This window comes from Mucilaginibacter gilvus, from assembly GCF_004054195.1.
Taxonomy (GTDB): domain Bacteria; phylum Bacteroidota; class Bacteroidia; order Sphingobacteriales; family Sphingobacteriaceae; genus Mucilaginibacter; species Mucilaginibacter gilvus.
Genome location: NZ_SBIW01000007.1, coordinates 173,015 through 230,685 on the forward strand (window position 1 = coordinate 173,015; position 57,671 = coordinate 230,685).

The window sequence follows — 57,671 nt, forward strand, 5'->3', positions numbered from 1 at the left end:
TATCGCCGTCTTCTTATTCCTGACTAAAACCGAAGTAAAAGCTCAAGGTTGCGTAGCTATCCGTAGTACCGGTGGCCTTTGTAATATGGACGAACACCCAGACAGCACAACTTCGGGCGGCGTATGGTTGTTTAACAGCAATAGCCGTTACTACCGGTCATACAAGCACTTTGTAGGCTCCGAGGAGCAAAAACAACGTATAGCGCTGGGTACTAACGTAATAAATCACTCTTACGCGCAAGACCTTGCCCTTACCCGCATATTTAATAACCGCTGGTCGTTCTCGTTAGATATCCCTGTATTGGCAAATAGCCGCTCATCGTTGTATGAGCATGGTGGCAAAGAGCGCCGCCTTACCCATTCTTTCGGCGTTGGCGATATCACCCTAAAAGCTTACGCTTGGTTATTAAACCCGACTAAAGCCAAAAAAGGGAACATACAGATAGGTTTAGGTTTAAAACTGCCTACAGGCTCATATACCTACCAGGATTATTTTTACAACACTGGTACCGGCGGTGCTAAAACGCTTGGCCCGGTAGATCAGTCTATCCAGTTAGGAGATGGCGGTACCGGCATCACAACCGATATCAACACCTATTACAACTTTTCGCATAAATTTGGCTTGTACGGTAGTTTTTACTACCTCATCAGCCCGCGCGAGTTGAACGGTGTGTCGTCTGCACGTGGTGGTACACCAAGCGCCAAGGCAGTTGCCAATGGCAGCGATATCATGAGCGTACCCGATCAGTTGATGGTAAGAGCCGGTGCAAACTATGGCGCAGGTAAATTTAACTTCTCGACCGGTATCCGTTACGAGTGCCTTCCGGTTAAAGATCTTGTTGGCGGTAGCAATGGTTTCCGCAGGCCGGGTTACATTACCTCTATTGAGCCGGGTGTAACTTACCGTATCAGCAAATTCTCTATTTATACTTTTGTACCGGTAGCTATTGTACGTAACCGTACCCAAAGCGTACCTGATAAAATTTCTACGCAATTAACCGGCGTAGACAATCACGGCGACGCGGCGTTTGCAGACTACGCGGTAAACCTTGGCATATCGTTCAAATTATAATTTATAAAATGTGTTTAATTAATTAGTTAAAAGCCGGGCGTAGTGACCCCGGCTTTTTCAGTTTAAGAAACGCCAGATAATGAATTGCGAAATTCGTGTCCATTAAATGTCTTATTGCGTATTATTGATGAATATTGTGCCAACTCTTTAATAGTTTTACCACATGAAACTTGCCGAACAAAATTTTACAGCCCTTAGGCTTATTTTGCCTCCAGCCCCAAAACCGCTTGGAGTGTACAAACCTTGTTTAATTGATGGAAAGTACCTGTACGTATCTGGCCACGGAACGGTTAAAAGCGATGGTAGCCTTATCATCGGTCGCATAGGGCAGGATCTTACCGCCGAAGAAGGTAAGCTTGCTGCAAGGCAGGTTGGTTTAGCTATCCTGGCTACCATAAAAGCCCACGTAGGCAGCTTAAATAAAGTTAAGCGTGTAATAAAAGTGCTGGGTATGGTAAACTGTACTTCTGATTTTGAAAAGCACCCTTTTATTATAAACGGAGCGAGCGAGTTGTTTGCCGCTGTTTGGGGCGAGGATAATGGCATAGGTGTACGCAGTGCCGTAGGCATGGGTTCATTGCCTGATAATATCCCCGTGGAGATAGAGGCTTTATTTGAATTAGAGGACTAAATGAACGCGTGGACGACAGCTATGTGGTACACTATAAACGACGTTGATAAACTGGATACACCTGCATTAGTGGTTTATCCCGATAGGGTAAAATACAACATTAGCCTGGTGAAAACCATGGTTGATGACGTTACGCGCCTTCGCCCGCATGTAAAAACGCATAAAAGCCCGGATGTTACCAAACTGATGCTGCAGGCAGGCATTGGTAAATTTAAATGCGCCACCATTGCCGAGGCCGAAATGCTGGGCATTTGTAATGCGCCGGATGTGTTACTGGCATATCAGCCCAACGGGCCAAAGCTGGCAAGGTTTATCCGGCTAACCAAAACTTTCACCGATACTGTTTTTTCTTGCCTGGTTGATAATATTGGTACTGCAACGGCCATTGCCGAAGCTGCTTTAAACGAAGACTTAATAGTTCCCGTTTTTATCGATCTGAATATTGGCATGAATCGTACAGGTATCAGTCCCGCGGATGCTTTAGAATTGTACCAGGCCTGCGCGGAAATAGAAGGTATTACCATAAAAGGCCTCCACGCTTACGACGGGCACATCCACGATGTTGATTACGGAGTAAGGCAGCAACGATCGGACGAATCTATTGAACCTGTGCTGGAACTGGCTTCGGCCATATATGATGAGGGCTATCCCGCGCCAGTAGTGATAGCCGGTGGTTCGCCAACTTTCCCTATCATCGCGCAGCGGGAAGGATTAGAATGCAGCCCCGGTACCTTTGCCTATTGGGATAGGGGGTATGAGCTTGCTTTTGAAGAGCAGCCTTTTCAAACCGCAGCCTTAATTATTGCCAGGGTTGTTTCCTTGCCGGATGAAACGAAGGTTTGCATTGATGTAGGGCATAAATCCGTATCGGCGGAGAACGAGCTGAGTAAGCGGATCTACTTCCTCAACGCACCCGAACTTGTGTTTAAAAGCCAAAGCGAAGAACACCTGGTGGCCGATGCAGGCCCCAATCATCATTTTAAAGTAGGCGATATTTTGTATGGTTTACCTTATCATATTTGCCCAACAATAGCTTTATATGAACGCGCTATAACTGTTGAAAATCAAAGCATTATTGGTGAGTGGTTAAATGTAGCAAGGGATAGAAAAATCAGTATCTAAAAATCATTCTATCTGGGTAATCCTAAAAGTAATCTGTGAAATCCTAACAATATGTTTATTATAGACGCCCACCTCGACCTCAGCATGAACGCGCTGGAATGGAACCGCGACCTAACACAGCCCATTGCAGCTATCAACGCCCTCGAGGCCGGGTTAACCGATAAACCCGACCGCGGTATCGGTGTGGTTTCCCTGCCCGAGCTGCGTAAAGGGAACATAGGGCTGGTGGTTGCTACGCAGATAGGCCGCTACGTTGCGCCCGATAATAATTTGCCGGGTTGGCACTCGCCGCAACAGGCCTGGGCGCAAACCCAGGGACAGCTGGCTTGGTACAATGCCATGGAAGATGCCGGTGAAATGGTACAAATAAACAACCTCGCTTTGCTCGAAAGCCATTTACAGCTTTGGGCAGATGGAGAAGACAATCTAAAAAAACAGGTTGGCTATATCCTCAGTTTAGAGGGTGCTGACTCTTTTGTAGATGTAAGTTATTTAGAACGCGCTTATAACAATGGCCTCCGCGCTGTGGGCCCTGCGCATTACGGGCCGGGCAGATATGCTAACGGCACCGATGCCACAGGTAAAATGGGTGCAAATGGATTGGAGCTGCTGAAAGAAATGGAGCGCCTGAATGTAATACTGGATGCCACCCACCTTTGCGACGATGCTTTTTGGCAGGCACTGGATAACTTTAACGGGCATATTTGGGCAAGCCATAATAATTGCCGCGAGCTGGTGAATCATAACCGCCAGTACAGCGATGAAATGATAAAGACGCTGATAGACAGAGGCGCTGTAATAGGTGCCGCTTTGGATGCCTGGATGATGGTGCCCGGATGGGTGAGGGGGCAATCAACCCCTAAAGGGATGAGTTGCAACATGGAAGTGATGGCAGACCATATAGACCATATTTGCCAACTGGCAGGCAACACCCTGCACGTTGGCATGGGTACCGATCTGGATGGCGCTTTTGGTAAAGAGCAATGCCCTTACGATTTGGAAACCATAGCTGATCTGCAGAACGTACCCGCGCTGTTAAAAAAACGTGGCTATACCGATGACGATATTGATAATATGATGCATGGCAACTGGCTGAGGTTCTTAAGGAGCGCCTGGAAATAAATAATACGATGAACGAAGAGCAGGGCAGGTTAAAAGCAACAAGTTGGAAAAAGTGGGGCCCCTACGTAAGCGACCGCCAATGGGGAACCGTGCGCGAGGATTACAGCGCCAACGGCGATGCCTGGTCATCTACCACGCATGATATGGCCCGCAGCAAGGCCTACCGCTGGGGCGAAGAAGGTATAGCAGGCATCAGCGATAAGGAACAGTTGCTTTGCTTTGCCATTGCGCTTTGGAACAAGGAGGACCCTATCCTCAAAGAGCGCTATTTTGGCCTCAGCAATAGCGAGGGTAACCACGGTGAAGATGTAAAGGAGCTGTATTATTACCTTGATAATACGCCCACGCACTCTTACATGAAAATGCTGTACAAGTACCCGCAGCAGAAATTTCCTTACCAAATTTTATTAGAAGAAAACAAACGCCGAGGCCGTAACGACCCGGAATTTGAACTGATAGAAACCGGTATTTTTAATAACGACGAGTATTTCGACGTTTTTGTAGAATACGCCAAGCAGGATCAGGACGATATCGGTATCAGGGTCACTATTCATAATCGTGGCAATACCGAGGCAAGTTTAAATGTACTGCCCACGCTGTGGTTCCGTAACACTTGGTCGTTAGGGTATGGGCACGATGAATCATCTTTGTCGGTCGGTACGGCTAATCAGATCAGTGTCAGTCACCATGAGTTGGGCGAACTTTACTTAACAGCCGAAGGCTCACCGGAATTGCTGTTCTGTAATAACGAAACCAATACCAAACGGTTCAATAATTTTGATGATGGCAAGCGCTTTTATAAGGATGGCATTAACGACTACATCATCCACGGGGCAGAAACCGTAAATCCCGGTAAAACCGGCACAAAGGCCGCGGCTAACTACGATATTACCATCCCGGCTAAAGGGAGTTATACCGTCCGCCTAAGATTATCGCCCAATAAAGAGAGCGACTTTACCTCCTTTGATGAATTGTTCGCTACTCGCAAAGCAGAGGCGGATACCTTCTATAACGAGTTGCACCCTACAGGAACTGGCGATAAAGCCATGATCCAACGGCAGGCTTTCGCCGGGATGCTTTGGAATAAGCAATTTTACTATTACGATATTCACCAATGGCTGAACGGCGACCCGGCCCAGCCGCTACCACCCGAGCGGCGTTTAACCGGGCGCAACAGCAAATGGCCGCAATTTAATAACCGGGGCGATATCATTTCGATGCCCGATAAATGGGAGTTCCCTTGGTTTGCGGCTTGGGACCTGGCCTTTCATTGTATCCCGCTGGCCAGCGTGGATATGGCTTTTGCAAAAAATCAACTTACCCTGCTAATAAAGGATTGGTATATGCACCCCAATGGTCAACTACCAGCATACGAGTGGGATTTTAGCGATGCCAACCCGCCGGTGCATGCCATGGCCACCTGGAAGATCTACCTGCTGGATAAGGCCAATAACGGCGGCGTGGGCGACACCTACTTTTTAGAACGGATCTTCCATAAACTGATGCTGAACTTTACCTGGTGGGTAAACCGTAAGGATGCAGTAGGCAATAATATTTTCGAAGGTGGTTTCCTCGGCCTGGATAATATCGGCGTGTTCGACCGTAACATGCGTTTTGGCGACGGCACCCATCTGGAACAGGTAGACGGCACCAGTTGGATGGCCATGTATTCGCTCAACCTGCTGCGTATTGCAACGGAACTTGCCGCTACCAACAAGGCTTACGAGGATATAGCATCGAAATACTTTGAACACTTTATTTATATAGCGGGAGCTATGTCCACCCTGGGCACAGACAATACCGGGCTTTGGGACGAGGGCGACGGATTTTTCTACGACCAGCTTCGCCTGCCCAATGGCAATGCTGAAAAGATGCGCGTTCGCAGCATTGTCGGCCTGATCCCGCTATTTGCCGCCGAGGTACTGGACGAAGCCGCGATTGCCGATAACCCTATTTTTAAAGGCCGGATGGAATGGTTCACCGCCAACCGTCCCGACTTGGCCTCACTGGTGTCTCGCTGGAACGAGGTGAGGGCAGGGGGCACGCATCTCATCAGTCTGCTGCGCGGTTACCGCATGAAAAGCCTGCTGCGTTATATGCTGGATGAGAACGAGTTTTTGAGCGCTTATGGAATCCGTTCGCTTTCTAAATATCACCTCGAACACCCTTACAGCGTAAATATCTACGGCAATAATTTCAGCATTAAATACATTCCTGCCGAAAGCGACAGCGGCCTTTTTGGCGGCAACAGCAACTGGCGCGGCCCGGTTTGGATGCCCATGAACTATCTCATTATCGAAAGCCTGAACACCTATCACCAATACTATGGCGACGATTTCAAAGTAGAATGCCCCACCGGCAGCGGCAATATGATGACCCTGAAAGAAGTTGCAAACGAAATTTATATCCGTATCTCGCGGATCTTCCTTCGCGACGAAAACGGGAGGCGTGCTGTATACGGCAACAATGAAAAACTACAAACCGACCCCGAGTTTAACAGTCACATCCTCTATTACGAATACTTCGACGGCGATAATGGCAGCGGCAAAGGCGCATCGCACCAAACGGGGTGGACGGGGTTGATTGCGAATTGCCTGTATCATTAAGCGGCGCCTGTAACCAAACGGATAATATTGTAATTTTAAATTACGTTAGTCAATAATATGTCAATCACAACCGAAGAAGAGTTAGCAGGGATAAAGGAAATTAGTGAAATAGTTGCGCTCACCCTTAAAGAAATGAGAGAGTACGCCAAACCGGGAATCACCACAAAAGAACTGGACGATTTTGGAGGTGAGCTGTTGAAAAGATCAAACGCACGCTCGGCCCCAAAATTGACCTATAATTTCCCAGGCTATACCTGTATAAGTGTTAACAACGAAATAGCACACGGTGTACCTTCGGGTAGCAAAATAGTAAAAAAGGGCGACCTGGTAAATATTGATGTCTCTGCCGAATTAAATGGTTTTTGGGCAGACAACGGTGGCTCATTTATTCTTGAGCAAGATATTTTTGGACATCAACCTTTAGTAAATGCGTCGAACGAGATCTTGAAAAAGGCGATCAGTAATATCCGTGGTGGGGTTAAAATCTCTGAGATAGGTAAATTAATAGAAACTGAAGCCAGGTTGCGCGGGTTTAAGGTTATCAAAAACCTAACCGGCCATGGCGTGGGCAGAAGTTTACACGAAGCGCCGCACGAGATAGCGAATTATTGCGACAGGTCCAACATCACCCGTTTCAAAAAACATAGCGTAGTTGCTATTGAAACTTTTATCTCCACAAAATCAAATTACGCGGAAACCGGGGCTGATGGCTGGACGTTGACGGGGGAAAGAGGTGGATTCGTCGCTCAGCATGAGCATACTATTTTAGTTACAGGAGGAGCACCAGTGGTCCTCACTGCCAAAAACTTGATCTGAGCGCAGCTATCCGCTGGCGTTTCGCACCAAACCGACTGGACTGGTTGCGAATTGTTTGGGCGATTAAGGCGGCCAATTGTATTTTAAAGGCAAATTTATTTAACCGTTTAGAGCCTGTTTAAAAATGAGTTAAGAAAAATGAGTATTTGTTGAGAAGTGAATAAAAAGGCCATCGCTGGCCGGATAAATAAATATTAACTGTGAGTAGCAACAAACGCAATTAGCATGAAAATTTATCCAACCGATTTAAGCGATAAGCAGTGGCATTTATAAAAAAGACGCTACAATTTAGTGATCGTAAACGAAAATATGATTTTATGGTCTATTTGAAGGCGATTCAAAGCTTTTCTAAAAATTTAATAGTTTCGCACGTATGTTAACCGTTGAAAAAATAGGCGGCACTTCTATGAGTGCCCTAAAAGAAGTGATCGATAATATTATTTTTCATGAACGTACAGGCGATGCCCTTTATAACCGCGTTTTTGTGGTGTCGGCATTTTCGGGCGTTACCAACCTGCTACTGGAAAACAAAAAGACAAAGGCACCGGGCGTGTACGGTAGAGTAGCCGCCCGGGCAGATTTTCAGGCGCCATTGGCGGCAATTGTTGAAAAACTTAAGGAGATAAACGCGGAATATGCCGGTTTAGGGCTTGATGTTACAAAGGCTGATGACTTTATTATGGGCCATGTGGCGAAAGCCCGTACCTATTTAGAAAGCGCAGCCATTATGCTTGCTTCAGGCTACGTGAACGAGGGGGTGCTGCAGGCCGCAAGGGAAATCCTCGCCTCTATAGGCGAAACACATTCTGCCTATGTATTAACAAACATCCTGGCAGGGAAAGGCATAAATGCCCGCCTGGTAGATCTGAGCGGCTTTGATGATGAACGTGCCCTCAAGATTGATGAACGTATTAAAGATGCTTTCTCGGGTATCGATCTAAAAACCTGTTTATGCATTGTTACCGGCTATACAAAGGGTATAGAAGGCATTATGCGCGAGTTTGACAGGGGGTATTCTGAAGTAACGTTCAGCAAGATAGCTGAGATACTTAAGCCACAGGAGGCCATTATTCATAAAGAATACCATTTGTCTACCGCTGATCCTGCTTTGGTTGGCATTGAAAATGTTAAACCTGTTGGCAATACCAATTATGATATAGCCGACCAGTTAGCTGATGTTGGTATGGAAGCTATCCACCCTAAAGCATCAAAACCGCTGGAAATAAATGGGATACACCTGAGAATTAAAAACACTTTCGAGCCGTCTCATCCCGGCACACTTATCACCCGCGATTATGTATCCGAACTAAAGCGTGTGGAGGTGATCACCGGCACGGCCCAACAGTTACTTATCGATATTTACGACCCATTGATGGTGGGGAATGTAGGCAGTGATCTGCAGATCATGCAGGTGTTTTTTAAGCATAGTGTTAGTTACACCTTTAAAGTAACCAGCGCCAACAGTATCTCTATAGTGATCTGGGAGCAAGACCTCGTACCTGGGTTGATAAACGATCTGCAAAGTTTATTCGAAAAAATACGTGTAGAGGAAGTAGCCATGGTTTGTCTGCTTGGCACCAATATGGATCAGCCGGGCCTTTTGGCTAAGAGCACCGCTGCACTTGCCAAACATGATATCAATATCATTAGCACCGGTATGGCTTTGCGAAAAGTGAATATTCAGTTCCTGGTGGCGCGCGAGCAGTTTAAACTTGCCATTATCGCTTTAAATCAGGCTTTGGGGTAACGTTTACTTGCCGGCTTCAACTTAATACCATTTCTTTTCCGGCCAGCAGCAGCTCCCGGGTAATATCACGTGTATAGGTTTTGATCTCCTCCTGGAATTCGCTTACCGAAGCACCGCCCCGGATCTCTTCCAGTCGTTTCTCCCATGCCCCGGTAAGTTCTGCCTGTGCTATGCGGTGTGTTTTCACAACTTCATAAACCGAAAGCCCGGTTGATGTGGGCACCAGGTTCTTCTTTTCGCGGGCAATGTAATTACGTTTCAGTAATGTTTCTATCATTGCCGCCCGTGTGGCTGGTGTGCCCAGTCCGCTGTCTTTCATTGCCTGCCGCAGTTCCTCGTCGTCAATCTCTTTGCCGGCTGTTTCAAGTGCTTTTAGCAGGCTTGCCTCATTATACAATGGCTTAGGTTTAGTTTGTTTTTCGAGGAGTGCCTTATCAACAATTGGAAGGATTTCGCCCTGCGTTACTTTAGGGAGCGTAGCGTTCTCCTCATCTTTCTTTTCCTCGTCCTTGTCATTAAACACCGCGCGCCATCCGGGCGTTTGGATCACCGTGCCGCTGGCCATGAATTTGGAGCCGGATAGCACCGTGATCTTCGTGATCTCTTTGATACAATCGCCATGGAAAGCTTCCAGCATCCGGCCCGAAACCATGTCATATATAGCTTGCTGGTCGGCAGATAGGTTTCGGGGAGTTTCACCGGTTGGCAGTATCGCGTGGTGATCGGTTACCTTTTTAGCGTTCACGCTGCGCTTGTTTAACTTTGTTTCGCCCAACAAGGTAGCCTGTTTACCAAACTCTGTGTGATGGTTAAATTTTGCGATGAGCGCAGGCACTTCCGCAAATACATCATCGCCTATGTAACGGCTGCCCGTGCGCGGGTAGGTCACCAGTTTACTTTCATATAAGTTCTGCAGCAGGCTAAGGGTTTGGTCAGCCGTAAAGCCTTTACGTTTATTGGCCTCCTGCTGCAGGCTGCTCAGATCGTGCAATAGGGGCGGAGGTTCTTTCCTTGGTTTAGCCTCCACGCTTTCTATCAAACCCGCAGCTTCTACTAAGTCTAGTACCGCCTGGGCTTCTTCCCTGGTCTTAAAATTCTTTTCCGAGATAGCTTTAAATAACTGTCCATCCTTATCCAGTTGCATAGCGACCTGGTAGTAGGTTTGCGGTATAAAGTTCTTGTTTTCGAGGTAGCGTGCGCAGATCATCGCCAGGGTAGGAGTTTGTACACGCCCAAGTGATAATACGCCCCGGGAGCGGGATGACAGACTTAAAGCCTGTGTGGCATTCATGCCCACCAGCCAATCGGACTGAGAACGGCAATGTGCCGAATTAAACAGCGTATCATAATCAGTACCCGGCTTTAGGTTCCGGAAGCCGTCTTTGATGGCTGCATCGGTTTGCGACGAGATCCAGAGCCGCTTAAATGGCTTTTTACATTTAAGGTAGTAATAAATATAGCGGAAGATCAGTTCGCCTTCGCGCCCGGCATCCGTTGCAACAATAATCTCCGTGGCTTCATCAAACAATGTTTTAATAATATCGAGTTGTTTACGCACGCCCGGGTCTTCTACAAGACCATTTTTTGTTTTGATCTTACGAATAGCCAGTTTGAATTTTTTGGGCAGCATAGGTAAATTCTGCACATTCCACCCGTAATAGCCATACTCCTGTGGGGCTGCTAATTGTAATAGATGCCCGAAAGCCCAGGTGAAGGTATAGCCCTTGCCTTCTATATAACCATCCTTTTTTGTGGTGGCCCCGAACACTTTAGCTATCTCTCTTCCAACGGACGGCTTCTCAGCAATGATGACTTTCATAGGCAATGACGGCGAAAGTAGAAAAATACGCCGCCTACTGCAACCTTTGTGGAGAAATGATGGTATCTTTGTGCATGGGCAGATCCACTGAAACATTTAGTAAAAAAGAACGCGAAAAGAAAAGATCGATAAAATTAAAGGACAAAAAAGAGAAAGCGGAAGATCGGAAAGCGAGTGCTGTTAAAGGTAAATCGCTTGATGATATGATGGCCTACATCGATGAGAATGGTAATATCACCTCAACGCCGCCAGATCCGACTAAGCGCCGAAAGATCGTTACCGAGGATATACAGATCAGCGTTCCAAAACAGGCAGAAATAACTGAACAGGATAAGTTGCGTACAGGAACTGTATCCATGTTCAACAGCGCCAAAGGCTTTGGCTTTATTCGCGACCATGTTACACAGGAAAGCATTTTTGTTCATGTGAACGGCTTAACTGAAGAGATAAGAGAGAATGATAAAGTAACATTCGAAACAGAGCAGGGGCAAAAAGGATTGAATGCGATTAAGGTAAAGATCGTGCCGAAATAATGATGAGGAACTTCCTCATCTGCCACGCTGGTAAACACCGTTAATTTTCTGACAATCATAGCGCAGGCTTTGGCGTCTAAATATAATGTTGCCAGTTCCTGGTAAAACAAGCATTGGTTTTTGGGCGAGAATAGGGCCCAAGTGTCTTTTTAGTACATAATTAGTTTGATAAATTACCTATGGAAATCTGGAGGACTTGCGCAGCTATGCTCTTTTTATCCTACGGAAGTTAGCTTCTACAAGCTTAGGAGAATTGCTGGGCTACTTTCGAAAGTAAGTAATCTAACTCAAAAGGTTTGGCAATAAAATCATCCGGCGCTCCTTGCAGTCGTAATGAATCTGAAAGGTCATGTGTTCCGGAAATTAAGATAACGGGTAGGGCAGATGTGAATTGGTTCTCCTTTATATTTTTGCATATCGCCCGGCCATCCATGCCTGCGAGCATCACATCCATTAAAACCAGGTTCGGCTCAAAATCTCTGATATCGTCAAAAATGGTTTGGCCATGCGCCAAAGCCATGGTTTCGTATCCGGTGTCTGACAGTATTAGCGATAAAATTTCGAGGATGTCCGGGTCATCGTCTACGATCAGTATTTTTTTGCTCATTATTTCATCCAGCTATAACATTCGTTTGTAATAAGTTCCTATACTGCGGGGATGGTAAACCTCACCGTAGTACCGGTACCTATATTGCTTTCCACATCAATCTGCCCGCCGTGCTGGCTTACAAAATCGCTAACCAAAAACAGGCCGAGACCGCTGCCTTGTTCGTTATTGGTACCCGATAATGACTTTTGACCGGGGTTTTTAAAAAGTCGCTCTTTAATATCTGCGTTCATGCCTATACCGGAATCTTCAACAAAGATGCAGGCCATCTGCTCGTTTTGCTTAGCATTTACAACTACAGAGCCGCCGTCCGGCGTGTATTTTATGGCATTGGTTACCAGGTTTTGAACGATGGACCGCAACATAAGGGCATCTGCCATTACTTCCATATCTTTAGGCGTATTGTTTTGCAGCGTGATCTTCTTTTGCTGTGCGTTGGGCCTCAGAAGTTCCAAAGACTCTTCAATGCCCTTTGCAAGCCGTATCCTTTCTGGGTAGAAACTGGTTTTCTGGCTTTGCTTTTTGGCCCATTCTATTATCTCATTAAGCTGATTAAGGAGTTTGTTGGAGGTGCGGAAAATGATCTGCGACAATTGCTTAACCTGTTGCTGATTAAGGTTCTCCTGGTTAGCGTTCAATTTTTCGGCAGATACCATTAAGGCCGTTAACGGGTTACGCAAATCGTGCGACATTACCGAAAGAAATTTATCTTTGGATAGATTGAGTGCCTGCAGGTCTCTATTCATACTTTCCAGAGCCACGGTGCGCTCCATTACCCGCTGCTCCAACTCGTGATTCAGTTGCACCAGATCATTATTTATCAGCTGTAGTTTTTCCTCCTGTCTCCTTAATAGCTGATTCTTTTTATAAAGTTCGGCAAATACAGCAACTTTCGACCGGAGTATTTCGGCATTAAAAGGTTTCCTGATAAAATCTACCGCGCCTGCCTTGTACCCTTTAAACATAGCGGCTTCCTCATAATCGTGCGCGGTAATAAAAATTATAGGTATTTGCTTTAGCTTATCCCGTTGGTAGATCAGTTCGGCAGTTTCGTAACCATCCATAATAGGCATTTTTACGTCCAGCAGTATCAGGGAGAAGTCGTCTTCATGCAATAATACCCGGAGCGCTTCGCGGCCCGAGTTTGCCCTGAAAAAGGTATAATTTACGTTCTCCAGGGCTACTTCCATCGATAACAGATTATTTTCGTTATCGTCAACCAATAATATTTTTACAGGCATCAGCTACATTTTTTATTTGATCAACCACACACGCATAAGGGATAAAAGTTGGTCGGTTTTAACGGGTTTTGTTATATAATCTGATGCGCCGGACGAAATGCATTTCTGCCTGTCGCCTATCATTGCTTTTGCAGTTACGGCAATAATTGGCAGGCTTTTGTTCCGTGGCTCCTTGCGTATCATCTGTATCGTTTCATACCCATCCATTTCCGGCATCATAATATCCATCAACACAATATCTATACTTTTGTCCTTACTCAGTATTTCAAGCGCTTCGCGTCCGCTTTCGGCCGTTATCACGTCAATCTTCGATCTTTCGAACACCGCGGTTAAAGCAAACAGGTTACGCACATCATCATCTACAACCAAAACTTTTTTCGAATCGAGCACATCGGTGGTTACCCGGATGTTGCTGATCATTTTTAGTTTGCTTTCGCTGATGTGTTTTTTATCAATATGCAGCAGCACCAATATCTCTTCGAGCAGGTAAACATGTGATAAAGGCGTTTTGGTAATTATCTTATGGTTTAACCTTTTAAGTTTAATTAACTCTTCCTGTGTGAAATCTCTTGCCGAATGTAGGATGATAGTAGTGCCCTGTTGTTTGATCAGGTCTATCTTGTTCAAGAAATCGATGCCGTTTGCGTCGGGTAATACAAAATCCAGTACAATACAGTCAAACAATTCTTTTTTTAGTATCGCGAGTCCCTTTTTAGCGGTGGTTGCGCCAAAAATTTCAATTTGGTCGTTAACCAAAAGTTCAGAAAGCCGCTGTAATTCGTTCTCATTATCTTCAATGATCAATACCCTTTTTTTGGTGTGCGCATTAAAGTTTACAATACCGGCAATTAATTCATGCAGCGAGGTGTTAGATAAAGGTTTCAAACTAAATGATTTGGCACCATGTTTCAGGGCCAGTAGCTTATTATCCTCGCCGGATATTACGTGTACCGGGATATGCCTTAAGTTTATATCGGTTTTTAATAGTTTAAGTATTTTCCAACCGTTAGATTCGGGCATATTCACGTCCAGCGTTATCGCAATAGGGTTGTATTTGATAATGCTGTCAAATATCTCAAGGTAGCTAATTGCCACTACAACCTTCATATCCAGGTCGTGTGCTTTATCTATTAATATCTTGGTGAAACGCAGGTCGTCCTCAATCACCAGCAGCACCTTATCTTCGGCCACAATATTATGGCGGTCGTCATCCATTATCAATTCGGCAGTATCTATAGTGCTGGCGCGCAAGTGTGCAACCGGTTGAATTTCTTTTATTCTCACCGGAACCGATTTCTCTTCGCGGTATTTTAACGGCAGGTATAGCGTAAATACGCTGCCTTTACCCAATTCACTCCCCACGGTAATAGTGCCTCCCAGTAATTCGGCAAAGCCCTTACTAATGGATAGCCCCAGTCCGGTTCCTCCATATTTACGGCTGGTAGAACCTTCGGCTTGTTGGAAAGCCTCGAATATAATCCCCTGTGTGTTTTTAGAGATACCGATACCAGAGTCTTCGATAGAAAATGCGATCACAGCGTCGGGCCCAATTAATGGGTTTTCCTGGCCGCGGCCAGGTCTGAAAACGTGCAATTTAACGCGGCCTTTTTCGGTAAATTTAAACGCGTTTGAAAGCAGGTTTTTTAATATCTGGTTAAGGCGCTGCATATCTGTCTCCATCAGTTCCGGAAGGCTGTCTTCCAGTTCTATCTCAAATTTCAGGTTCTTGGCCTCAGAGATTGGTTTAAACGTCGATTCGGCAAAGGCGGCTATCTCTTTAAAGCTCACCGGCATAACATCCGCCGCAATAACGCCCGATTCGATCTTCGAAAGGTCAAGAATATCATTAATGAGCTGGATAAGATCATCCCCGCAAGAGTGGATGGTTTTGGCAAACATTCGCTGTTTTTCGGTAAGGTTACCCTCGGGGTTTTCAAATAACTGTTGGGCAAGTATCAATAAACTATTAAGCGGAGTGCGCAACTCGTGCGACATGTTGGCCAAAAACTCGGATTTATACTTGGAGGTTAATGTTAACTGCTCTGCTTTTTCCTCCAGCGAACGACCTTTATCATGCAGCTCATCATTGGCGCGCCTCAACTCTTCCTGCTGGGCAGAAAGCTCGCCTGCTAACGATTGTGATTGCGATAACAGCTCTTCCGTACGGGTATTGGTTTCAATATTGTTTAACACGATACCGATACTTTCTGTCAATTGGTCCAAGAAGTCGATGTGCGTATCGCTGAAATTCTCAAACGAGGCCAGTTCAATAACGGCTTTTACATTGTTTTCAAATAATACCGGCAGGATAACGAGATCGATAGGGGCTGCGTTACCTATGCCCGAACTGATCTGCAGATATTCGTTAGGCACGTTGGCTAACCGGATGCGCTCTTTATCGGTGGCACACTGTCCAACCAGGCCTTCACTTAGCGAAAATTCCTGATCGATAAGTTTTCGGCTTTTTTGGGCATAACCTGCAAATAACCGCAGTTTTGGCTCATCTGCAGATTCCGGTTGCTCCAAAATATAGAACGCGCCGTAGCGTGCGTTTACCAGTTCGGCCAGCTCGGAAAGTACCTTATTTGCTACCGCGTTCCTGTCACGCTGCCCCTGCAGCATCTGAGCAAACTTGGCCAGGTTGGATTTTAGCCAATCCTGCTCGTGGTTACGCAGGGTTGTGCCTTTAAGGTTGGCAATCATTTGGTTAATAGTATCTTTTAGCGCTTCCAGCTCGCCTTTTGCTTCCACGCGGATGGTACGGGTAAGGTCACCCTTGGTTACTGCGGATGCTACCTCGGAGATAGAACGTACCTGTGTGGTTAAGTTTTGCGCCAGCTGGTTTACGTTCTCTGTCAAATCTTTCCAGGTGCCCGAGGCACCCGGTACACTGGCCTGCCCGCCCAGGCGCCCTTGCACACCCACCTCACGTGCCACAGTAGTTACTTCGTCGGCAAACACTGCCAGGGTGTCAATCATTTCGTTAATGGTATCAGTCAGCTGCGCTACCTCGCCCAACGCGTTGATGGATAGGCGCTGTTTTAAGTTCCCCTTGGCAATACCGGTGGCCACTTTCGCGATACCACGGATCTGCCCGGTTAAGTTAGATGCCATCTGGTTCACCGAATCCGTTAGATCCTTCCAGGTACCACCTACGCCTTTTACGTGTGCCTGCCCGCCCAGTTTACCCTCGGTACCTACCTCACGCGCTACACGCGTTACCTCAGATGCGAAAGAGTTTAGCTGATCCACCATCGTATTAATGGTGTTCTTTAAGTCCATTATCTCACCCTTTACGTCGATGATAACCGTTTTGGAAAGGTCACCACTGGCCACCGCTTTGGTTACCTCGGCAATGTTACGTACCTGCGAGGTTAAGTTGCTCGACATTTGGTTCACCGAATCCGTTAAATCCTTCCAGGTACCCGCAACACCCGGCACAAAGGCCTGGCCCCCAAGGTTACCATCGGTACCTACCTCTCGAGCTACACGCGTTACTTCGGACGCGAAACCACGCAGCTGATCCACCATGGTATTAATGGTTTCTTTAAGCTGCAGGATCTCGCCACGCACGTCAACCGTAATCTTTTTAGATAAATCGCCGTTTGCTATCGCGATGGATACATCAGCTATATTTCTCAACTGCGCAGTTAAGTTACCGGCCATTTTATTTACCGAATCTGTTAGATCCTTCCAGGTACCATCTACACCCGGCACGTTTGCCTGGCCGCCCAGCTGCCCTTCCGAACCCACTTCTCGCGCAACACGCGTTACTTCGGATGCGAAACCACGCAGCTGATCCACCATCGTGTTGATGGTGTCTTTCAACTCCAATAACTCACCTTTGGCATTCACCGTTATCTTTCGGGACAGATCGCCTTTGGCCACCGCTGTAGTTACCTCGGCAATGTTACGTACCTGCGAGGTTAAGTTGTCCGCCATTTTATTTACCGAATCGGTTAGATCCTTCCAGGTACCGCCTACACCCGGCACATTGGCCTGGCCTCCTAACTGCCCTTCGGAACCCACTTCGCGCGCTACACGCGTTACTTCCGAGCCGAAAGAGTTAAGCTGATCCACCATGGTATTGATGGTAATCTTCAGCTCCAGCATTTCGCCTTGTACGTCAACCGTGATCTTTTTGGAAAGGTCGCCTTTTGCTACCGCTGTTGTTACTTCTGCTATATTTCGAACCTGGCCGGTTAAGTTACCCGCCATTTGATTTACAGAATCTGTTAAATCCTTCCAGGTACCGCCTACGCCCGGCACGTTTGCCTGGCCGCCAAGCTGGCCTTCAGAACCTACCTCACGTGCCACACGGGTTACTTCTGATGAGAATGAGTTTAACTGATCCACCATCGTATTAATGGTGTTCTTTAATTCCAATAACTCGCCTTTGGCATCTACCGTTATCTTTCGCGATAAATCGCCTTTTGCCACGGCGGTGGTTACACCTGCTATATTACGTACCTGGTCGGTAAGGTTGCTGCCCATTTGGTTTACCGAATCGGTGAGGTCCTTCCATACACCGCCTACGCCTTTTACACGGGCCTGGCCGCCCAGTTTACCTTCGGTACCTACTTCGAGCGCCACACGCGTTACTTCGGATGCAAACGAGTTGAGCTGATCCACCATCGTATTAATGGTTTTCTTCAGTTCCAACATTTCGCCTTTTACGTCCACCGTAATTTTCTTGGAAAGGTCACCGTTTGCCACGGCAGTGGTTACACCCGCTATATTTCGCACTTGCGAGGTTAAGTTCCCCGCCATACGGTTTACCGAATCTGTTAGATCTTTCCATGTACCTGCAACACCAGGCACTTTAGCCTGGCCGCCCAGCTTACCCTCGGTACCCACCTCAAGCGCCACACGAGTTACTTCAGATGAGAAGGAGTTGAGCTGATCCACCATCGTATTAATGGTGTTCTTTAATTCCAATATTTCGCCCTTGGCTTCCACGGTAATCTTCCGCGAAAGGTCACCCTTGGCCACGGCTGTTGTTACTGCTGCCACGTTACGTACCTGGGCGGTAAGGTTACCTGCCATTTGGTTTACAGAATCTGTTAATTCTGCCCATACACCGGCAACGCCCTTAATTTTTGCTTGTTCGCCCAGTTTACCTTCCGAACCCACTTGTCTTGCTACCCGCGTTACCTCCATCGAGAAGAGCTGTAATTTGGAAAGCATCTGATTGGATTCTTTGGCGATGCGCAAAAACTCACCTTTTAACGGATGCCCTTTTATTTCTAAAGGGATGTGTTTGGAAAGGTCGCCATTGGCTACGGAATTGATCATCCCGGCTATCTCCAGCGTTGGTGAGGTAAGGTCCTCAATAAGGTTATTGAGAGAGGCTACGCCGCTTGCCCATTCGCCTTTGGCATCTGGTAATTCAATTCGTTTTGATAAATTTCCTTTTTTACCGATGGTTATTTCGGCAGAGGATATTTCGGCCACAAGCCGTTCATTCATTTCAATTATATCATTAAGTACTTCGCATATCCGTCCATTTATACCGGCCTGGGTAACCGGCATTCTAACGTTCAGTTTTCCGTTTTTGACAAGCGAAAGAACACTTAAAAGTTCTTTTACGTCGAGATGGTCTTCGGTACCATTAACAACAGAGGCTTTTTTTTGCTTGGGTTCGAGTAAAGCTGGTTCCATATATTTATTGCAATAGGTTGATAAGCAAGGAGGAAACCTTAACACGCTATAGCGCGAAAAGTGTAATAATTACCATATTTGGTAACCATTATAAATTAAGTTTTTAAAGGTATCGGCGAAATATGACAGTAGTAACACCACAAGTTAGTTGTTGTTTTAAAAAAATTAAATTTAAAAAAAAATAATTCAGGTCTAACCTGCTTGACATCTGTGTTCTCAATAGGGTTAATTCATGATTAAACGAAATTAGCCCGATAAAGAACATTAATAAAAAAGGTTGTAAAATCTAAATTTTAAATGTTATTTTGACAATAATTATAGAACGCTTCCAACTTTAATTAATCAATTTTGATATTGAATTAAAGTCGTCTTTTACGAAGCCAAGCCTGAAATTGTTTATTTATTAGTGAATGTTTTGCCGCATGTAATGAAATATATCGCTGATTTGCCCGTGAAGAAGAAGTTTTGCTTTTTGGCTTTCTTTCTGTTCGCTACCCTGCTGTGCTATGGCCAGGCGCCTGTTAAAAATAAGGTGCTTAAATACGCGCTTAAGGGATGGCCTCTCATTCGGCATAGTAAATAGCATTACCCAAGATGCCGATGGTTTTATGTGGTTTGCCACAAGCGATGGCTTAAACCGGTTTGATGGGTCCACATTTAAGGTTTTTAAAACAAGCGCCGGGAAGTCCAACGGTTTATCAAGCAATTTTGTCCAAAAGATATTTTCAGATCGTGCCGGCAACGTGTGGGTTTCATCCAGGGATGGCTTAAGTAAACTGGATGCGAAGAGCCGATGGTTTATATAGGTGCACGCGAAATTACCAGTGCGGAGGACAAAGGCATCTGGAGTCACAGGAACGCCCTGCCTATTTGGAACTGGCAGGCCGGCAGTAAAATAAAAATAGATTGCTACACCAATTGCCAGGAGGTTGAACTTTTCTTAAATGGTCGGTCGCTTGGTAAACAAGCGCGCAATGCAACGGCTGGTCACATGCCTTCATGGCAGGTTGATTATGAGCCGGGCGAATTGGTGGTGAAAGCTTTTAACAACGGCATTGAGGTTTGCCGCAACGTTATAAAAACAGCCGGAGAAGCCTCTCAGCTTAAGGCATTACCAGACAACGCCTTGTTTGCAGCCAAAACAAAAGGTCTAAGCCAGGTAGAAATAGCCATTAACGATAATAAAGGCAACCCCGTTTTTAAAGCTGATAATGAAATAACGGTATCTGTAACCGGCCCCGGCAAACTTATCGGGCTGGAAAGCGGGAGCACTACGAGCCACGAAGATTACAAAGGGGCGCAAAGCAAAGCGCTTAATGGCCGCTTGCTGGCTTATATTCAAACAAATGGTACAGCAGGTAAAATACAGGTGCTTGTGAGCTCGCCTGGTTTAAAGCCTGCGTCAATAATACTCATCGTAAAACAACCAAACTCAATTCAACTGTAAAATAACATCCTCCATCGTTTTTATGAAATTTATAAAACTCTCATTGCTTTCGGCTTTTCTTTCTATCTCACTTGTGGTACAGGCACAGCAGGGAAAGCACGCCTTTTCGCTAAGCGATACGTCTTTTGTGCTCGACGGTAAGCCGCTACAGATCGTCTCCGGCGAAATGCACTATACCCGCGTACCGCGCGAAGCATGGCGGCAAAGGATGCGCATGGCTAAAGCTATGGGCCTTAATACCATTGGTACCTACGTTTTTTGGAACGTGCATGAACCGCAAAAAGGCCAATACGATTTTATAGGCAATAATGATATAGCTGCGTTTGTGAAAACCGCGCAGGAGGAAGGCCTTTGGGTAATATTACGCCCAAGCCCTTATGTATGTGCCGAGTGGGAATTTGGCGGCTACCCATACTGGCTGGAAAAAGAGGAGGGACTTGTAGTGAGGAGTAAAGAACCTAAATACCTGGCGGCCTACAAAAGGTATCTCACAGAGGTCGGTAAGCAACTATCACCGCTACTGGTGAATCATGGCGGCAACATTTTGATGGTGCAGATTGAGAACGAATACGGTTCTTACGGCAACGATAAAGAATACCTGGAACTGAACCGTAAAATGTTTGTGGATGCAGGTTTTGATGGCCAACTGTACACCTGCGACCCGGTTGCGGCTATTAAAGACGGGCATTTGCCCGGCTTGCTTCCGGCAATAAACGGCATAGACGATGTGAAAAAGGTGAAACAGCTTATTGGTGATAACTACGGTGGCAAGGGCCCGTACTTTATTGCAGAATGGTACCCGGCCTGGTTCGATTGGTGGGGAACAAAACACCATACGGTGCCTGCTGAAAACTACCTCACTAAATTGGATGCCGTGCTGGGCGCGGGGGTTTCCATCAATATGTATATGTTTCACGGCGGTACCACCCGCGGCTTTATGAATGGTGCCAACTATAACGATATAGATCCGTACGAGCCGCAGATCAGTAGTTATGATTATGATGCGCCACTAAACGAGGCTGGTAACGCTACTGATAAATTCATGAAATTCAGATCGGTTATAGCTAAGCATCTGCCAGCAGGTCAAACCCTGCCCGATGTGCCTGCCGCGAAACCATCTATGAGCTTTCCGGCTGTTAAATTTACACGGTCTGCAAGCTTATTTAACATATTGCCTGCCGCTAAACTAAGCGAAAAGCCGCTAAGCTTTGAGGACTTGAACCAGGCTTATGGCTTTGTTTTATATCGGACTACACTAAACGCTGCTAAATCGGGATTACTCAAAATTAATGGCCTGCGCGATTATGGACTGGTGTATATCAACGGAAAACGTGTGGCTATACTCGACAGGAGATTAAAGCAGGATAGTGTGAATGTCAATCTGCCAAAAGGGAAAGTGGTGCTGGATATATTGGTAGAGAATCTCGGCCGTATTAATTTTGGCCCTTATCTGCTTAAAAATAAAAAGGGAATTACCGATTATGTACTACTGGCTGGCAAAGAAATAAAAAACTGGAAGATGTACGGCTTGCCGTTTAACGATATCACCAAAGTTGCTTTGAAGGCAGGTATCAACAAAGCAAACCAGCCCGTAGTAAAAAGCGGTTCGCTTAATTTAGCCAAAGTTGCAGATACCTACCTGGATATGAGTGGTTGGGGTAAAGGTATCGTATGGATAAATGGCCATAACTTGGGCCGTTACTGGTATATCGGTCCGCAGCAAACGCTTTATGTGATAGCCGAATGGTTGAAAAAGGGTATTAACGATGTGAAAGTGATGGAACTAATTAAACCGGAGCAAAACGAGCTCACAGGGATAGATCATGCGATTCTGGATAAACTAACAGATCAAAAATAAAGTAAGTAGATTTTGAATTAAGTCAAAAATATTATAACGACCGAAGAAAGGGGATTTTATCCCAGTGCCGACGCATTAAAAGTTGTCGGTTAGAAGATTGATTAGATATTTGTCGTTCCAACCTGCATTCTTTTGGCTTTAAGGCTGGCCTTGCTTGATTATCCGCTTTGAGGATATTGAGAGCCATTTTTCTAACAACGGCGAGGTTTAGGGCGGCCTTTCCATTGCGGGTAGTGTTTTGGTCTTCGTTAAAACCAACGTCTAACTGCCAGTGCAATTGTTTTCAATTCCCCAATGGGTTCTGATGGCCTGGTTAAAAAATTGATTTTTACTGATTAACTACACAATTATTCACTCCTCGGCACTCACTGACCATCCACTCAACATACTATTGCGTTAAAAAGACACAATAATGTTTTTTTATTCGATTTAATTGATTTAGATTTACTTACCAAGTAAATAAACACTAAATTATAATGAATAATAACAGGCGTAATTTCTTAAAAACGGCCGGCACGCTGGCCATTGGCGGCTTGGCTTTATCGGGTAAAGCGGCTTCCCTTTTAAACTTTAAAGGTAAACATGCTGTTGGCATACAGTTGTTTACGTTTTTTAACGTAATGGACGCCGATGTAAAAGGCACATTAAGCAAAGTTTCGGCTGCAGGATATAAGGAGATCGAGTCGGCCTTCAGCAAGAAGGGCGGTTACTACGGCCTGAAAGCCAAAGAGTTTAAAGCTATGGTGAATGGCGAAGGCCTGTCCTGGAAATCACACCACGTATTGGGCGCGCCTTTTAAATTGCCTCCGGGTGCAAAAATGCCGGAAGGGCCAGATGGCAAACCGATAGTAATACCACCAATGGCTAACCTGCGCGATAACATGCAGCAACTGGTTGATGAAGCTGCCGAGGGTGGTGTTAAATACCTGGTTTGCGCCAGTACACCTATCACCTCGTTAGACGAAATTAAACTCTCGATAGATACTTTAAACAAAACCTCAGAATTGGCAAAGAAAGCCGGTTTGCAGTTTTGCTATCATAACCACGATGCGGAGTTCCATACTGTAGAAGGTAAGGTTCCTTACGATCTGTTCCTCGCCGAAACCGACCCGAAACTGGTGAAGTTTGAACTGGACCTGGCCTGGGCCATCAAAGGCGGTAAAAACCCGGTAGAAATGTTTAAACAAAACCCGGGGCGTTTCCCGCTGTGGCATGTAAAGGACTTGGACGCTGCGCGCGTTGAGATCTTACCGGTAGGTAGCGGTACCATCGATTTTAAACCCATTTTTGCTGCGGCAAAATCATCAGGTATGGAGCACTTTTTTGTGGAGCACGATATGCCTAAAGACCCATTTGCCAGCATGGTGAGCAGCATTGGGTATATCAATAAAAATCTGATCGCCTAATCCTCGTTTTCGAGAAAAGTATTTACAAACTCATCATCGGCAATGCTGGTGATGAGTAAGTTCAGGATGTCTTTTTGAGGAGAATCATCGTCCACCTCATCGGCCAGGTCTTCCAACTGATCTAAATATGTTACAGCCTGCTGTTCGTTCTCGAACAGCAGGATAACATCTTCGTTTATTTCTTCATCGGTTCCGTTTGGTGGTTTCGGGATTTGATATTCATCAAACATCCCCAACGATATCAAGGCAGAGCCCCTCGGTATATTTATTTTTAGCATAATTTATATTTTTGCCTTCGGCGTTTCGGTAATGTACCCGCTAAAACGAATCATTTGCCTGTTATTGCTTTGTACCGATAGGCTTGCATAACCGTTTGATGAAACAGTCAGGATCATTTGCGCGGTGTTTTTGTTATCCTTCGGTTTTATATAAACCATATAACTGCCATTTGTTTTCTCTTCGAGGTTATAATCGAATTTTGTAGAGGTAAATTGTATGCCCGACTCTGATGGATTATTATACCCAGCGTTAAAATAAACCACGCCAAAGTAGGGTAGATACGATACCAAGGTATCCTGTCCAACCTTCACATCGTAATCGCTGGTGAGGTACTGTTGTGTGCCGCTCATGGGGTACATGTACTGCGCTTTAAACAGGTAGTTTTTAGATTGCATCAGTTGTTTTATTTCGGCTTCTTTCGCTGCTTTTTTGTCGGCTTTTTTGTTTTGTGCCAGCCCTGGCTGAATGGCGGAAACCGCTATGATTAGGGTGAAGATGATTTTTACTAAAGTTTTCATTGCTAATGTATTATGGTATAAATATAACGCTTGTTTGCTGTATAACAGTATAGTTATCAATAAGTTTAAACGCGATAGACGCGTGTACAGGGTTAGACCTTTTTGGCGGCTTTTGGTTTAAGCCAACCGGGCCGTAAACCTTTTTTGTTATTATCCTTTTCATGTTTTCCTATTGTTTGTATGTAGGATGCAAAACGAAGAAGGATTCCACAAACGGCAACAATAATTTTTAGGGGAATAAAATAGCCGCCCCTTTTGAGGGCGGCTATATGCTTTTCAGAAGCTCCCCTTCAGGGGGGTGGGGGGCTTGGGTTTATATCAAGCTCACACTTCTGTTCACAAACTCCGTTAACTCGGCACCGGTCAACAAACCTTGCGAAAGCAGGGCCAGGTCAAACGCCTGTTTGGCGAATTGAGCTTGTGTTTCAACATTCTCATCGGCCAGTATCCGACTGATGAGTTTGTGGTTACCGTTTACAATAACGTTATAGTTATCTGGCATACTGCCATAGAAACTCATACCGCCGCCCATGGCTGCCATATCTTTCATACGGCGCATAAACTCGTCCATGGTTACGGTTACCGGCAATTCATCCGGGCTCAGGCTTTCCAGTTTTACTTTGTAAGCAGGTTTGTTAATGGCCTTATCAAAGATCTCTTTTATCTGGGTCGATTGCTCTTCGGTTAATACCGATTCAGGGTTCTCATCCTTTTTGATCAACTTATCGGCAACATCAGCATCCACACGTTTTAATTGTGTTTTCTCTAACTTCTGCTCTAACTGACTAATGAAGTGGTTATCAATCGGCGAGTTCATCATCATTACATCGTAACCTTTTTTAGTGGCCGACTGGATGAACGCATCTTGCTTCTCCGGGTCGTTGGTATAAATGTATACCAGCTGACCGTCTTTATCGGTTTGGGTAGCTTCTACCTTGTCTTTGTACTCGGTAAGGGTGAAATTCTCTTTTTTGGTGTTGGTCACCAAAACAAAGTCTTTTGCCTTATCGTAGAATTTATCTTCGCTGATCATACCGTATTTCACAAACAGGCCAATGTCGCCCCATTTTTCTTCGAAACCTTTACGGTCGCTTTTAAACAGGTCGGCTAATTTATCGGCTACTTTTTTGGTGATGTAGGTATTGATCTTTTTAACATTGCTATCGGCCTGCAGGAAGCTACGCGATACGTTCAACGGGATGTCCGGTGAATCAATAACGCCATGCAACAACATCAAAAATTCCGGAACAATGTCTTTTACCTCGTCGGTAATGAACACCTGGCGGCTGAATAATTTGATCTTGTTTTTGGTGATCTCAAAATCATTTTTCAGTTTAGGGAAGTACAATACGCCGGTTAAGTTAAACGGATAATCTACATTCAAGTGGATCCAGAATAATGGGTCTTCGCTGTATGGGTAAAGTTCCTTGTAGAATTTAAGGTAATCTTCGTCCTTCAGTTCGGTAGGCGATTTTGTCCAGATGGGGGTGGTATCGTTGATGATGTTATCTGTTTCAACCGATGTGTATTTCGGTTTGCCTTCTTCATCCACGCCGTCTTCTTCTTCCTGTGTAGTTGTACCAAACTTGATAGGTACAGGTAAAAACTTAGCGTATTTGTCCAGGATCTCCTGTAGCTTTTGCTTGTTAAGGAATTCTTCGCTTTCGGCGTTGATGTGCAGGGTAATTTCGGTACCGCGCTCTTCCAGGCTGCCTTCGCTTATTTCAAACTCGGTGCTGCCGTCGCAAGTCCAGCGGGCAGGCTCTGCACCTTCCTGGTAGCTTAGGGTTTCAATATCCACACGGTCGGCCACCATAAATGCCGAGTAAAAACCAAGTCCGAAACGGCCTATGATCTCGTTTGCATCTTTAGCCTCTTTAAATTTCTCAACAAACTCTGTAGCACCCGAGAAAGCGATCTGGTTGATGTATTTTTTTATTTCTTCCGCCGTCATGCCCAAACCGTTATCAGATATGGTGATGGTCTTTTTGTCTGCATCAAAGGCAACTTCCACACGCAGGTCGCCCAACTCGCCGGTGTATTGCCCTAAAGATGCTAAACGTTTGATCTTTTGCGTAGCATCAACGGCGTTTGATACCAATTCGCGCAGAAATATCTCGTTATCAGAGTATAAAAACTTTTTAATGATAGGGAAAATGTTTTCGGTGTGTATCGAAATCGATCCTTTTTCTTGCATTGTTTTATGATTTTAGAATTATAGTATAGTTTACGGTAGGGAGTTAACAAGGGCCGTTCCAAAATGGGTAGGAGTGACGAATTGGCAGAGAGGGGCCAGATGTGCAGATGAGGAATAAATACTTTTATCGTGGTGGTGATTGATTATTTTTTCTAAATTTAAAAGGCCCATCACGAGTAAAATGAAAAGATTATTTAATCGCTTACCCCTCGCCGCATTGCTGTTATTCTCAACCTGTAGCAACCCGAAACAAAAACCAACCCACGCAATCGGCACTTCTTTTTTAGCTGATAGTAATTTTAGGTTTATCAACAAGGATTTAAATACGGATTGCATCCATCTTTATTCTCGGAAAAACAAGTCGGAGGAAATCCATAACTGGTATGCCGATTCGTTACACAAACAACCCTATACCGACTTGACGGAAGACCAAAGAGGAATTCTTTTGGGGTCATCGTTTCCGGCAAAAGGCTACGGCGCTGAGTTTGCGCGGAACGCCATACAAGCATGTTTTGTAGCGAAGCAGGAAAAGATAGGAACGTTGCAGCCGATAATTGTCTACTGGGAGCATAAGGGTGAAGGGTGGTTGGAAATGTTACTGCTGGATAAAAATGGTAAGCCAATTAATCATATTGTTATTTCGGGATGTTATGAGGACGATAAAGACTATCATATAACAACCTGCAACCGCTCCACCCTAAGTAAAAACCAGGTTATAACTTACCAGGTTACCAAAAAACCGATTGCTGATACGCTTAAAGAACCGATGGAGGTGGATTCTGTTATAACTAAATATACCATGTTACCATCCGGAAAAATGTACACGCAAGTGTGGGAGCGGAAAAGTGGTGTTCGGAAGAAGCTTGTTATTTCGCAATAAAGTAGCGTGTCATTTATAATTGTAGTATATTAATAACTTTCAAGCCAAGATGGTCTATTTCAAGAAAGTATACATAACTGATTTGTCAAAGGCCGAAGTGGAACTCCTTTTAAGAAAAGCTTCTGTAAGGCGCGATTCTTCGTTGGACCTGGCTTCGGCAACTACGGATATTGGTACCAACAAATTGTTCTTGGGCCGAATAGGTAAGTCGGCATTAACTTTTACCCGGTTGAGGACCTCGTTTGAAAAGTTTCTTCCTAAGCTTATTATTAGACTTCCACTCGATACTGCAGAATGTTATTACCAGCTCAGGTTTAGTTTATCGTCTACCTTTTTCTTCGTTTTTTATGCAATAGCTTTTTTGGGTACTGTAACAAGTTTTTTATTGGGTGACGTCCTAATAGATGGTTTGTTATCGATAGTATTTACAGGCTCAATATATGCGTTAGTCATACTTTTGGAGATAAACCTGACATCAAAGCGACTGAACAAAGCGCTTAGCCAATCGCTTTTAGTAAATCCTCTACAACCCTTTTAACTTCCTCCCGCGTCTCCCCATCCACAATCTCCCCATCCGCGCCCATTTTAGAGCGGATGAATTGTATCAGCAAAGTAGCTTCTGGTATTACGGTAGAATTGATCGCACCTAATATCAGCAGCATCGCCGCGTGGCAAGCATCGCCGCCTAAGGATGCGGTGATAAGGGAAACGGATTTGTCTACAAACGTGCCGCTGCTGACCATCCAGTCTAAAGCGTTTTTAAGCTGGCCGGGTACACCGTAGGCATATTCGGGCGTGCAGATGATGATGGCATCGGCGTTGGAGATAAGACCGCGAAGCTCTGCGACGGCTTGCGGCGGCGTGTCATTATCCAAACCCGGGTCGAAAGGTGGGATGGTAGCGAGGGCATCGTAAATGTGGTAATCGAATTTCGGTGGAAGTAAGGTGCCAACGTGTTTCAGAATATTATGATTGGTTGAGCCAACCCTTAAACTGCCAGAAATAGCAAAAATGGTTTTCTTATTCATCGATTATAATCATTTAAGGCACATCGCAAACGAGTAATCCTCACGGCGTAGCGATTTGCACGGTTGGTCACTTTGCCTGTGGGGTGCCGAAATAAATTCGGCATGACGTTGTTGTTGAAAGAACTCAAGTCGTGCTAATCAAAAGTTCCCCCTTCAGGGTGCGGAGGGGGCTAAAACTGCAATATAAATGTAGCGCCCTTACCATCGGTAGATTGTACCTGGATGTTGCCCTTGTGCAACAGCATGATCTGTTTACAAAGGCTCAACCCAATACCACTGCCGGTTTTTCGGGTACTAAAAAATGGGATAAAGATCTTATCCAGTAATTCCGGTGGCATGCCAAGGCCGTTATCCATAATTTTCACCAGCACTTTGCCATTGCCTTTTGCTTCGGCGCTGAGGGTAATGCGTGGCTCAGGCTTGTCTTTTACAGCCTCAATGGCGTTCACCAACAGGTTGATCATTACCTGGTCGATGAGGTTGATGTCTGCTTCAATAGCCAATGCGGGGTCGCGGAGGATGATCTCCAGTTCGATATGCTTTTTTTCCAGGGTTGGGCGCATCAGGCTGTTGAGGTTCTCGAACATGTTGCGCACCAATATCTTGGTCAGGTCCAGCTTGGTGATCTTGTTAAGGCTGCGGTAGCTTTCGGTAAATTTAAGCAGGCCTTCGCTGCGGCGTTTAATGGTATCTATCCCCAGTTCAATATCTTCCAGGTCGGAGTTAGCTATACCGCCGGTTATCTCCGGGCTTTGCAGGCGGTTTTTCAGGGTATCCGCCAGCGAAGAGATCGGCGCAACCGAGTTCATGATCTCGTGCGTCATTACGTTCAGCAGTTTCGACCAGGCCTTTGATTCGGTCTCGTCCAAAGCCTCGCTCACGTTCTGGAAGGCCACCAGCTTATACATCTTCTCATCGCTGCGCATAATACTGGCCGATACCAGCATTTTTACCTGTTGCTGATTACGGGTGATGCTGAGTACCTGCGCGTCGCCGGGCTTTAGTTTAATGATATCTGAATAGAGTTCCGGCTCGCGTTTTTCAAGCGAGTGAATGGTTTTTAGATAGGGGACACCAATAAGGGTTTTAAAGGCTTCGTTTATCCAGCCGGTTTCGCCGGTTTCCTGTTCGTAGGAGAGCAGGCCGGTATCTACCAGTTCCAATATCTTTTGCAGGTAATGGTACTGCGTTTCGCGTTCGCGACTGATAAGTTTAAAGGTGGTGTTGATCTCGTTGAATCCTTTACGGAGTGGTTTCAGCTCGTTTGGTGCGCGGCGAACATCAAAGTGGCGACTAAAATCGCGGTAGTGGATAGATTCTACAAACTGGTTCACCTCGTCCTGCGCCTTGCGCTGAAAACGGATGAGGTCGAGTACAGAAAATACCACCATAGGTATGGTAAGCACCCCATAAATGTAATTGGCCCTGCCCGATACCACCAGTACAGAGGTAGCCGTAATGGCAATAAAAAGGAATATGACCCGCAGCAGTAGCCGCCATTCGTAACGGTTAAATGTCATACTTGCTCAATCTGCGGTAAAGGGCGGTGCGGGTTAAACCGAGTTCTTTTGCGGCGCGGGTAATATTGCCGCTGTGTTTTTCTATAACGCGGAGAATGGCGTTCTTCTCCATCGCGCTCAGCGGGATGTTGCTGTCGTCCTCGGAAAGGGTTTCACCGGGTGTTTCAAGTATTGAAAAGATCAGGTCATCCGGGCGTAGAATATGGTCGTCTGCCATAATTACCGCACGCTCAATGGTATATTGCAACTCGCGTACGTTGCCGGGGAAGTTGTACGATTTTAATTTTGTTAAAGCCGCGCTGTCAAAATCAACGCTCGGTTTTAGGTATTTGCTGGCATAAAGCTTGGCAAAGTGGCGGGCCAGTATCACAATATCTTCGTTACGGCGGCGCAATGGCGGCATATTTATCTCTACAGTGTTGATACGGTATATCAAATCTTTCCGGAATTTATTCTCATTGGCCAGTTCGCTTAGCGGCACGTTTGTAGCGCAAATGAGGCGGATATTAATATCAATGGCTTTGTTGGTGCCTAATCGTGTTACCTGCCTGTTTTGCAGTATGGTAAGCAATTTGGCCTGTTGCTGCAGGCTGATGTTGCCAATTTCATCCAGGAACAAAGTACCGCCTTCAGCTTCTTCAAAGCGGCCCATGCGGTCTTCACGCGCATCGGTATAAGCGCCTTTTTTGTGGCCGAAGAGTTCGCTCTCGAACAAGCTATCGGTTAACGCGCCAACATCCACTTTGATAAACGGCTTATCTGCACGCAGCGAACGTTCGTGGATAGCTTTTGCCATCAGGTCTTTACCCGTACCGTTTTCGCCCAGTATCAAAATATTGGCATCGGTAGGGGCAATCTTATTCACTTTATGGAAGATATCCTCCATCACTTCCGAATCGCCCAGTATGGATGTCCCCGCATTGCTTTTGCCCGATGGCTTGCTGGTTTTGCTGGTGCCTTCCTTTTTATCAAGCAGGTCTTTAATGGTCTCTATCAGTTTCTCGTTATGCCAAGGCTTCACCACAAAATCGTTGGCGCCTTCTTTCAGCGAGCGCACCGCAAGGTCTATATCCCCATACGCGGTGATCATGATCACGCAAACGTTTGGTTTCCACTCTTTAATTTTACGCAGCCAGTAAATACCTTCGTTGCCGGTATTAATGGCGCTGTTAAAGTTCATATCCAGCAGCACCAGGTCAACCTGGTTGCGTTGTAGCAGCCAGTTCAGGTTCTCGGGGTTCTTTTCGGTGATAATTTCCTGTGTTTCTGTTTTAAGTAATAACTTAACAGCCGTTAGTACATCGGGGTCGTCGTCAACAATTAAAACGGTCGCTTTTTTAAGTATCATATTAGTTCATTGGTTCAATAGTTCATTTGTTCATTGGTGCATAGCTTATTATCTATATCATCCCAAAGTTTTATCACCCATGCAATTTAGTATTTGCTTGTTAAATATCATACCATTTATAGTATAATAGCTATAGTCTTGATAATCAACCATGAACCATTATCCATCAACTATGAACCCAAAAAAGCCATTGTATCAATACCGAACACATGCTGTAACAATAGCGTACGGTGTAATTTAGCTAAATGGGTTTAATTGGCTGAAATACAGTAATTTAATTTGTGGCATGTGTTTTTGTATCTATCAACAAAATAATAAGATTTATACAGTGGACAGAGTAATACAAAAAAAGACATGGGGTACCAAAAGGCTTGTAACTATAGCCGGTATAACAGCAGCAGTTTTATTTGGCGGTTGGATGATCATCAGCACCGCTTCCAGCAAAAGCAAGTTAAACGTAGATACCGAACGCATAACTGTTAGCGAAATAAAAAAAGGTCCGTTCCAGGAGTTCATCCCTGTTAATGGCGTAGTGATGCCGCTTACTACCATTTATTTGGATGCAGTTGAAGGTGGCCGTGTTGAAGAGAAATATGTGGAAGATGGCGCAAACCTTAAAAAAGGCGACCCGATCATCAAGTTAGCCAACACCGACCTTGAACTAAATCTGGCCAACCAGGAAACAGCCGTATACGCGGCGCAAACGCAGATGCAGATCTCGCATAACAGCGCACAGCAAAACACCATCACCAAACTAAACCAAATGGCCGATGTAGATAATGCTTATAAAGAAGCTGAACGCGTTTACCTGTTGGATAAGAGATTACTAGACCAGAAAGCGATAGGCTTGCAGGAATATAAAGCTGCCGAAAATGCTTATGCTTACCAGGTGAGGCGCAAAAAATTGACTACGCAGATCTTAAAGCAAGATACTTCGTTAACCAAACAGGAAGCAGACCAGGCCCGTGAGCAATACGCCCACATGAAGAGCACACTCGAGCTGATGCGTAAAAAAGTGGCCGACCTAACTGTACGTGCACCTATAGACGGTCAGTTAACATCGATGGATGCTGAAGTAGGGCAAAACAAAAACAAAGGCGAACACTTGGGCCAGATAGATGCGCAAAACGGCTTTAAAGTAAGGGTAGACGTAGAAGAGCACTATTTAAGCCGCATTTACACCGGCTTAATGGGCGATTTTAGTTTTGCTAACAAAACCTATAAATTGGTAATAAAAAAGGTATTTACACAGGTTACCAGCGGCCGTTTCCAGGTAGATATGCAGTTTGTAGGCGAAGTGCCTAAGGGCATCCGCAAAGGACAAACCCTGCAAATACGCCTTTCTTTAAGCGACGAGACAACCGCTTTATTAGTGCCTAAAGGTGGCTTTTTCCAGCAAACCGGCGGTAACTGGATCTTTAAAGTATCAGACGATGGCAAAACAGCTTACAAGGTTGATATTCAAATTGGTCGCCAAAACCCTGATTATTATGAAGTATTGCAAGGCTTAAAACCTGGCGACAAAGTAGTAACATCGAGCTACGAGAACTATACCGATATACAGGAACTGGTGCTGAAGAAACCCTGACGGGCAGCAGCCATAAACGAGAAAGCAAATAATTAATTAAAAATATACAAATCACAATTAAATCAAAAATAGCCCTTTCGCTTTAGCCGGCGGAAGGGTTTAAGGGAGGCCAAATGATAAAAATTACAAATCTTGAGAAATTTTACCGCACAGAAGAGGTAGAGACCATTGCACTAAACAAGCTGTCGATGGAAGTTAACACCGGCGAGTTTGTGGCCATCATGGGCCCATCCGGTTGCGGTAAATCTACACTGCTAAACATTTTGGGTATGCTGGACGATCCGGATAACGGCAGCTACGTTTTCAACGGTGTTGAGATTGCCCACTTTAATGAACGTAAACGTGCCGACCTGCGCAAGCACAACATCGGTTTCGTTTTCCAAAGCTTTAACCTGATAGACGAGCTTACCGTTTTTGAAAACGTTGAGTTGCCATTGATCTACACCGGCGTAAGCAGTGCCGACCGTGTTAAACGCGTGGAGGAAGTGTTGGATAAAATGCAGATCATGCATCGCCGCAACCACTACCCGCAACAGCTATCGGGTGGTCAGCAACAGCGTGTGGCCATTGCCCGTGCGGTTGTAAACAAACCAAAACTTATCCTTGCGGATGAGCCTACCGGTAACCTGGATAGCAGCAACGGTAACGATGTAATGGAATTGTTGACAGACCTGAATGAGCAGGGTACAACTATCATTATGGTTACGCACTCTGAGCACGACGCCCGCTACAGTCACCGCATCATCCGTTTGTTAGACGGACAAACCGTGATGGAAAACATCATGGTATAACACCAATATTTAATAGCCTCATCCGCCCTTTGGGCACCTTCTCCAAAGGAGAAGGGTTGGTTATCAAAAGTCCTCTCCTTTGGAGAGGATTTAGGTGAGGCTGGGTTAACCTTTTTGATTAATATTTAGTTAAGTGTGCCTCCGGCTTTACCCACCGCCAATGCAAATTGGTGGTGGGATGCTTGAGTTTTGCCCCGTTTTTTGGGTAATTGGCAAGTGCTTTTTTTGTGGGATAGATTGATAATCATTGTGATCTGTGAAATCAATAAATTAAATCTGTGTAATCATGTTCAAAAATTACCTTAAAATAACCTGGCGTAACTTGTTGAAAAACAAGGGCTTTACTGCAATAAATATTGCCGGTTTAGCTGTTGGGATGGCCAGTGCCGCCCTTATTTTGTTTTGGGTGCAAAACGAGGTAAGCTACGATCAGTTCCACACTAATAAAGACCGCCTTTACCAGATGTATAACCGCTCGGTTTTTGATGGTAAAATGTGGTGCTGGGGTACTACGCCAAAAATAATGCGCAGCAGCCTTAAGCAGGATTACCCGCAGATAGAGCAGGTTGCACGTACTACACGGGCTAATTTTCTATTCACTTTAGGCGAAAAGCACCTCGTGCTTGCCGGAAATCACACCGATCCGGATTTTCTCACAATGTTCAGTTTTCCGCTGGTAAAAGGAAATCCAAAAACAGCACTAAACGAAATGAAAAATATTGTCCTCACTGAAAAAACAGCAAAAAAGTTGTTCGGAGATGAGGACCCAATGGGCAAAACCATCAAGATAGACAGTGTAGACTATTTTACGGTTACCGCTGTGATGAAAGACCTGCCTAATAATACCCAATTCGATTTTGAATACCTGATGCCGTGGACGTACATGGAGAAAGTAGACAAACAAGTAGAGAAGAACTGGGGTAACAATTCGGTACAAACCTGGGCACTTTTAAAACCCGACATAACCGAAGCGGCTGCAAATACACAAGTTAAAAACATAACCCGTTCGCATTCCGAGATCAAGGACATCGACGTATTTATGCATCCCGCCACCAAATGGCGTTTGTATTCTAAATTCGAGAACGGCAAAATTGTAGGCGGCCGTATAGAAACCATCAGGTTGTTCAGCATTATTGCGGTATTTATTTTGCTGATCGCCTGCATTAATTTCATGAACCTAAGTACCGCCCGTAGCGAGAAACGCGCCAAAGAGGTGGGCATCCGTAAAGTGGTTGGGGCATCAAAGGGCAGCCTTATCACACAGTTCCTCGGCGAAAGTATCATGATCGCTTTCTTGGCGGGCATATTGGCGCTTCTCATTGTACAAGTTTCACTTTCAGGCTTCAATAACTTAACAGATAAACAATTATTCATCCCTTACAGCAACCCGGTATTCTGGATTATATCTGTATCATTTATATTATTTACGGGAGTTTTATCAGGCAGTTATCCTGCGTTATACCTATCGTCGTTCATCCCCGTAAAGGTATTAAAAGGGACGTTCAGGGCGGCTAATGCAGCCCTTTCGCCCCGCAAGGTTTTGGTGGTTACACAATTCACTTTTGCTATTGTACTCATCATCTCTACCATAGTTGTACGCGAACAGTTAGAGTATGCACAAAACCGCGATACCGGCTACAAAAAGAACAACCTCGTGTACAGTTTCATGTCGGGTAACGTAGAAAAAAATTATAAACTTATTCGTAACGAGTTGCTTACCAGCGGTGCGGCCACATCCGTATCAAAAACCAGCGCGCCTATGACCGAGGGATGGAGCGATACATGGGACTTTAGCTGGACCGGCAAGCAGGAGGGCGCTAAAATAGACTTTAACGTGTATAATACCGATGGCTCCTTCACCCAAACAATGGGTTTAAAAATAGTTGAGGGCCGGGATATTGACGCGGTGAAATACCCCTCAGATTCGCTCGCTATTATGCTGAACCAGGCATCTGTGAAAATAATGGGCTTTAAAGATCCGATAGGCCAAATTGTTAAGAACGGCGATACTAAAATGACTGTAGTAGGAGTGGTGAAAGATTTTATATTGCAATCTCCTTATGAGCCCGTTAAGCCAATGGTAATACAAGGGCCAAAAGCATGGTTCAATGTTATCCATTATAAACTCAACGAAAAAAATACTACCGCCCAAAACCTTAAACTGGCGGAAGGCGTGTTCAAGAATTTTAACTCAGAGTACCCTTTCGACTACCATTTTGTGGACGATGAATACGCCAAAAAATTTAAGGATGAACAACGTACCGGCACCCTGGCAACACTTTTTGCGGGCTTAACCATCTTTATATCCTGCCTGGGTCTCTTTGGCTTGGCAACTTATATGGCGCAGAACCGCATTAAAGAAATTGGTGTACGTAAGGTGCTTGGCGCATCGGTAATAGGTGTTAGCTCCATGCTATCTAAAGACTTTTTAAAGCTGGTTGCCATTGCATTTTTAATAGCTACGCCGTTGGCCTGGTACGGTATGCATACGTGGCTGCAGGGATACACTTATAGGGTGCCTATCAGCATATGGGTGTTTATAACCGCCGCGGTAGTAACCATTATGATATCCATTATAACCGTGAGCTTCCAGGCGATAAAAGCCGCATTGGCAAACCCGGTGAAGAGCCTTAGATCGGAATAGAATCAAGAGACAAGAATCAAGAATTAATAAGAATCAGCGCAATCTGTGAAATCAATTTTCAGATCTGTGTAATCAAAATGACAATCATGTTCAGAAACTATATAAAAACAGCATTCCGTAGCCTCTTAAAAAATAAAGGCTTTACGGCTATCAACATTTTGGGGCTGGCCCTTGGGCTTGGCGCTTGCCTGCTTATTGTTTTTTATGTAGCAGATGAATTGAGCTATGACCGCTACAATACCAAAAGCGAGCGCATCTTCCGCGTAAATGCCGACCTTAAACTGGGGGAGAACCGAAAAGATTATGCTGTAGTAATGCCGCCGCTGGCCAAAACATTGGTTGCCGAATACCCATACGTAGAAGATGCTGTGCGAATAAAGAACGCATACAACATGCACGTTAAAAAGGGTGAGGTGAATATGGTAGAGAACAAGGTTGCCTTTGCCGATCCATCTCTATTTAATGTTTTTACGTTACCATTGATTAGCGGCGACGCTAAAACCGCCCTTGCAGAACCGAACTCGGTAGTATTAACCGAAAGCAACGCCAAAAAATATTTTGATAAAACGGATGTGGTTGGTAAGATGATGGTGATAAACGACAATCAAAGTTTTAATATCACCGGGGTGATAAAAGATGTGCCGAAAAACTCGCACTTTAATTTCGATTTCTTTTTATCGATGGCCACCTGGGCGGATAGCCGTTCAAATGCCTGGCTGCGTAATGATTATAATACCTATGTATTGCTGAAGGACGCTAAAGACGCTAAAAAGCTCGCCGGAAGCTTAGATGCCTTTCTGCTTAAAATGAGTGGTGACCAGATGAAAAGCGAGATAGGCATGAGCTACGCCGACTTTGAAAAAAGCGGCAGCTATTTCCGTTTAAACCTTACGCCGCTTACCGATATCCACCTCAAATCTAACCGTACAGGCGAATTGGGTGCAAACGGTACCACGCAATACGTTTACATCTTCTCGGCCATTGCCATATTTATATTATTAATAGCCTGTGTAAACTTCATGAATCTTTCTACTGCCCGCTCATCAAACCGCGCCCGCGAAGTTGGTGTACGTAAAGTACTTGGTTCGCCACGCAAATACCTTATCGCGCAATTCCTGTCAGAATCTATCATGATCACCTTCTTTGCAACCATTATCGCGCTTTTTGCCGCTATAGCATTGCTGCCGTTGTTTAACCAGCTTGCCGGGAAGGATATAGCTATTACACAATCAACATTGCTCTGGTTATTGCCGGTATCTGCGCTTATTGTATTGGTTGTTGGTTCGTTGGCCGGTTCGTACCCGGCGTTCTTTCTGTCGGCTTTCCAGCCGATAGATGTGCTGAAGGGCAAACTTTCAGCCGGTTTTAAAGGCGGTGGTTTGCGCAGCTTTTTGGTGGTTTTCCAGTTCGGCATATCGGTATTTCTGATAATGGGTACGCTTGTCATCAAAAATCAGTTGAACTTCATTCAAACCACAAACCTCGGCTTCAATCGTAACCAGGTGCTGGTGATACAAAATGCCTACGAGCTTAACAAAGAGACGAAAAATTTTAAGAACGAACTGACGCAATTGCCCGGCGTAACCAGCGCCACCATGACGGACTTCCTGCCCGTATCGGTAAATCGGCGCAGTACGTCCATCTTTTTTAAAGATGCCACGCTTGACCAAAAGAACTCCATTTTCCCGCAATTTTGGGAGGTTGATAGCGATTGGATACCTACGCTGGATATAAAAATGGCAGCCGGCCGCAACTTTGACAAAGACAGGTTGAGCGATTCGTCGGTAATTATTATCAACGAAGCTGCTGCCAAATTCCTGGGGTATAAAAACACCTTGGGCCAAACGCTGTACGAGTCGAACGGCAGTAGAACCAAACCAGTAAATGCCCTGAAATACGAGGTGATAGGAGTGATGAAGGATTTTCATTATAGCTCGATGCACGAAAAAATTGAACCGCTCATTATCCACCTTGCCGAAAACAACGGCTCCATCAGCCTGCGGGTAAATACAGCTAACCTGCCGGGTTTAATGTCGCAGATCAAAAACAAATGGTCAGGGTTTTCGCCTATGCAAATGAATTACTCCTTTATGGATCAGGATTTTGACGCGTCGTACCGTTCGGAGCAGCGTGTGGGAACCATCTTTATCATATTTACCACGCTGGCTATTATTATAGCTTGCCTGGGCTTGTTCGGGCTGGCGGCTTATGCGGCAGAGCAACGCACCAAAGAGATAGGCATCCGCAAAGTATTGGGTGCCGACGTAAGCGTTATTGTAGCTATGTTATCAAAAGATTTTGTAAAGCTGGTAGTTATATCCATCGTGGTAGCCTCGCCGTTGGCCTGGTACTGTATGCACCTGTGGCTGCAAGATTTTGCCTATCGCATTAACATACAATGGTGGGTAATCGCAGCAGCGGGGATAACAGCCATTTTAATAGCTGTAGTAACCGTAAGTTTTCAGGCAGTTAAAGCAGCATTGGCAAATCCGGTGAATAGCTTGAAGAATGAGTAAGTTAGTGAGTGGTGTGTAGTGAGTAGTGAGTGATGAATAGTTGGACGGGGAGTAGTTAAGAATCGGTGTAATCATAAAATAAAATCTGTGAAATCACCTAAGTAATCTGTGAAATCAATATAGAAATCTGTGAAATCTAAATAAATCATGTATAAAAATTATTTAAAAACAGCCTGGCGTAATATCTTAGGGAATAAGTTTTACGCTTCCATCAACGTGGCTGGCCTTACGGTTGGGCTGGTTGTTGGTTTATTTATGCTGCTTTGGGTGCAGGATGAATTGAGCTACGATAAATTCAATTCCAAAGCCGATAATATTTACAAAATAGGCATCGTTGGCGGCACGGGCATCAGCAAGCAGATCTTTAACAACATCATTGCGCCGGTTGCAACCTTCGCCAAAAGGGAGGTGCCCGAAGTACAGGATGCTGTGCGCATCATGACTTTGGGTAACGCGCCGTTCAGATATAAAGACAAAGTTTTTTATGAAGACGATTTCGCCTTTACCGATGCATCGTACTTTACCTTGTTTGATTTTAATCTCATTAAAGGAGACAAGCGCCATCCTTTTCCCGATAATAGCTCCATTGTAATTACCGAGGATATGGCCGATAAATACTTTGGCAAGGAAGATCCTATTGGTAAAGTGGTAACGCTTGGGCAGGATGAGCAACTGAAAGTAACCGGTGTTATCCCCAATTATCCCGCAAATTCCAGCTTTAAGTATCGCATTCTGATGCCCTTAGCCAGGTTTAATGACCTGGCTTACATCAAAAACAAAAAAAGCTATGATAACAAAACCTTTATCTCATCAATGGATGCTGATTGGAGCATGTTTGGTTTCCAAACCTATCTGCTGTTGAAACCAGGTACCACTGTCAACACCACTGCATTAGAGAAAAAATTGCAGGCCATACATGAGCGTAATAAACCGGAAGATGCGCCGGTACCATACCTAACGCAACCATTGCTTAAAATGCACCTATACAAAGCCGATGGCACCGATGGCGGCATCTCCACAGTGCGCACTTTTGGTATTGTAGCGTTGATGATATTGGTTATCGCCTGCATTAACTATGTAAACCTGTCAACCGCGCGCAGTATGCTGCGGGCCAAGGAGGTAAGCATGCGCAAAATAATAGGGGCCAACAAATTCCAGCTGTTTATGCAGTTTATGGCCGAAACTACTTTGCTGTTTGTAATAGCCGCCATATTTGCCTTCGCGTTGATGTTTGTGCTGTTACCTTATTATAATCAGTTCTCGGGCAAGCAAATTGCGTTGAGTCTGTCCAGCTATAACATCTGGGCCTGCATTTTGGTTACGCTAATTGGCACGCTTGCCGCATCCAGCATATACCCTGCTCTGCTGCTTTCCTCGTTCGAGCCGCTAAAAGCGCTAAAAGGACGGGTAACTATTGGCATAGGTAACGCAGCTTTTCGCAGGATATTGGTGGTACTGCAATTTGCGGTATCTATTGTGCTGATCATCGGCACGCTCATTATTGGTAAACAACTAAAATACATCAGGGATAAAAACCTGGGGTATGATAAGGGGAATGTGCTATCCTTTAGTATGCGCGATGAAATGATACCGCATTACGACGTTATTAAAAATGAGCTGCAAAAGAACCCTGCCGTATTGGGTATAACCCGTGCCGGCCGCGATATTGTGACAGGTGGCAGTTCCACCGGCGATACCGATTGGGACGGCAAACCGGCCAACTCCAACATGTGGTTTAACCAGATCTATGCCGATAAGGACCTGCTGAGCTTCTTCAAAATGAAGATCATTGATGGAGCAGGCTTTACCGGCGCCGTAGCAGATTCCGCACACTTCCTCATCAACGAGACTGCCGTAAAAGAAATGGGCCTTAAAAACCCCATCGGCAAAAGGCTGCGTGTGCAAACAGTAAATGGAACTATTATTGGCGTGGTAAAGGACTTTCATTTCGCCAGCATTCACAAACAAATAGAACCCGCGGTATTTCAGTACAACCCTAATAACTGCTGGAAAGTATACCTGAAAACAACCGGTCGTGATGCCCAAAGTGCCATTGCATCAGCACAAGCCATGTGGAAGCAGTACAACGGTGATATTCCTTTCAACTTCACCTTCCTGGACGAGAGCTATAAGAAACAATATACCGATGACCAGCGCACTGGCTCCTTATTCAACATGTTCTCTGGCATAGCCATTATTATTTCATGCCTGGGCTTGTTCGGGTTGGCCACGTACTCGGCACAGGTTAAAACAAGGGAGATCGGCATTCGCAAGGTATTAGGCGCCAGCGTGAGCCGCATTATAGGTTTGCTGGCGGCAGAGTTTATGGTACTCATCATCATTGCCATCGTGATCGCTATCCCGGTAGGCTGGTATGCCATGAGTGCCTGGCTTAGGGATTTTGCTTATAAAATAAATATAACCTGGGTGGTATTCCTGTTAGCAGGCGGTGGCGCAACTTTTATAGCACTGGCAACCATCAGCATCCAATCGGTAAAAGCGGCAATAGCCAACCCGGTGAAGAGTTTGAAAAACGGAGAGTAGAAAGTCAATGGTCGATGGTCCATAGCCGAAAAGAATAATTGAACAAATGAAGCTGTTATGGACTATTGACCATGGGCTATGGACTAAATAATCGGTGTAATCACAAAATAAAATCAGTGTAATCCTAAATATCATGATAAAGAACTATTTTAAAATAGCATGGAGGAACCTCATCAGGAACAAGGGTTTCTCGTTAACCAACATTTTGGGGTTAACCATCGGGATGATCTGTACCATCTTCATTTTTTTATGGGTAAAGGATGAGGTCGCGTACGATAAGTTCCACCAGAATCACGATAATATCTACCAGGTAATGGCTACGCGCGACTTTAAGCCGACCATCTTTACCGACCCTAACATGGTGCTGCCTTTAGCCAAAACGCTGGAAGGCGGCAACCCGCAGGTATTGCGCACCGTGGTAACCACGCACCAGGAATCGCACCTGTTTGAGTATAAAAATACCAAACTAAAAAAAGATTCGTACCAGGTGAGCGATCAGTTCTTCAATATTTTTAGCTGGAAGGTTATAAAAGGCAGCACCGCTGCTGTTTTAAGTGACCCTAAGTCTATCGCCATTACCGAATCTGCCGCCAAAGCATTTTTTGGTAACGACGACCCGATGGATAAAGTGGTAAAAGTGGATAATCAGTTAAATTATAAAATTGCAGCGGTATTAGCCGACCCTCCGGGCAATTCAACCTTTAAGTTTGATTTTATTGCGCCCTTCGACAAATCATCAGATTTTTTTAAAAACAGGATGAAGGAATGGAACGGTTCATCGCATAGTGTGTTTATCCAAACTACGCCGAACGCTAACATGGCCGCAGTGGATAAGTACATTGATAAAGTAAAACATGACCACGCGAAGGGCGATAAAATAAGCACGTACTGGACCTTCCCGATGAATAAATGGCACCTGTACAGCGAATTTAAGGACGGCAAAAACGTAGGTGGTATGATAGAGTATGTGCGCATGTTCACCGTAATAGCCATCATTATTTTGCTGATAGCCTGCGTGAATTTCATGAACCTTTCTACAGCCCGTTCAGAAAAACGCGCTAAGGAAGTAGGCATCCGCAAAACGTTAGGCTCCGACAGGAGGCAACTGCTTACCCAGTTCTTCTTCGAGTCTATCATACTGGCGCTCATCGCCTTTGTACTGGCCATTGGCTTTGTTTACCTGCTGATGCCATCATTTAACCTATTGGTAAGCAAGAGCCTGCATCTAAGTATTATCGATCCGTTCTTCCTGATCGGGGCGCTAATTATCATCCTGTTCACCGGCGTGGTTGCGGGTAGTTACCCGGCGTTGTACCTGTCGTCATTTAACCCGGTTAAGGTGCTTAAAGGCACATTCGCGGCGGGCAAGAGCGCGGTATTGCCGAGGCGTATATTGGTTGTGGGGCAGTTTGTGATGTCGATACTGCTGATATCTGCTACCATTATAGTTTACCAGCAGATCCAGCACATCAAGGATAAGAGCATCGGTTACAACCCCAATAACCTGATTATGATACCCTCTTCACAGGATATTGATAAAAACTACGCGGCCATTAAACAAGATTTGGAAAATACTGGTTTGGTGACCTCTACTACGCGCACCTCATCACCGATAACCGAGATCTGGTGGAAATCGGGCTCGCCGGAATACGACGGGAAGGCCGCCAATGGCGATATCATTTTCTCGGGCTTGCAAGCCGATGCCGACTTTACCAAAACCATGGGCATTAAAGTATTGCAGGGCCGCGATTTTAACAAAACCCCGGGCGATACATCGGTAATGCTACTGAACAAGGCCGCTGTTGAAGCTATGAAATTGAAAAACCCGGTAGGGATGGTAATGAAGTACGGACGTAAATTTACCGTTGCCGGCGTTATTGATAACGTGGTAATGGCATCTCCATATGATCCGGTTGAACCCCTGATGATCTATTACGACCCAAATAACTCCAGCGTGGTAAACGTGCGCTTAAAAGAAGGCGTACAGCCAAAAGCGGCCATCACCACATTGGAAACCATCTTTAAAAAATATAATCCGCAAAACCTGTTCGAGTATCAGTTTGTAGACCAGGAGTTCGGCAAGAAATTCCTGACGGAGGAACTGATCAGCCGTATCACCAATATTTTTGCAGGGCTGGCCATCTTTATCTGCTGTATCGGTTTGGCCGGTTTAGCATCGTTTACCATCGAAAAACGCTTCCGCGAAATTGGTGTGCGCAAGGTAATGGGCGCATCGGTACAACAACTGCTGATGCTCATCTCAACTGAGTTTTTAAAGCTGGTAGCCATTGCCTTTGTGATAGCCGTGCCGCTAACCTGGTACCTCATGAGTAACTGGCTAAAAAAATACACCTACCATATCGACGTAAGCGTTTGGGTATTTGCCGCCGTAGGGGGATTGATACTGCTGCTTACCCTTGTGGTAGTAAGCCTCAATACCATGAAAGCCGCATTGGCCAATCCGGTGAAAAGCTTGCGCTCGGAATAGGTCATTAGGTCATTGAGTCATTTGCAAAATGGAATGATTTAATGACCCAATGACGAGAAGCAAAATGACTTAATAACTAAAATATTATGCTAATAAACTACGTCAAAATTGCCTTGCGCATCTCACCAAACAGAAAATGTACAGCCTCATCAATATCAGTGGTTTGGCTATTGGGCTTGCTGTCTGTATGACCATACTGATGTACGTTTCGCATGAGATGACGTATGACAGCTTCCAGGTAAATGGTAAAAGCATTTATAAGCTGCAAGCGCAAATAAAGATCGGTGGCAATATTATGAACACGGCTTACATGAGCTATGTTACCGGGCCTATGGTAAAGCAACGCCAGCCGCGCGTAGAACAATTTTCGCGTACCATGAAATATCCAAAGCAAGTTTTGGTTAGCCTTGAGGCGAATCCTCATCAAAAGTTTGCCGGAGAAAAATTGCTCTTTGCCGATCATAATTTCTTCGATTTCTTTTCTTTTAAGCTCATATCGGGTAGTAAAACGGATGTGCTGAGCAAGCCCTTTTCGGTGGTACTATCCAAAGACATGGCCGATAAATATTTCGGTGCCGAAAACCCCGTAGGCAAAGTACTAACCATTAAAACCGACAGCACTTATAACTACCAAGTTACAGGCGTAGCCGAAAATAGCCCCTCCAACTCATCTATCGATTACAATTTCATCGTATCTGGCCCCACATTGCAGGCCACAAAGGAAGGGAAGAAAGCAATTAGTACACAGGGAATAGGCCCGGGCTCGTTTGATAATTACCTGCTTTTAAAACAACCTGCAGATACCGCGACTGTACGCGCCGACCTGCAATCGCTCCCCGCCAAGGATGTTAGTATGGAGGGCGAGATCTTCAGCCTTACCGCGTTAACTGATGCCCATTTGAACTCCAATTACGGCGATTCATCAAACACCAAATACCTTAAGATCTTCCCGTTGGTGGCCGTGCTGATATTGCTGCTGGCGCTGGTGAATTACATGAGTCTATCCACCGCCCGATCTACCTTACGAGCTAAAGAGGTCGGGGTACGCAAGGTATCCGGTGCCAGCCGCAAAACCATTGCTTTGCAGTTTTATGTCGAGTCGGGGATATTTACTTTGCTCTCTTTTATATTGGGCTATTTGCTTTGTTATGCTTTTAAGCCGTGGTTTACTAATACACTGCAATTAAAAATAGACAATACGTTTTTATACAGTCCGTTGGTGCTTGCATTGTTTGTCGCGATGTTTTTGTTAACCGCCTTAATTGCGGGTAGTTACCCGTCATTGGTGCTGTCGGCCTTTAAGCCTATTGCCATGCTAAAGGGCAAAATGAGCAAGCAAACCGGCGGTGTAGCCGTGCGTAAAGTATTTACCACTTTGCAGTTTGCCATATCGGTTGGGCTGATCATCTGCGGGATCATTATCGACAGGCAACTATACTATTTCCGCCATGCCGATACGGGTATAGACAGGGAAAACATTGTGATGATACCCGTTTCCAATAGCTTCGGTGAAAATTACCCGGCCTTTAAACAGGATATTCAATCGCTCGCCGGTATAGCCAATACCGCTACCTCGCACTACGCCATGTTTAAGGGGTACGACATGAATTTTATCAATGGTAAAACCAAGGATGAGAGTGTAGCGCTATCGGCATTATCAGTTGATAATCATTACATTAATACGCTTAATTTAAAGTGGAAAATAGCGCCGGTATCTGAAGCCAGTATGCGGGGCTACAATAAAGTGGTGATCAACGAAGAAGCTATCGACAAGCTCCACCTGAAGCCAAACCCGGTCGGCAGCTACATTAATACAGGGAACGAAAAATTCCAGATCACCGGGGTGCTTAAAAATTTTAACTTCAGTTCTATGCAGTCCACCATTGCGCCACTCGGACTGTTCATCTCACCCGATACCACCAAAAATTGGGCAAAGGTGGGTTGCAGCATGTTCGCCAAAATAAAACCCAATACCAACCTGCCAACGCTGCTGGCCAGCATGGAAAGCATTTACAGAAAGTACGATAGCGATACACCTTTCAGCTATTCGTTTATGGATGATGCCTTTAACGAGCAATATAAGGCGGAGGACAGGCTGGCTTCCGTCTTTAGCATATTTACCTATATCACCGTGTTGCTGGCTACCATGGGGCTGTTTGGCTTAACCGCATTCACTATAGAGCAGCGTAATAAGGAGATAGGCATCCGCAAAATATTAGGTGCGAGCCTTGCCACCATCACGTCGTTATTATCGGTAGATTTTATAAAATTGGTAGCAATATCCGTATTAATAGCCTCGCCGGTAGCCTGGTGGGCCATGCATAACTGGCTGCAAAACTTTGCGTACCGAATAGCAATCCCCTGGTGGGTATTTGTAGCGGCGGGTGTGATAGCGGTGCTCACAGCAATTGTAACTATTAGTTACCATGCGGTAAAGGCAGCAATAGCAAATCCGGTAGCAAGTTTAAGGAGCGAATGAAGTCCATAGCTATAGTCCATGGACAATAGCAGAAAAAGTATATATAAACGTCGAGTACCATGGTCTATCGACTATGGGCCATGGACTAAATAATCTGTGAAATCAAAATATTAAATCTGTGTAATCCTAAAATATCATGATAAAAAACTATTTAAAAAGTGCCCTGCGTAGTATTACCCGGCACAAGTTTATCTCGTTCATCAATATATTCGGCTTAACGGTAGGGCTTACTTGCTGCCTGCTTATTTTAACTTATATCGTCAACGAGAACAGTTATGATAAGTACAACACCAATGCTGATGATACCTACCGTGTAACGCGCACCTTTTATTCGGCGCCGGGGGTAGAGAGCTTGCACTTAAGTGCCGTGGCACCGCCATTTGGCCCCTTGCTGCAAAATGCCTTCCCCGATATTAAGAAAATGACCCGTGTTTTGTACACTGGCACAAGCGCCCTGCATTATAAAGAAAAGCTATTTAACGAAACAGGCACCGCCCTGGCTGATGAAAATTTCTTTGACGTTTTTGATGTATCGGTTACAAAAGGTAATCCACACACCGCTTTAAACAACCCATACAGCATTATGCTAACTGAGGAGTTGGCTAAGAAGTACTTTGACAAGGAAGACCCTATCAATAAAACTGTTCGGCTGGATGATAATAAGCATGAATTTAAAGTTACGGGCATTTTTAAACCCTTGCCGGCAAACGCGCATTTGCACCCGGAAATGTTGTTGTCATTTAGTACTTTAAAGGATAGCGTTGTTTATGGCGAAAAAAATCTTCAAACCAATTTTGGTAATAACGCTTTCGATACTTACCTGTTATTCCCAAGGGGGTACAATACGGCGAGAATAGAGGCGCAGTTGCCAGCGTTTTTAGATAAGTACGTTAACCTTGGCGGTACGGTTAAAACCCATTTACAAACCAAACTCGAGCTTCAAAAGCTAACAGATATACACCTCCGCTCGCACCTCGACGATGAGTTAGAGCAAAACGGCGATATTAAACGTGTGTATGTTTTCTCGGCGATTGCACTCTTTATTTTGCTGATAGCGTGTATCAACTACATGAATTTATCTACCGCCGTTCGGTTTTGCGCGCTAAAGAAATAGGTATCCGTAAAGTGATAGGAGCACAGCGCAAAGAGATCATCTCCCAGTTCCTCAGCGAAGCGGTATTGATCACCGGGGTGGCGCTTATTTTGGCAATTCTGTTAACAGTTATTACACTGCCTTTTATCAATAAAATGTCCGGCTTAGGGCTGTCCATCAACAGCCTGCTGCAGTTTAAAATTTTACTGCCTGTGTTGGCATTACCCTTTGTGATTGGCTTAATAAGCGGCATATACCCGGCTATCTTTATGTCATCCTTTATCCCGGCTAAGGTTTTAAAAGGGATGCTGAAGGTGGGCTCGGGCAATGTATCGTTCCGCCAGGTGCTTGTAGTTTTACAGTTCTCTATCTCAATTATCTTAATTGTAGCAACTACTGTTGTGTTTAAGCAATTACAGTATATCCAGAATAAAGCCCTCGGTTTTAGTAAGGATAATATCATCACTATGGGGTATTATAATGGCCTTACGCCGCAATACAATGCTTTTAAAGATGACCTGCTAAAAACCGGGCTGGTTAAAGATATAGGGCGTTCTTCGCGGATCCCTTCGGGCAGGTTGCTGGATATGCAGGGAGCATCTGTTATGGAAAATGGCACAGCGCAGCCTGTAAAATTCGACCTTAAAAATATTACGATAGATTACGGTTTTATACCCACTTTCGGCATTAAAATGGCCGCCGGGCGCAATTTTTCGGAAGCTTTTAAAACCGATAGTGTTAACTGCATCATTAATGAGCAGGCGGTTAAAGAACTTGGATGGAAAACCCCTGAAAACGCGATCGGAAAAAATTTAACCTATGGCGGTGTTGACGGTAAAGTGGTTGATGTGGTTAAAAATTTCCATTTCGAATCGCTTCATCAAAAAATTCTCCCCATGATATTTAAACTGCCTAACCGCGACGGCCTCAACCGTACGTCAATTAAAATAAGCGGTACAAATGCGCAGGCATCTATTGCTGCTGTGGAAGCTACGTGGCACAAATACCTGCCCGAAACACCCTTCGATTATACTTTTTTGGATGAACGCTTTGGCAAACTTTACCAGAGCGAGCAACAGCAGAGCAGCTTGTTCACCATCTTTTCGTTCATAGCCATATTTATCGCTTGTTTGGGCTTATTCGGGCTATCGGCCTTCACTATAACGCAGCGGGTAAAAGAAATTGGCGTACGTAAAGTATTGGTTGCCAGCGTGCCGCAAATTGTGGCGGAGCTATCACAGGATTTTTTAAAACTGGTAATATTAGCGGCAATAATATCGCTGCCAATAGCCTGGTACGCCATGAACAAATGGCTGCTCGATTTTGAGTTCCGCATCAGCATTAGCTGGTGGATACTGGCCATGGCGGGTGTACTGGCGCTTATTGTAGCATTTGTAACCATCAGCTTCCAATCCGTAAAAGCCGCGCTGGCAAACCCAGTGAAGAGCTTGAGAAGCGAGTAAATAGTCGATAGTCCATAGACCATAGTCTACAGGGGCGATAGCGGTAGTAATCGCATTCATCACCATTAGCTTCCAAGCCCTAAAAGCCACCATGGCAAACCCGGTGAAGAGCTTGCGTTCCGAGTAGGTGGTGAATGATGAGTTGAGAATGGCAAGTAGTAAGTTGTTCTTTAGTACGGCAACTATTCTCTGCTCACCACTCACTACTGCCTACCTGTATCATAACCGAACACAGCATTGTAACACATGCGTACAGGCTTTATAATACATAATATCATAACTAACTTATAATCATTGTTTTGTATGTTTGGTATATCTTTTACTATGGATATGCCAAACTACAACATCATGCTTAGGAATTACTTTAAAATAGCTTGGAGAAACTTAACAAAGCACAAAGCTTTTTCGTTCATCAATATTTTTGGCCTTGCTGTTGGCATCGCCGCGTTCTGGTTGATAGCCCTTTATGTAACCGACGAACTTAGTTACGACCGGTATAACACCAAAGCCGACCGCATCGTTCGCGTAGTACAACACGGCACCTGGGATGGCGGCGGGTTTGATTTCGCGGTTACATCCGCACCTTATGCGGGAGCGTTAAAGTCAGATTTCCCGCAGGTAGAACAAACCGCCCGCATAGATAGGGAGGGTGGCGGTAAAATAACCGTTGGCGATAAAATTATTGAGGAAGGCAACATGGTACTTGCCGATAATGCAATTTTCAAGATCTTCAGCTACCAGTTTTTGCAGGGTGATGCCCAAACCGCTTTAACCAAACCGCAAAGCATTGTATTAACCAAAACCCTTGCGGAAACACTTTTTGGCGATGCGGAATCAGCATTAAACAAAACCATATCTATAGATGGCACCGCAACCAATGTTACCGGCGTAATTGCCGATGTGCCGGTAAATTCTCATATTACATTTACAGCGCTGCGTTCGTTACCGGAAGGTTTCACAAGCGCCTGGGACGATGCAAGCATTTACACCTATTTGCTTTTAAAAGATGCCAACGATAAGCAAGTTATTGAAGCAGCAAGCAGTGTTTTTTTTAATAAATACCTGAAAAAGAAAATGGGCGATCTGAAGTTTGGCTTAGAACTTCAGCCGCTGACATCTATCCACCTGCACTCTAACCTGGGCTACGAAGCGGGCTCCAATGGCAATATCACCTACGTTTATGTGTTTAGCATTACTGCTTTACTTATATTAGTGATAGCCGTTATCAACTATGTAAATTTGGCTACAGCACGTTCATCTATCCGTATTAAAGAGATCGGCGTGCGCAAAGTGATCGGGTCTGACAGAAGCCAGCTGATCATCATGTTCTTTGCCGAATCGGTCTTGCTTACCTTTATCGCTACGGTCATTGCCGCGGTGATCATCCAATTCTCGTTACCGTTCTTTAACCAGTTATCAGGTAAAACCCTGGTGCTGATGCAATTTGGTACGGTGCAAACTGTCGCTATATTCCTTGGCTTCTCTTTATTCACCGGGTTGTTCAGCGGTATTTATCCGGCTATGTTCCTATCCGGTTTTGGTACCATTAATGCCATGAAGGGGCAATTAGGCAACCAAATGGCGACAATCTTCTTCCGTAAATCGCTGGTAGTGTTCCAGTTTGTGATCACCATCGTCATGATAGTGGGTTCCTTTGTAATTTACCAGCAGCTGCGCTTCGCCATGAATAAAGATCTTGGCTTTAATAAGGCGCAAACGCTTACTTTTCATGTCAACAACCACGATGTGAGGGGCAAAATTGCTGCCTTAAGGCAGCAGCTTTTACAAAACCCAAATATTGAAGATGTGTCTACCGCCGGCAACCCTATTGGCAGCAACAGTATGAACAGCGGCGGATTTAACGTAGGCGTGGATGGCAAATCCAATTCTGAGTCGCTGTTAGTTCAAAAACTTACTATCGACGAAGATTTTATCCCAACGTTGCAGATCAAAATGAGTAAGGGCCGCAATTTCTCGAGGGATATTACAAGCGATGTAAACGAAGCTATTTTAGTAAACCAAACCCTTGTAGATAAAATAGGCTGGAAGAACCCGGTTGGCCGCAGGGTTAACCTCGGTGTAGATAATCAAGGCAAGGTAATAGCGCGCACCATTGTAGGCGTTGTGAAAGATTTTAACACCTTTTCGCTTCAGCATAAAATATCACCGTTGGTTATGAGCTTACCACAAGAGGCTAACGATAAAGATAACCTGTACGTTCGCGTTGGTAAAAACAATATCAAGGCATCGTTGGCCTACATTACTAAAACTTACGGCGACTTTGACATCGAACAAAAACCAGAGTTCCACTTCCTCGACCAAAACTTTGCCGCGCAATACCAAACCGAGCAAAAACAAGGCAACATCCTGCTCATCTTTACCATATTGGCCATCAGTATTGCCTGCTTAGGCTTATTCGGTCTGGTGACTTTTACCGCCGAACAACGCGTTAAAGAGATCGGTATCCGCAAAGTTTTAGGTGCGAGTGTTACCAGTATTGTAAGCCTGTTGGGCACCGATCTGATGAAGCTGGTGTTCATCGCTACTATTATAGCTTGCCCAATTGCTTACTTCGCTATGAACAAATGGCTGCAAGATTTTGAATATAAGATAGCTATCAACTGGTGGGTGTTCCTACTGGCAGGCGGCGGCGCAAGTTTAATAGCGCTGGCAACCATCAGTATACAATCTGTAAAAGCAGCCATCAAAAACCCGGTGAAGAGTTTAAAGAGCGAGTAATTTTTAGTTCATTGTTGATAGTTCATAGCGAAAAACTGCAGCTACCATGAACTATCAACTATTATCTATGAACTTTCTTAAAACTAATGCAACTATTTAACAACAATAGCCATCTATTATAAAAACTAAATAACATGAAAAAATTCCTATTTTTCTTAGTGCTGGCATCTCCGGTATACCTTGCTTCGGCACAGGATAGCAAAACGCCATATCTCACCAGGTCATTAGCATCTGACAATGTAAAAACCGTATTTGTAAACACCAGCGGCGGCAGCATTTCCGTTAAAGGCGGCGAGGAGCCACGCATTGAGGTTTACGTAGTTGGTAACAACAACCAAAACCTGAGCAAAGAAGAGATCAAAAAACGCCTGGACGAAGATTACACTTTAGATATTGCTGTGCATGGTGGCGAATTACACGCTACTGCCAAGCAAAAACACAACATTAATAACTGGAGAAAGAGCCTGAGCATTGGCTTTAAAGTGTACGTAAACAAAGCCACCGAAACCAACTTAAACACCAGTGGTGGGAGCATCAGCATTGCCAATTTAACAGGTAACCAAAACTTTGAAACCAGCGGTGGCAGCTTGAATATTAACACCGTTGCGGGCATTATTAAGGGCGAAACCAGTGGCGGCAGCATCAATGTAGCTAATTCGAGCAAAGAGATCGAGCTGACTACCAGTGGCGGCAGCATTAGCGCGAGCAACTGCCAGGGCCATATTAAATTGGAAACTTCGGGCGGTTCGGTTAGGTTGGATAACCTGAAAGGTTATGTAAAGGCAGAAACCAGCGGCGGCAGCGTTAACGGCAGCAAAATTGATGGCGAACTGATTGCCGGTACCAGCGGTGGCAGTGTTAGCCTCATGGATGTTGCAGGCAGTGTAGACGCATCAACCAGTGCGGGCAGCATTCACGTGCAAATGACCCGGGTAGATAAATATGTAAAAATTGACGGCAACTCGGGCCATGTAGACCTGCAATTACCGGCTAAACAAGGCTTTAACCTGGATGTACGCGGCGATCGTGTAAACATGTCCGTGAATGGTACGTTCGAAGGTCAAAAAGAAAAAGAAAAAGTTGTTGGTAAGCTAAATGGCGGTGGTTCACCTGTTGAAGTGCGCGGCGATGGCAGTGTTAATGTAACTTATTAAGCTTATAGATCATAGTTGATGGTTCATAGTGAAGAGTTCGCGGTCGGAATAGTTTGGTGAGTGGTGAATAGAGAGTAGTGAATGGTGAGTTGAGGATATCAGCTCACCATTTTATTTTTCGGTTTAACGCTTAAAACCATTCACCACTCTCAACTCACCAGAGTGTATCATAACCGAACGATCACTGTTACACATACGTACACCGTACAGTTATAAATTCAAATTAAATATCTGATTATTAATATATTATATAATTGGTATTTGTTTTAAGCTATTGGCATTACCATGATAAAAAATTACTTAACCATCGCCTGGAGAAGCCTTACAAAAAACAAGGTTTTTTCATTCATCAACATATTCGGGCTTGCTATTGGTTTAACCTGCTGTATGCTCATCAGTGCCTACATTTACCAGGAAGTTACCTATGATACCTATCCCGCAAACGCCAAAAATATTTACCGTGTGGGCCTGCATTTAACCGAGAATGCAGGCGTTACCGATTTCGCTTTGGTTGATGCCGCAGTAGGGCAGGGCATCAAAAATAATATCCCCGGTGTGGTGTCATCTACCCGCATCAGCGGCAGGGGATCGGTCTACGTAAAATATGACGACAAACTATTTAAAGAAGAACACTTCAGCATAGCCGACTCTAATTTTCTGGCTATGTTCTCGCTGCCGCTTATTCAGGGTGACGGACGCAGTGCGTTGGTTAGTCCAAACAGCGTAGTAATCACCAGCCAAACAGCAAAAAAATATTTTGGCAGCGAATCGGCTATCGGTAAAACACTCGTGCTGCAGGGCGAGCGGGATTTAAAAGTTACCGGCGTAATTGATAAAGTGCCCGATAACTCCCATTTTCATTACGACGCGTTCATTAGCAAATCTACCTATCCATCTAAGCGTGAGACTTGGAGTAATATCAGTTTTTATACTTATTTACAGCTAAACAACGGTGCCGATGCTAAAAAGATAGAGGCACAATTCCCTGCGCTCGTGTTAAAATACGCCGCTCCCGAAATTCAGAACGATATGGGGGTGAGCCTTGCCGAAGCGCAAAAGTCGGTTAATACCTTCCGGTTTTTCCTGATGCCGTTGACCGATATCCACCTGCACTCTGCAACCAAATTTGAGATGGAGCCAAACGGCGACATCCACTACGTTTATATTTTCAGCGCGCTGGCAGCATTTATTTTATTGCTGGCCTGCATCAACTTCATGAACCTGTCTACCGCCAGCTCGGTTAAACGCGCAAAAGAAGTTGGCATCCGCAAGGTGATGGGCTCGTTAAAAAGTTCGCTCATCTCGCAGTTCCTTACCGAATCGGTAGTGGTAACGGCTTTAGCCATGGTCATTGGCTTAATGCTTGTTTATTTTGCCCTACCATATTTTAATGCCCTTGCCGGTAAGCAGTTTGAAATGGGTTTGTTTGTAAGCTTCAAAAGTATTGCAATAGAAGTATTCCTGGTTTTGCTTGTTGGTATCATCGCAGGCATTTACCCGGCTTTCTTCCTGTCATCATTTAAAGTGCTCAATGTTTTAAAAGGCAACAGCTCGGCAGGCCCGGCAAAGCGTAACTTTTTACGCAGCGGCCTGGTAGTGTTCCAGTTCTTTATATCTACATCGCTTATTATAGCTACCATGGTGGTATACCGCCAGCTAAACTACATGCAGAATATAAAATTGGGATATGATAAGGAGCAGGTACTGGTGATAAATGACGCATATTCGCTTGGCAACAATATCGATGCATTTAAACAGCAACTCCTGCGCGACCCGCGAGTGGCCAACGCTACCGTAACGGGTAGCGTACCCGGAGCGGCTAATATGGATGGCACCCAGATCTACGCCAAGGAGTTTAACGACAAACAGGAACACAAAGAGATCCACACCAATATTTACCACGTAGAGGATAGCTACTTAGCCACCCTCGGCATAAAAATGGCCATTGGCCGTAACTTTTCCTCCGCATCCCCGGCAGATTCATCGGCTGTGGTGATAAACGAGGCGCTTGTGCGCGAAATAGGCTGGGGCAATACCGATCCGATTGGCAAAACTATTGTACGCTCCGGTCAGCATGAATTTAAGGTGGTAGGCGTGGTGAAAGATTTTCATTATAAATCGGCGAAAGAAAAAATAGCGCCGCTGATGTTTTTACCCGGCCGCAGCAATATGCTGATGGCTGTTAAAGTGCATTCGGCAGATATAGCGCCATTTTTAACCGATGTGAAAAAACAATGGGATAGTTTTCGCGCTACAGCGCCGTTCAGCTATTCGTTCCTGGATGAGCAGTACGCTGCCTTGTACAGTGCAGAACAACGTACAGGAAAGATCTTTACCTCGTTTGCCTTCGTAGCGGTAATCATCGCCAGCCTCGGCTTGTTTGGCCTGGCAGCATTCAGCATTCGTCAAAGGGTGAAAGAAATTGGCATCCGCAAGGTATTGGGCGCATCGTCTGGTACTATTACGGGCATGCTCTCTACAGAGTTTTTAAAGCTGGTGGGGATAGCCATTGTGGTATCGGTACCGGTAACCTGGTACGCAATGTATAAATGGCTTCAGGATTTTGCTTATCGCGTTGAAATATCGTGGTGGGTATTTGTGCTGGCGGGCTTTATAGCCATATTGGTAGCTTTTGTTACGGTAAGTTTCCAGTCGGTAAGGGCGGCGTTGGCAAACCCTGTAAAAAGTTTGCGAAGCGAGTAACCTAAATTATTAAAGTGTGGTCATAAATGGTGAACCATTTTTTATCGCCTGATAAATAGGGGTAAATGGTTTGTTGGTTGTATTACATCAGGTAAGTAACCATAAATTTTTCACGTTAACCAATTTAAAATATCATGTTTAAAAACTACGATAAAACAGCTTTCAGGAGCTTAATGAAAAACAAAGGCTTTACAGCCATCAATATACTGGGGCTTGCCCTGGGCCTGTGCGTTTGTATGCTGATCGTTTTCTACGTGATAGATGAGGTTGGCTACGATACCTATAACACCAAAGCCGATAGGATTTACCGGGTAAACAACAATATTAAGTTCGGCGGGAAAACAAGCCAGTATGCGGTTTCGCCGGCACCGCTTGCCGCAACGCTTAAAAGTGATTTCCCCGAAGTAGAAAATACCGTACGTTTTAGAGGGCGCGGCGGTTTTAAAGTACGGAAAGACGCCCAAAATGTTCAGGAAGACCGCATGATCTATGTAGACTCTACCTTGTTTGCTGTCTTTACCTTGCCGATGATACAGGGTGACCCTAAAACCGCCCTTACAGAGCCTAAAAGCGTGGTCATAAACGAAACCACAGCGCTGAAATATTTTAACGCAACAAATGTAGTTGGCAAAACGCTGACCTTTAACGACACCATCCTGTATAAAGTAACCGGGGTAATTAAAGATATCCCAAAGCAATCGCACTTTAATTTCGACTTTTTCCTGGCTATGAACGGGCTGGACGAGAGCAAGGAAGGCGCCTGGTTAAGTAATAATTTTAACACATACGTTCTATTGAAAAATGGGGCTAATCCTAAAGCACTGGAATCAAAATTCCACGCCTTTGTAACCAAATATGTTGGTGGGCAGCTGCAAGCCGCCACGCACATGAGCTTTAGCGACTTTGAAAAAGACGGCAGCTACTTTAGATTAAATTTAGTTGCGCTGAAGGATATCCACCTGCGCTCTAATGCGCAGAACGAGCTGGGCGGTAACGGTAATATCCAGTATGTGTACATATTTTCGGCGGTTGCTATTTTTATATTGCTCATTGCCTGCGTAAACTTCATGAACCTCTCCACCGCGCGCTCGTCTAACCGTGCCCGCGAGGTAGGCGTGCGTAAGGTATTGGGCTCGGCACGCAGTTCGCTTATCGCGCAGTTTTTGTCAGAGTCGGTTCTGGTAACTTTTGCCGCAACGGTTATTGCTGTTGTGGGCGCATGGTTATTACTGCCGGTATTTAACCAAATGGCAGATAAGCAGCTGGCATTTACCAGCGGTACCTTTGTATGGTTGCTGCCCGTGCTGCTGCTCATCGTTGCTGTAATTGGCTGCCTGGCGGGCTCGTACCCGGCCTTCTTTTTATCAGCTTTCCAACCCATAGACGTGTTGAAAGGTAAATTGTCTGCCGGTTTTAAGGGTGGTTTTCTGCGGAGTTTTTTGGTGGTATTTCAATTCTCTATTTCCATATTCCTCATCATAGGCACGCTGGTTATTTATCACCAGCTAAAATTCATCCAAAGTAAAGACCTGGGCTATAGACGCGAGCAGGTGCTTATTGTTAACAATACATACGTTTTGGATAAACAAGCCAAGGTGTTTAAACAGGAAATAAAAGCACTGCCCGGTGTTAAGAATGCCACTTTAACTGGCTATATCCCAACCGGGGGCTGGAGAAACAATACATCGATGTTTGAGAGCCCCACATTAGATACTAAACATGCCGTATCCATCGGCGTTTGGGACGTTGATGAGGATTATATCAATACCATGTGCATGCGCATAAAGTATGGCCGCGATTTTTCGCCAGAAATGAAAATGGATTCCTCCGCTGTGATCATAAACGAAGCTGCGGTGCAAATTTTAGGTTATAAAGACGCGCTGAACAAGGAACTTTATATGCCAACAGATAACATGGCTAAGAACCTGAAAAAGCTTCATATAATTGGAGTGATAAAAGATTTTAACTTTAGCTCCTTACGCGAAAATATTTCGCCGCTTGCATTTTTACT

General features: G+C 44.9%; 38 protein-coding genes (2 of these 38 running past the window's edge). 26 read left to right on the forward strand and 12 right to left on the reverse strand.

The window, feature by feature from the left end; genetic code table 11:
• The 7 genes from EPL05_RS15165 to EPL05_RS15195 all read left to right on the forward strand — a co-directional run.
• On the forward strand, positions 1–1,072 hold the 3' portion of the coding sequence (locus EPL05_RS15165; RefSeq protein WP_208394762.1) for a hypothetical protein. Its footprint begins 29 nt before the window's first position; 1,072 of the gene's 1,101 nt are visible here — the last part of the coding sequence; its start codon lies off the left edge, out of view; the stop codon is at positions 1,070–1,072.
• A gap of 163 nt (positions 1,073–1,235) precedes the next feature.
• Positions 1,236–1,703, forward strand: a complete 468-nt coding sequence (locus EPL05_RS15170) for a RidA family protein (protein WP_128534827.1) — start codon at positions 1,236–1,238, stop codon at positions 1,701–1,703.
• A 21-nt stretch (positions 1,704–1,724) separates the two neighbouring features.
• Positions 1,725–2,825, forward strand: coding sequence for a D-TA family PLP-dependent enzyme (locus tag EPL05_RS15175; protein WP_208394763.1), 1,101 nt, complete (start codon positions 1,725–1,727; stop codon positions 2,823–2,825).
• A gap of 51 nt (positions 2,826–2,876) precedes the next feature.
• Entirely contained in the window at positions 2,877–3,947 is a 1,071-nt protein-coding gene (locus EPL05_RS15180) for a dipeptidase (RefSeq protein WP_128534829.1), read from the forward strand.
• Positions 3,948–3,955: 8 nt separating this feature from the next.
• A complete protein-coding gene (locus EPL05_RS15185; RefSeq protein ID WP_128534830.1) occupies positions 3,956–6,553 on the forward strand; it encodes an MGH1-like glycoside hydrolase domain-containing protein in 2,598 nt (865 codons plus the stop codon).
• Between the two features lie 57 nt (positions 6,554–6,610).
• On the forward strand, positions 6,611–7,369 hold the full coding sequence (map, locus tag EPL05_RS15190) for a type I methionyl aminopeptidase (protein WP_128534831.1): 759 nt from the start codon (positions 6,611–6,613) through the stop codon (positions 7,367–7,369).
• A gap of 373 nt (positions 7,370–7,742) precedes the next feature.
• Entirely contained in the window at positions 7,743–9,116 is a 1,374-nt protein-coding gene (locus EPL05_RS15195; protein WP_128534832.1) for an aspartate kinase, read from the forward strand.
• A 16-nt stretch (positions 9,117–9,132) separates the two neighbouring features.
• Here the strand turns inward: EPL05_RS15195 and EPL05_RS15200 are convergent, their stop codons facing one another.
• Positions 9,133–10,935, reverse strand: a complete 1,803-nt coding sequence (locus EPL05_RS15200) for a DNA topoisomerase 3 (protein ID WP_128534833.1) — start codon at positions 10,933–10,935, stop codon at positions 9,133–9,135.
• 5 nt (positions 10,936–10,940) lie between these two features.
• Between EPL05_RS15200 and EPL05_RS15205 the strand changes: the two genes are divergently transcribed.
• The gene (locus EPL05_RS15205) at positions 10,941–11,468 is read left to right on the forward strand and encodes a cold-shock protein (protein WP_243837303.1); all 528 of its coding nucleotides are present in this window, start codon (positions 10,941–10,943) and stop codon (positions 11,466–11,468) included.
• Positions 11,469–11,712: 244 nt separating this feature from the next.
• Here EPL05_RS15205 and EPL05_RS15210 read toward each other — a convergent pair whose 3' ends face one another.
• The 4 genes from EPL05_RS15210 to EPL05_RS24030 all read right to left on the reverse strand — a co-directional run bounded on the left by EPL05_RS15210 (position 11,713) and on the right by EPL05_RS24030 (position 19,632).
• Entirely contained in the window at positions 11,713–12,075 is a 363-nt protein-coding gene (locus tag EPL05_RS15210; RefSeq protein WP_128534834.1) for a response regulator, read from the reverse strand.
• Between the two features lie 38 nt (positions 12,076–12,113).
• Positions 12,114–13,316, reverse strand: coding sequence for a hybrid sensor histidine kinase/response regulator (locus EPL05_RS15215; protein ID WP_128534835.1), 1,203 nt, complete (start codon positions 13,314–13,316; stop codon positions 12,114–12,116).
• A 12-nt stretch (positions 13,317–13,328) separates the two neighbouring features.
• A complete protein-coding gene (locus EPL05_RS15220; protein WP_128534836.1) occupies positions 13,329–18,977 on the reverse strand; it encodes a HAMP domain-containing protein in 5,649 nt (1,882 codons plus the stop codon).
• Positions 18,978–19,380: 403 nt separating this feature from the next.
• On the reverse strand, positions 19,381–19,632 hold the full coding sequence (locus EPL05_RS24030) for a hypothetical protein (protein ID WP_166727716.1): 252 nt from the start codon (positions 19,630–19,632) through the stop codon (positions 19,381–19,383).
• On the opposite strand from EPL05_RS24030, the gene EPL05_RS24670 reads away from it, so the two are divergent.
• From EPL05_RS24670 to EPL05_RS15240, 4 genes are all read left to right on the forward strand, one after another.
• Entirely contained in the window at positions 19,562–19,783 is a 222-nt protein-coding gene (locus EPL05_RS24670; RefSeq protein ID WP_394342736.1) for a two-component regulator propeller domain-containing protein, read from the forward strand. The two genes, EPL05_RS24030 and EPL05_RS24670, sit on opposite strands and share 71 nt — an antisense overlap.
• Positions 19,771–20,424 (forward strand): DUF4982 domain-containing protein, encoded by a 654-nt coding sequence (locus EPL05_RS15230; protein ID WP_128534838.1) that lies wholly within the window; start codon positions 19,771–19,773, stop codon positions 20,422–20,424. Before EPL05_RS24670 ends, EPL05_RS15230 begins: the two co-directional genes overlap by 13 nt.
• Before the next feature lie 22 nt (positions 20,425–20,446).
• Positions 20,447–22,282, forward strand: coding sequence for a glycoside hydrolase family 35 protein (locus EPL05_RS15235; protein WP_128534839.1), 1,836 nt, complete (start codon positions 20,447–20,449; stop codon positions 22,280–22,282).
• Between the two features lie 476 nt (positions 22,283–22,758).
• A complete protein-coding gene (locus EPL05_RS15240) occupies positions 22,759–23,688 on the forward strand; it encodes a sugar phosphate isomerase/epimerase family protein (protein WP_128534840.1) in 930 nt (309 codons plus the stop codon).
• Here the strand turns inward: EPL05_RS15240 and EPL05_RS15245 are convergent.
• The 4 genes from EPL05_RS15245 to htpG form a co-directional block, all read right to left on the reverse strand.
• Positions 23,685–23,966 (reverse strand): hypothetical protein, encoded by a 282-nt coding sequence (locus EPL05_RS15245; RefSeq protein ID WP_128534841.1) that lies wholly within the window; start codon positions 23,964–23,966, stop codon positions 23,685–23,687. The two genes, EPL05_RS15240 and EPL05_RS15245, sit on opposite strands and share 4 nt — an antisense overlap.
• Positions 23,967–23,969: 3 nt before the next feature.
• Positions 23,970–24,485, reverse strand: a complete 516-nt coding sequence (locus EPL05_RS15250) for a DUF4251 domain-containing protein (RefSeq protein WP_128534842.1) — start codon at positions 24,483–24,485, stop codon at positions 23,970–23,972.
• Between the two features lie 10 nt (positions 24,486–24,495).
• Positions 24,496–24,648 carry a hypothetical protein gene (locus EPL05_RS24035; RefSeq protein ID WP_166727726.1) on the reverse strand — a complete coding sequence of 51 codons (153 nt, stop codon included), beginning with the start codon at positions 24,646–24,648 and terminating at the stop codon, positions 24,496–24,498.
• Positions 24,649–24,798: 150 nt separating this feature from the next.
• Complete coding sequence (gene htpG, locus EPL05_RS15255) at positions 24,799–26,682, reverse strand: molecular chaperone HtpG (protein WP_128534843.1); 1,884 nt, start codon at positions 26,680–26,682, stop codon at positions 24,799–24,801.
• Between the two features lie 181 nt (positions 26,683–26,863).
• On the opposite strand from htpG, the gene EPL05_RS15260 reads away from it, so the two are divergent.
• Positions 26,864–27,562, forward strand: coding sequence for a hypothetical protein (locus tag EPL05_RS15260; RefSeq protein WP_128534844.1), 699 nt, complete (start codon positions 26,864–26,866; stop codon positions 27,560–27,562).
• Positions 27,563–28,059: 497 nt separating this feature from the next.
• Here EPL05_RS15260 and EPL05_RS15265 read toward each other — a convergent pair whose 3' ends face one another.
• The 3 genes from EPL05_RS15265 to EPL05_RS15275 all read right to left on the reverse strand — a co-directional run bounded on the left by EPL05_RS15265 (position 28,060) and on the right by EPL05_RS15275 (position 31,458).
• The gene (locus EPL05_RS15265) at positions 28,060–28,590 is read right to left on the reverse strand and encodes an NADPH-dependent FMN reductase (RefSeq protein ID WP_128534845.1); all 531 of its coding nucleotides are present in this window, start codon (positions 28,588–28,590) and stop codon (positions 28,060–28,062) included.
• A 170-nt stretch (positions 28,591–28,760) separates the two neighbouring features.
• Entirely contained in the window at positions 28,761–30,110 is a 1,350-nt protein-coding gene (locus tag EPL05_RS15270) for a sensor histidine kinase (RefSeq protein ID WP_128534846.1), read from the reverse strand.
• Positions 30,100–31,458, reverse strand: a complete 1,359-nt coding sequence (locus tag EPL05_RS15275; protein ID WP_128534847.1) for a sigma-54-dependent transcriptional regulator — start codon at positions 31,456–31,458, stop codon at positions 30,100–30,102. Before EPL05_RS15275 ends, EPL05_RS15270 begins: the two co-directional genes overlap by 11 nt.
• Positions 31,459–31,786: 328 nt before the next feature.
• Between EPL05_RS15275 and EPL05_RS15280 the strand changes: the two genes are divergently transcribed.
• The 13 genes from EPL05_RS15280 to EPL05_RS15335 form a co-directional block, all read left to right on the forward strand.
• A complete protein-coding gene (locus tag EPL05_RS15280; RefSeq protein ID WP_128534848.1) occupies positions 31,787–33,046 on the forward strand; it encodes an efflux RND transporter periplasmic adaptor subunit in 1,260 nt (419 codons plus the stop codon).
• A 113-nt stretch (positions 33,047–33,159) separates the two neighbouring features.
• Complete coding sequence (locus tag EPL05_RS15285; protein WP_128534849.1) at positions 33,160–33,837, forward strand: ABC transporter ATP-binding protein; 678 nt, start codon at positions 33,160–33,162, stop codon at positions 33,835–33,837.
• Between the two features lie 286 nt (positions 33,838–34,123).
• Positions 34,124–36,481 carry an ABC transporter permease gene (locus EPL05_RS15290; RefSeq protein ID WP_128534850.1) on the forward strand — a complete coding sequence of 786 codons (2,358 nt, stop codon included), beginning with the start codon at positions 34,124–34,126 and terminating at the stop codon, positions 36,479–36,481.
• 86 nt (positions 36,482–36,567) lie between these two features.
• Entirely contained in the window at positions 36,568–38,997 is a 2,430-nt protein-coding gene (locus EPL05_RS15295; protein WP_128534851.1) for an ABC transporter permease, read from the forward strand.
• Positions 38,998–39,144: 147 nt separating this feature from the next.
• On the forward strand, positions 39,145–41,541 hold the full coding sequence (locus EPL05_RS15300) for an ABC transporter permease (RefSeq protein WP_128534852.1): 2,397 nt from the start codon (positions 39,145–39,147) through the stop codon (positions 41,539–41,541).
• 133 nt (positions 41,542–41,674) lie between these two features.
• Entirely contained in the window at positions 41,675–44,029 is a 2,355-nt protein-coding gene (locus tag EPL05_RS15305; protein WP_128534853.1) for an ABC transporter permease, read from the forward strand.
• A 136-nt stretch (positions 44,030–44,165) separates the two neighbouring features.
• Entirely contained in the window at positions 44,166–46,508 is a 2,343-nt protein-coding gene (locus tag EPL05_RS15310) for an ABC transporter permease (RefSeq protein WP_128534854.1), read from the forward strand.
• Positions 46,509–46,644: 136 nt separating this feature from the next.
• Positions 46,645–47,622, forward strand: a complete 978-nt coding sequence (locus tag EPL05_RS24335; protein WP_243837304.1) for an ABC transporter permease — start codon at positions 46,645–46,647, stop codon at positions 47,620–47,622.
• Positions 47,565–49,064: an ABC transporter permease gene (locus EPL05_RS24340; protein WP_243837305.1), complete on the forward strand. Its 1,500-nt coding sequence runs from the start codon at positions 47,565–47,567 to the stop codon at positions 49,062–49,064. Before EPL05_RS24335 ends, EPL05_RS24340 begins: the two co-directional genes overlap by 58 nt.
• Before the next feature lie 303 nt (positions 49,065–49,367).
• Positions 49,368–51,803: an ABC transporter permease gene (locus tag EPL05_RS15320; protein WP_208394765.1), complete on the forward strand. Its 2,436-nt coding sequence runs from the start codon at positions 49,368–49,370 to the stop codon at positions 51,801–51,803.
• Positions 51,804–51,937: 134 nt separating this feature from the next.
• On the forward strand, positions 51,938–52,957 hold the full coding sequence (locus EPL05_RS15325) for a DUF4097 family beta strand repeat-containing protein (RefSeq protein ID WP_128534855.1): 1,020 nt from the start codon (positions 51,938–51,940) through the stop codon (positions 52,955–52,957).
• A 285-nt stretch (positions 52,958–53,242) separates the two neighbouring features.
• Positions 53,243–55,660, forward strand: a complete 2,418-nt coding sequence (locus tag EPL05_RS15330; RefSeq protein WP_128534856.1) for an ABC transporter permease — start codon at positions 53,243–53,245, stop codon at positions 55,658–55,660.
• 134 nt (positions 55,661–55,794) lie between these two features.
• Positions 55,795–57,671: the 5' portion of an ABC transporter permease gene (locus EPL05_RS15335; protein WP_128534857.1), read on the forward strand. 550 nt of this gene lie beyond the right edge of the window; 1,877 of the gene's 2,427 nt are visible here — the first part of the coding sequence; the start codon lies at positions 55,795–55,797; its stop codon lies beyond the right edge, outside the window.

Bases quoted from the DNA above. Each gene is read 5' to 3' on its own strand.
- EPL05_RS15170 (WP_128534827.1), top strand. From the start codon at position 1,236: ATGAAACTTGCCGAACAAAATTTTACAGCCCTTAGGCTTATTTTGCCT.
- EPL05_RS15175 (WP_208394763.1), top strand. From the start codon at position 1,725: ATGTGGTACACTATAAACGACGTTGATAAACTGGATACACCTGCATTA.
- EPL05_RS15180 (WP_128534829.1), top strand. From the start codon at position 2,877: ATGTTTATTATAGACGCCCACCTCGACCTCAGCATGAACGCGCTGGAA.
- EPL05_RS15185 (WP_128534830.1), top strand. From the start codon at position 3,956: ATGAACGAAGAGCAGGGCAGGTTAAAAGCAACAAGTTGGAAAAAGTGG.
- map (WP_128534831.1), top strand. From the start codon at position 6,611: ATGTCAATCACAACCGAAGAAGAGTTAGCAGGGATAAAGGAAATTAGT.
- EPL05_RS15195 (WP_128534832.1), top strand. From the start codon at position 7,743: ATGTTAACCGTTGAAAAAATAGGCGGCACTTCTATGAGTGCCCTAAAA.
- EPL05_RS15200 (WP_128534833.1), bottom strand. From the start codon at position 10,935: ATGAAAGTCATCATTGCTGAGAAGCCGTCCGTTGGAAGAGAGATAGCT.
- EPL05_RS15205 (WP_243837303.1), top strand. From the start codon at position 10,941: ATGACGGCGAAAGTAGAAAAATACGCCGCCTACTGCAACCTTTGTGGA.
- EPL05_RS15210 (WP_128534834.1), bottom strand. From the start codon at position 12,075: ATGAGCAAAAAAATACTGATCGTAGACGATGACCCGGACATCCTCGAA.
- EPL05_RS15215 (WP_128534835.1), bottom strand. From the start codon at position 13,316: ATGCCTGTAAAAATATTATTGGTTGACGATAACGAAAATAATCTGTTA.
- EPL05_RS15220 (WP_128534836.1), bottom strand. From the start codon at position 18,977: ATGGAACCAGCTTTACTCGAACCCAAGCAAAAAAAAGCCTCTGTTGTT.
- EPL05_RS15230 (WP_128534838.1), top strand. From the start codon at position 19,771: ATGGTTTATATAGGTGCACGCGAAATTACCAGTGCGGAGGACAAAGGC.
- EPL05_RS15235 (WP_128534839.1), top strand. From the start codon at position 20,447: ATGAAATTTATAAAACTCTCATTGCTTTCGGCTTTTCTTTCTATCTCA.
- EPL05_RS15240 (WP_128534840.1), top strand. From the start codon at position 22,759: ATGAATAATAACAGGCGTAATTTCTTAAAAACGGCCGGCACGCTGGCC.
- EPL05_RS15245 (WP_128534841.1), bottom strand. From the start codon at position 23,966: ATGCTAAAAATAAATATACCGAGGGGCTCTGCCTTGATATCGTTGGGG.
- EPL05_RS15250 (WP_128534842.1), bottom strand. From the start codon at position 24,485: ATGAAAACTTTAGTAAAAATCATCTTCACCCTAATCATAGCGGTTTCC.
- EPL05_RS24035 (WP_166727726.1), bottom strand. From the start codon at position 24,648: ATGAAAAGGATAATAACAAAAAAGGTTTACGGCCCGGTTGGCTTAAAC.
- htpG (WP_128534843.1), bottom strand. From the start codon at position 26,682: ATGCAAGAAAAAGGATCGATTTCGATACACACCGAAAACATTTTCCCT.
- EPL05_RS15260 (WP_128534844.1), top strand. From the start codon at position 26,864: ATGAAAAGATTATTTAATCGCTTACCCCTCGCCGCATTGCTGTTATTC.
- EPL05_RS15265 (WP_128534845.1), bottom strand. From the start codon at position 28,590: ATGAATAAGAAAACCATTTTTGCTATTTCTGGCAGTTTAAGGGTTGGC.
- EPL05_RS15270 (WP_128534846.1), bottom strand. From the start codon at position 30,110: ATGACATTTAACCGTTACGAATGGCGGCTACTGCTGCGGGTCATATTC.
- EPL05_RS15275 (WP_128534847.1), bottom strand. From the start codon at position 31,458: ATGATACTTAAAAAAGCGACCGTTTTAATTGTTGACGACGACCCCGAT.
- EPL05_RS15285 (WP_128534849.1), top strand. From the start codon at position 33,160: ATGATAAAAATTACAAATCTTGAGAAATTTTACCGCACAGAAGAGGTA.
- EPL05_RS15290 (WP_128534850.1), top strand. From the start codon at position 34,124: ATGTTCAAAAATTACCTTAAAATAACCTGGCGTAACTTGTTGAAAAAC.
- EPL05_RS15295 (WP_128534851.1), top strand. From the start codon at position 36,568: ATGTTCAGAAACTATATAAAAACAGCATTCCGTAGCCTCTTAAAAAAT.
- EPL05_RS15300 (WP_128534852.1), top strand. From the start codon at position 39,145: ATGTATAAAAATTATTTAAAAACAGCCTGGCGTAATATCTTAGGGAAT.
- EPL05_RS15305 (WP_128534853.1), top strand. From the start codon at position 41,675: ATGATAAAGAACTATTTTAAAATAGCATGGAGGAACCTCATCAGGAAC.
- EPL05_RS15310 (WP_128534854.1), top strand. From the start codon at position 44,166: ATGTACAGCCTCATCAATATCAGTGGTTTGGCTATTGGGCTTGCTGTC.
- EPL05_RS24335 (WP_243837304.1), top strand. From the start codon at position 46,645: ATGATAAAAAACTATTTAAAAAGTGCCCTGCGTAGTATTACCCGGCAC.
- EPL05_RS15320 (WP_208394765.1), top strand. From the start codon at position 49,368: ATGTTTGGTATATCTTTTACTATGGATATGCCAAACTACAACATCATG.
- EPL05_RS15325 (WP_128534855.1), top strand. From the start codon at position 51,938: ATGAAAAAATTCCTATTTTTCTTAGTGCTGGCATCTCCGGTATACCTT.
- EPL05_RS15330 (WP_128534856.1), top strand. From the start codon at position 53,243: ATGATAAAAAATTACTTAACCATCGCCTGGAGAAGCCTTACAAAAAAC.